A 57,671-nucleotide genomic window follows, 5' to 3' on the forward strand; every position below is an offset into this window, starting at 1 on the left:
TTTCCAAATTTTTTACCCTCTTTTTTTTAACTTTTTTACAAGACACTAGAAAACAGAACCTTTCAGAAAACTACATGACACATGAGCTAAATAAAAAAACGAAGTAACACACGAGAGGGAGTATTTCGACACTCCCTCTCGTCCATAAAGTCTGAAAGTCCCTAAAGTCATAAAGTCAACGGACTTTATAGACTAATCAACTTCACGCTATCAACTTGCTATCCGACACTTCCTTTCCCCTCTTCAACATGGCAAAACAATACACTTTCACTTTCGTATTATCCCATTCTTCGGGAAGGGCATAACTTGTGCTACCGCTCTCGCCACGAGTTCTCAACTCCACCAATCTCGATCTGCCTCGCTCCGTTTCGTACAACACGGCATACACTTGGTCATCGACAAACGCGTAACCATCCTCTTCCGCTTGCTCCACTTGCGAGAACTGATATTTATTGTTTTCCTCGTCATACGTTACCGTCACCTTCGGCGGGTTCAATATTCCGGATGCTACCAACAATTGATCGAAATTAACGGTTGCCACGTTCTGTTCATTCACCTCTACCGCTTTCATATTCCGTGCCACAAAAGCATTCGATGTAGAACCGTTACCAATTCCCACGAATCCTTTTCGGATAACGGGCAAAAGATTTCGAGACAACTGCACCAACGCTTTCATCCTTGCCCGTTGAGCTAACATCTCCGGTGTCGGATTATCTTTTCTTGAAAAAATTTTCGCTTTCGCGATATTCTTTCTTCTCGTGTAACACAATGTGATGTTACCCACTGATTTTTTCGCTTTACCTAACAAATAAGAATTAAATTCTGCCATAATAATACAATTGAAAATGAATAATTGAAAATGAACTTTGCATCCCCGGTATGGATCCGAGTACCTCGGATGCATTTTTTTTAGTACAACGTAATTTCAGGTAGCGCCGGTCCCGGATCAATCTTACGGGGAGTAATATCCGAATGACGCAGAATATGCCTAATAGGGTATTCCGACACCAACACCCGACACACATCACGCAACACTCGTATTTGCCTATCCGTGTACTTGTGCCAATAAGAGATATTCCCACCCGAATCGTCCGCGTAAACATCTGATGCCGCTACCTCCGCGCCACACTCTGCCACAAACCGTTTCCCGTCCCAACGCAACTTCCCGAGATTATCAAGCTCGATTCCAATCGAGAAATGATTGAACTCCGCACGTCCCCGGTAAAAACTCCTACCGGCATGCCACGCCTCGACATTAAACGACACCAGTTGAAACACCTTCCCGTCCCGCCCAATCACGACATGAGCGGATGTACCCACATCCGGACGAGTAAGGTAGAACGATGACGATTCGGCACTCCTGCCAGCCGTGTAATGTAACACGATAGTATCCGGATTTTTTAGCGGTCTGGTATTCTTCGAACAAACCAAATGCACCACCTCACCATCCACCAAACGATGGTTCACGATTGAAAATTGAGAATTGAAAATTGAAAATGAATTCATAAATCTAAAATCTAAAATTAAAAACGTCGTTTCCGCGCGAAGACTTGTAAGATTTTCTCCCCACTTCTCCCCATCACGTACCCGCCTATCCCCACCTCCAGCAAATCCCAGAACCGGGAGGTATCGGCAAGAATCGGCAAACTCGTAAATGTCCCCACGAGCACAATCAAGGCGAAAGTCAACATCACCAACGGTCGCCACGAACGTTGCAACCAATTACCCCGGGCCTCTTCCGTCAGCACCTCCGTTCGGGCTTCCATCACCCGTTGCTCCCACTCGACAAAAACTTTCAATAAATCCGTCTCCAGTTGTTTCTTCTCCCTCGCCGGAAGCGTCAGCCGGTCAACCAATTCGCTGACCGCACCGACAATACCTTTCACCGGACTCATACCTTCAAGTGTTGCGAATCCGAAACATACTCACCCCCGGGGGACACGAAAAAGCAATACAAATGAACCTCCACGTCTTTGCTTCGCAACAACCGGAAGGTCACCGTTCCATCACGCCTCACGGCTTTCAAATCATCCACCACCTCCGGCGAGAACAACCGATCCCCGTAAAGCAAGGCCACCATCAAGCGATCATTCTCCCCTAGATAAAGGTCCTCGTCATCATCTCCCCACCGTAGCGTCACTTGCCCGGAATCATCAAGAGAAGCCTCAATATCGCGAGCGTCACAACGGTTTCCCACCGCCAAGCGTAACCCGTCAAAATCAACTATCCTGCCCTCGTGGTCGAACATATTCAAATTCTCCCTCATGAACAAAGTATAGCCCGTGAGTTTTGCCCTCTTCCCCGACAATCTCCAAATCTCCCCCAGCGGGGTATCCTTCAATCGCTGGTAAAAACGAAGTGCCACCCGAAACCTGGCACGCACCATTTGTTGCTTCGGCGTATTCGGGTTTGTCACCTTTGTCGCCACTGCCCGAGCGTAACATTTCCCGTTACGCCCGACAAAAATCGTGTTACCGATTCGTCCCCTGATCTTAAAAATACTGCTTACTTCTGCCATCACGCCACGTTTTTAAATGAACAATCCACGTTTCTCGTCCTATTTCCCCCGCGTACAAGAGGAAATGGAGATATAATAAAGATTCGCCAAGGACACTCAATCACGACAAGAATCGTATCACGATAGTCATGTCCGGTGTTAGTCAAATGGTTCTCGGGAGTATCTCTGGAGTTGTAGCCCGTTCTCTTCCTCTTCCCTCCCCGTTTTCTTCCCCTTCTCAACGGGAAACACGCCTGCTCCCCGGGGATGTCTGTCAATAATCTCATAACTTTGTTTTTTTTAATTACATCCCAAAAGTAACACGCCGTATAGCCGAGCGCAAGTTTATTATTCGAGCTCGGGAGAACAAGACGCCCACCGGAAAACAATTAACGGCAGGTACAAACGACGTATCTTTGCGTAATTCAATTTTAATGACTAATTTTGTGATGGTCAAACAACAAACAAACAAGAAAACATGAGATACTTGAATCCCAAAGCCGACTTGACATTTAAGCGAGTGTTCGGGGAACACCCTGACCTCGTGATGAGCCTACTTAACGCACTACTACCTCTTGCCCCCGGGGAAGAGATCATGCACATAGAATACCTGCCGGCAGAAATGGTTCCCGATAATCCATTGAAAAAAAACAGCATCGTTGACGTGCGCTGCAAAGATAAATTGGGCAGGCAATTCATCGTCGAGATGCAAATGATATGGTCACCGGAATTCAAGTACAGGGTGTTATTCAACGCCTCGAAAGCCTACGTGCGACAGATTGGAAACGGAGAAAATTATCATTTGCTACAACCCGTTTACTCCCTCAACCTCGTCAACGATATTTTCGAGCCGGAAATGAAAGAATACTATCATCATTACAAGCTCGTGCATGACAAGGATTCCAAGAAAGTGATCGATGGGCTGCAACTCGTGTTCGTGGAATTACCCAAGTTCACACCACACACTTATACCGAGAAGAAAATGCAAGCTCTTTGGTTACGATACCTCACGGAGATTGACGAGCATACCGTTTCCGTACCCGAAGATTTGTTATCCAACCCGGAAGTGAACAAAGCGGTTAAGGCTATCGAGGAAGCAGCCTTCACTCCCGCGCAACTCCTCGGCTACGAGAAGTTTTGGGATATCATCAGTACTGAAAAAACATTAATCTATGGTGCAGAACGACGAGGTAGAGAAGAGGGGCGAGAAGAGGGACTCAAACAAGGAATTGAGAAAGGACTCGAGAAAGGGCTAAAAGAAGGTATCAAGGAAGGCGAATTAAAAGTAGCCCGTAACTTGAAATCACTCGGTATGTCCCTTGAAACCATTACCCAAGCAACCGGGTTATCCGCGGAGGAAATCGAGGCCTTGTAGATTTCAACCACCACGAATCTGCCCGGGAGGTTGCCTCTCGGGACGGGTTATACATGTTTATTTATTATTTTTCACGAGTTTAGATTTATGCAATCCTTTCACTTTTCCTAAAAAACGGAAACGGGAGTGTAAATCTTCCCTGTAAGCGGGGCTCACCGGGAAATCTTGTTTGCCGATGTAAATCGTATTCCCGACCAATCGGTCCACGAGGTCCAAACAAACGGCATAACTCCGGTGAACCCGAACGAAATCTTCCGGGGAAAGCATCGCCAACACGTCCTTCAACGGGTGAACCACGAGCATTTTAGTACCATTCTTGAAATGAAGGTAACAATAATCACGATCCGCTTGCAACCAAGCGATATTGGAGCACAAGACAATCCGGTACGCGTCATTGTACCACACGAAAAATCGATCGTTTCTATAACGATCACTTACCACGACGGCAGTACCTGCCGGGAGGCTATTTTCCATCTCCAAATTATTTTGTTTCTGTTCCATAATTTTCCAGTATTATGTCCCGAGAAACAATCCTCCCGACAGGTTACCATTTTCATTAAAAAGACGGCACTACAAGTAGCACCGCCCTATCTCAAACTATATCGAGATAATTTATAGAAAAGCACGCACCAAATCAATCCACTTGCCCCCGAATAATCTCAACAATTCGTTCGTTATTGATGATAATCATACCGTGTTTATCCCCGGTAATTCCCGATTCCAAACGATAAGTGTACGTTGGCACGTTCCCCCGCATCACGGTAGGCAGGTAGGCAAACGTCACGTTGTCACACCTTTTTTCCAGTTCTTCTCCAACTTCTATAATATGCGTCGACACCAGAAAAGAGCAAAGGCGACGCTTCGCCAAAGCGGCAGTGACTGCCAACGTGGCGTCATAAGCATCCTTCACGTTCGTTCCCTTGAACAATTCATCAAAAATCACCACTAACCTTTTGGACTTGCTTACCTCTTCGGCCACCTTCTTCACCCGGAGCACTTCCGCGTAAAAATGACTGTATCCCAAGTTTATGTTATCTGGAACATTGATCGATGTATAGATGCCGTCCTGCACGGAGAATTCCATGCTTCTGGCCGCCACGGGGAACCCCATGTGAGCCAGATAGACCGCAATACCGAAAGATTTCATCAACGTCGATTTACCCGCCATGTTAGCCCCCGTGAGAAAAAAGATGTTACGTGTCCTCGTGATTTCCATGTCGTTGGAAATGGCTCCCGGAAGAGCCGGGTGATGTAAACCTTTAACGCTTATCGAGAGCGCATCACCTTCACGAGCCACGGGAAAGCAAAATTCACGTTCCCGCGCTATCCGTCCCACCACGATGCAAACATCCAACTCGTGGAGCAGGAGCAACAATTCCCGGAAGGCTAACAGACGGGTGTGACAGAAGTAACGATCCCGCAACAATATTTCACCTATCCCTACCTCTCCCGTCGGGCACGAGAGCACTCGAACCGCCCCAGGAGACTCCAGCAATTCCAATCCCTGCTTCACCCGCCCCTCGAGAGGGTGCCCCGCCATACCTGCCGCCACTTCCCCAAGAAAGACACGGGTGGCGGCAAAAAAGGCAACAGTCACCGTCACCTGCTCACGCCAAGCCTCGTAACGTCGGTCATGGGCAATGATCTCTGCACCCTTTAATCGCAACAAGCGGAAATAATTCACCGTCCAATATTTACCGCTAGCACTCCCGAGATACTGCTCCACCAAGTCACAAGCTTTCGCCTCACCGGGAAACACGAAGGCATGTTCTTTAAAATACCGGAAAGTCGCCACCCGCCGGTTGATCTCCCCCGTGTCCGTTAACGGATGAAGAAACATCTCTTCCAGCAAGCGCTCGCCCCCTCGGGTGGCTATCCCCCCGAACAAGCTATAAATCGAATTGTTCTTGTACTTCCCGAGAATATTCAAGTCGTCAAGTGTTTGCTTGTCTGTTTCAAAACTCATGAATTACCTCCTTTCCCTTCTATGATTTCTATGATTCTCTCGTTATTAATGATGATCATCCCGTGGCGATCGTTCGTGATTCCTGATGCCAGGCGATAGGTGTAAACCGGTTTATTGCCTTCCATGATGGTCGGCAGGTAAATAAACTTGATGTTCGAGCAACGTTCTTTCAAGACCTCGCCCACTTCGATAATATGCGTCGAGATCATGAACGCACAATTCCTGATTTCCGAGAAGGCTTCCGACACCGCCAGCGTAGCGTCGTAAGCGTCTTTCACGTTTGTCCCGCGGAACAACTCGTCGAATATAATCACCAGGTTCGGGGTTTGCCGCACCTCTTGTGCTACCCGTTTCAAGCGCAACACCTCGGCATAGAAATGGCTGTATCCCATGTTCAGGTTATCCGGCAGATTTATGGTCGTGAACATTCCCCCGCGAACGGAAAACTCCATCTCTCTAGCCGGCACGGGAAATCCCACGTGAGCCAAGAATAGAGAGATCGCGAATGACTTCATGAAAGTCGATTTGCCCGCCATGTTCGCTCCCGTCAGGAAGAGTAGGTTACTATCCTTGTCCACCTCGATGTCATTACCCACGGGGTGCTCCAAAAAGGGATGGAAGAGTCCCTTCAATTTCAACACGTTTTTTCCCGGAGAAAGTACTTTCGCCCGCACAAAACCCCGCTCCCGCGAAATCGCCGCTACCGTCATGTACACGTCAAGCTGGTAGATATGGTAAAGTAATTTACGCAATTTATCCCGCTCCTCGAACCGGAAAACACGGTCGTACTCGACCGCCCGCTCCCGGGACACTTTTTTCTTGCCTTTTTCCTGCCGGAACCACTGCCAACGGTCATTTCTCAGCAAGACACACAATTCCTTAGCGAAACCTGCCATGTTTTTATTCTCGCTGGCTGGAGAAGTTTCGAGGAATCCCTCTAGTGTGTTTAACATTTCCAAGCACCCCACGATCCCGTTATGAATCCACATATATTCCGTGTCCGTTCCCATCATGTCCTTCACCCTGCGCCCCAGCGTGTTGTCCTCCCGTTTCAACTGGCTACGAGAGTCCGTGTTGTCGAGGTAAAACTCGATCGCATCGAAAATGGATCCCGGGAAGGGAAATTCATCCCCGTTCTTCATGTAGTGACCGATAATCTCTCCTCGGGAATTTATTTCTTCGAGGGTTGAAAGGGGATACTGGAACATCTCTTCCAACAAGCGTCCCCCGCCACGAGTGCGTGTTCGATTAAATATCTCGTAAATGGATTGACTTCTTCCCGTACCGAAAATTGCCAGGTCATTTAAAGTCTGTTTATCTATTTTAAAACTCATCTCGCTAATTTTAAATGTTTTGTTCTTGGCAATTCCTAATTTAGGAATCGCCAAGAACAAAACATAAATTAATTATCTTCCCCGGCGACGAATCCAAAGGAGAAGAGACATCACAACTAACAACCCGGGCAATACCCATACCAGAATGATTTTCCACACGGACAGGCTTTCTTTACCCAAATTTATGAAATCATCCGTCAAGGCAGGACGACGTACATCTATCGGTACCTCTTTATCCGATAACCAGTAGAAACCACCCATGATAATCGAGAAATTCCGGTTACTGACATTCACCCGGTTCGTACTCAACTCTACATTACTAATACAATCGGCATCCCCGAATATCATGATTTTCTGTTCCTTATCTCCAACCTCACGAGTCAAGGCCAAAGCAGTCACGTAACATTTCTGCACTTCACCTATTTCGCTATTCACACGAACGGTATCATCCACAAAATCTGTTGTTTCCAACTCGTTCCACGTCAAGGAATCCGTCATGAATAACGGGATTACCTTGTATCCTTTATCCTCTTGATATTCCAAACCCGCCACTCCGGGAGTCGTGATTATCATTCTCCCTCTTTGAGGCTTGAAATGATATATCATTTCTTGGGCATCTTTTGTCGCGTAAGACAATACCAGATTAGGCAAATAGTTTTCGGCAACTTGCACCAATTCCCCGGGAACCATTTGAACTCCGAATTTTGCCAAGAGCGGCCCCATGTATTCCTCCCGTTTCGGTTCGCTCAAGATGAATAAATTCCCGCCGCGGGCAATATATTTTTCCAAATTTTCCTTTTGCGTGTCATCCATTTCATGCCTTACCTCCGCAACAACCAAAATATCGATGTCCGCCGAAATCTCTCTGTCCAAGTTCACTTCCGCAATGTCAAACCCTTGGTTTATCAAAGCATAACGAGCTGATTTAAACCATGCAAAATTATATCCCCGATCGCCGACTTGATTAATATCCCGTTCCCCGTGTCCCGTCAAGAAACCGACCTTAGGCAATTTCATGACAAGACGTTTCAATGCTGCCGTGATTTCTGTCTCACCGGGCTCGCGATACATATCATTGAATACCCGCAAGAATGTTTTTTCTCCGTTTTCCCGTTCCAACAAGCGAACAAATTTATTCCCTTCCGGCCTCAAATCAATTTGTGCCCGAATCTTTTCCGGGGTAATATACAAGTTTGAATCCAAGTCAAGCATCTCAGAAATTTTTATCAAACGTTCTCTCGTGTTCAAACTGGGGTACATTTGATCTAACCTCGGGCTATAAACCGTGTCATAATAATAAATATATTTCATCTTGATTTCCGGCTTGAAACGCAGGTACTGGCGAAACACCTGTTCATTGTACTTCACGCTTTCAGGTCTTCCCAGCCATGAATTTTCCATATCGAGCGCATTCGCATAAGTCGTAATAGTTAAACCTCCTTCCAGTTTCGAGATGATTTCCTGACTATTCGGAGTCAACGTGTTCATTTTCGTGGCAGTAGCATCATAGTACCTCATCAAAATCGGACGAGAGGACAAGAAACCCAAGAATGAGACCAAAAATAAAACTCCCACGTACTTACTCCATGTCGTCATCCACGAGCTTTTTTGCCGGTTCGCTTGTAAGCGAATTACCGTCCAACTCAAAAACAACGCCGACACGATAATGAAATAAAGAACATCCTCGCTACAAATCAACCCACCGATAAAGGTATCCGCCCTGCCGGAGATAGACAACCAATACGTGATGTCTCGAACAAACTCGATACCCTGCCACCAGTTTCTCACGTAATTCAACACCCCCAACATTAATAATGTCAGCACAGCAACTACTACTTGATAAGAGGTTAAACTCGACATGAAAAGCCCGACCGCCGTGTAAGCACAAAGTAAAAGATAGAGTCCCAATATTCCCGTCAACACAGCGGGGAAGTCAAAATCCTTTATAGTGCAAGCCCCGAACACAGCAATCACCAGCAAAACAGACATTAACGCCAAACCGTATATCATCATCGACAGGTATTTACCTAGGATAATCTGCCAATTGCTCACGGGTGAGGAATACAATAACTTGATAGAACCACTCCCGATTTCCCGGCTCAACAATCCCATGGTCAACAAGGGAATATAAAAATATAAATACCCCTGCATGGTTGACAAAACTCCGTAATTACCAGCTAAAAGCGTGTAGGTTAATCCTGATTCCCTTAATCCGAATTGCTGGTTTATAACATAATTCGTGGCAGGTCCCATAAAGGCCATCGCAGCTTGAAAAGCAAAAACCACGAGAATCAACCATGCCACCGGCGAATAGAACAACATTTGCAATTCCGCCTGCGCTATTTTATATATCTTTTTCATCTGTATTTCTATTTTCTAAATTACACTACTTCTTTGACAATTCCGCAAAAATGGCATCCAACGAACTTTTCTCTAAAGAGAGACCGTTCAACCGCCAGCCACGAGCGGCACTTATTTCCGCCACCTTTTCCAAGGCATCCTGCGCATCCGGGAAATGAAGACGGTAATTCGTTCCACCTAACTCTTCCACCTTGAGCACATCCGGAACGGTTTGCAATTCCTCCACGGTCGGGTGGGCAATTAATGATACCACTACCGTACTCGGAACTATATAATTATCGAATTCACTTACCGTACCGGCAAATACCAATTTTCCTTGTTCTATCATACGGATATAATCACAAGTCGCCTGCACTTCCGACAAGATGTGGGTGGACAAAACCACCGTACGTTCTTGCGCAATTTCCTTTATCAAATGGCGAACTTCAATAATCTGGTTGGGGTCCAATCCGTTAGTCGGTTCGTCCAATACCACAAACGCCGGCTCATGAATAATCGCTTGGGCGATACCCACCCGTTGCTGGTATCCCCCAGATAAATTCCGTATCAGCCGTTTCCGGAAATGAGTAATCCCGCAACGCTCCATCGCCTTGCCCACGGCTTCTTTAACCTTGTTATCCGGAATGTCACGCAATGAACTGCAAAACTTTAGATACTCCTCCACGGTCAGATCCCCGTGCAAAGGCGGGTGCTGGGGTAAGAACCCGATATGGCGCTTCGCCTCAATCGGGTGTTCCCGCATATTGATTCCCTTGATATAAATACTTCCCTCTGTTTGTTTAAGCACGCCACACATGATATTCATCGTCGTGGATTTACCCGCACCATTAGAGCCTAACAACCCGTATATCCCATTTTTCGTGATCTCGAAATTGATATCCCGGATCGCCCACTGAACACTATAACGGTGGGACAGATGTTCGACTTTTACAATTGCCTCTTCCATAAAATTCTTTTTTATTTTTAAACATACAATATTCACCCCGGGCAAAAAATGACCTATACATATTGTATAGAACACGCACGAAATCACTTGTTTGCCAAGAAATTATTTTAATTTAATTCACACGATTTTCCCCACAATCCGAAGAGTGTGTGTCCGGGGGTACTCACCCGGACACCCGTGGTTAAGACACACTACTTATATTACAATCCGTTTTTCATTCGTAAACCGCATCGCCTACTTTCTTTAGATCGATGTCATAATTTTTCAGATAATAATCACGCAATATATCATATTTCTTTTTCACAAGCGGCCATTTAAATTCTTCCGCCCATCTCTCCGATGTCCACGTGACCATACCCTTTATGAACGCTTCAATATCTTCATTTTTAAACGTCAGCCCGTCGATATAACTGATAAAACCTTCTGCCTTGTAATAATTTTCCGCCGATTCGTCCCTGTTGGTTGTTTTGATGTCGTAATTGCTCACCTCGTAAAACGCTTCCGGAACCTCGATCACTTTACCGTAAATCCATCTCCTCCACCAAAGGGTGGACTGTAACTCGTTTTTTAAGGCCAATTTCTCCCCCGGTGTCATATTTCGGATTTCATCAGAACAACGCCCAAACGCCATCGAAAAGTTCCCAAAAACCACAAACACGCTTTGATCATCATAATTCATTAACTCTTTTGCCAGGAATATCTGATAAGACAAGGTCTTCTGATGAAGTTTTTCAGAATAAAATCCGAACCAAATATCCTCCAACAAATCCATCATGTCCTGCACGTATAGGGGATCCGGCAATTCATAAGTATAACTTTCTAACGGGTTATCATAAATAAAATCCCTATTTTTATAGTCGTACACGATAAACATCCCGTACTGATTGTACAATTCCACGATACGATCATCTGCCGTGGATTTTCCCTGGGGTAACTCATAAGCCATGGTCAAAGGGGCGACTTTCCCGATCTCTTTGTCCTCGGAACACGCCATGCAGCATAACAAGCAAAGCGCAGTTAAATATATCGTTATCTTTTTCATTATCGTCAATTAATTACAGGTTTCACTTGATTATTCCCACCCGTCGCAGCTCATTGGCAGAAGCATTCTGTTCCAACTGTATGTTATTCGTAAACATCGATGTCGGAATTGGCAAGGTATAAAGCGGATCCTTTTCCCGCAGGGTGTAAGTTTCCCATGGTGCGTTCTTTCTTATTTTATAATCATGGGTAATGGAAGGCATTCCGTAACGGCGCAAGTCAAACCAACGGTGTCCTTCGAAACACAACTCCGCATAACGTTCCTCTCGAATCGCATTCAACAAATCCTCCTCATCGACAATCGACACATCAGTATACCCTATGATGCGGTGGTGACGCAAACGATTCAAGTCATCCAACGCAAGAGTGTTCTTATTTGCCTGTTCCGACAATACGTATGCTTCCGCACGATTCAAATAAGCCTCGGAAATACGTATCGTGTTATACAATTCAGTCAAGTCATAACGATCAATCTTCGTGATTTGTATTTGGTTTAATATTTCATCTTTTTTAATCCAAAATGTTTTCCGGCAATCCTTCTTCCCCTCTAAAACCTCCATAAGTTTCTCTGACGGAACAAACAAAATCGGTCTCATTTTGGCCTTCCCGTACACCCATTCCACCTCGGAATGAGTGTATGATGCCATCACAAATTCGTCTCCGGCATTCATTTTCGTGTAATCGGTTAATCCTTCAGATGTTTCGATTGCCCTGTTTGCCGCAGCTATTGCCTCATCCCATCTTTCCATATAAAGATACACCCGGGACAATAAAATATCCACCACCGTACCGTTTATCCGGTAATCACCCCTTTGCTTCGGGTATTGACGAAACAACTCGGATGATTGTTCCAAATCTTTCACAATCTGATCATATACCTTTTCTACTGTATTACGGGCAATTCCGTTTTCCAACAATGCGGCTGTCAATTTCAAGGGAACTCCAAGAGCCTGTCTGTTACAATTATACGGTTCCCCGAAAACATTCACCAGAAAATGATAATAAAAACCCCGCAATCCAAGCGCTTCTGCCTTTACCCGATCTTTCGTCGCTTGATCTCCTTCCGCGTCATCAATCCCGTCCAACACGGCATTGACACCCATGATCAGTTCATACATTTCCTTGTAACAATTGGTCACGCTCGAACTAGTCCCTTCCCACATATCCGGTTGCCAAGTGTAATAATCCCTATAACTTATTCCCGTGGCATCATCCGTATTTCCGTCACCCCAATATTGATTATCATCCAAACGGGTTTCATCACTCAAAAGATAGAGTAGTCCCCAACAATCAGAATACCCCATATATCCCAATAGCAATTCGCTATAATCCGAAGCAGTTTTCACCAAAACCTCGTCCTGCGACTTTTCCTCCAAGAAATCCGAACACGCTCCTATCAAACATACACAAAGCCACCCTAATATCATATTTCTAAAGTACTTCATATCTCATCATTTATTCGTTAATCATTAAAACCTAACCTGCAATGACAAAGAGGTAACACGCCGTGCAGGCCAATTCCCCGTTTCTGGATCCAGACCATCCCATTTTTTATCCGACACCCACATGAACGGATTCGTCATACTCGCTTTCATCGACAAGTAGCTCAACCCCATTTTATTCAACCATTTCCCCGTGAAATCATAAGACAAGGAAAGAGAACGACAACGGATAAAATCCGTGTTAGCCACCCGAATATCAGAATTGTTATACATCACGTAACAATTCTGCAGGCTACTCGTGGAGGTCTGTGTAACGGGTAATCTTACGTATTCTGTACCTTCCCCCCCCGGAAGTGCCGGAATTTGCGTATCATCACCCGGATTTCTCCAACGGTTCATCAATTTTCTTGACACATTTTTCTCCGGTCCCGGAAGTCCCGAACCCGTGGATAATGATGAGGCATAAAAATCCGGCAACCTGTCATGCCCGCCAAATTGAACGGCAAACAAGGCATACAAAGAAAATTGTTTGTATTTGAGCATCGTATTCAAACCACCGGAGAAATCCGGGGTAAATTTTCCACTCTCCACGAGGAAATCTTTCGGACTTCCACCATTTTCCAAATCCGTGTTTTCAAAAGTCGGTGTACCGTATTCTTTATCCAATCCGGCAAATTTGTAAGAATAAAATGTTGAGAATGGACGCCCGTTTACCACGGCGGAACCATTCAAATAATCATCTAACGTGTTGACTCTCTCGTTATCCTTCACGCCATTCTTGGTCACGGAAGTATTCAGCGAAAGTTGCCATGTAAACTTTTCAGTACGAACAGGAACCACGTTAATCACGAAATCATAACCGTAATTCTTCATCGTCGAACCGAAAACAATCCCGTTCGCCATCCCATTCTCGTAAGCGATTTCTCGGGAAGCAAGGACATCACTAATCTTTTTGAAATAATTGAACGTGAAATTCACCCGTCCTTCAAGCAAGGAAGCGTCCACTCCCACATTCCACGTTTTCGTCTTTTCCCAGCCCAATGAAGGATAAGGCAATGATTTCACCTTTAACCCAAAAGCCTGATACTGGTTGTAATATTGATCTGTAGCTATCAGCTCGGGACAAACCGATGTCACCGCATTTCCTTGATAACCGTAAGAACCATAAATATCCAAATTATTCAACCACCACGAATTTCTCAAGAACGCCTCACGAGTCACACGCCATTTCACGCCGGCAGACCACGTCGGTTGAAAACGCTTATTTTTATCTTGCCCAAAACGGTTGGAAGCATCTGCTCGTACGCTAAAATTCGCCACGTAACGATCGTCATAGGTATACACCCCCGTGGCAAACTCGCTCAATTCATTCTCGATCCGATTAACAATAGTATGTGTGCCATTGACGATATCCGTGTTATCATATTCTGTAAATATAACCTTATAGGAAATCGGAGGCGTTGCAAAAGTTTCACCCCGTTCCGGCAAATACCCGTAACGCAAGTTTGTTTCTCCTTTCGTTTTCACGGAATTTGTTTCGATTCCCACTTGCAAAGTCACCCGATGTTTTTCCCGAAACAAACGGTCATACACCAAACTATTCCGCACGGTAACGGTTCTTGTGTTTGTCATATCGGTTGATAACACCCCTCCTACAGGTAGAGGCGTGGAGCGATACCCACTGTCGGTAGTTTTCACTGTTCCATACTCGTATCCCCGGATACTGGTGATATAGAAAGAACGTTCGCCCGCATACTGTTCTGAGTTTGCTGATGAAGAAGCGTAAGAAAACAATCCCTGATACTCCAAACCGGGTAAGATTTCCCATTTCAAATCAAAAATCGTTCCCCACGTCCGGGTCGTGTTCTCACTCCCCGTGTTTGCCAACTCATTCAATATATTATAATTATACGTGGTCTTCCCTGATATTACATTACTCAATTGACCTTGTTTATCATGATAATACAAAGAGCCGTCTTCATGATAAGCAGGAATTGCACGAGAAGTATTATAAGCATAAGTAAAAGGATCTACCCCGTAAGCAAAACCATCCACCTCCCGGATACTCCCGTTCAACAACATATTCACCGTCACCCGCTCCCAAAGTTGCACTGTCGTGTTTGAAGACACTGTAAAATTCGTTACATCATTCCCTTTTGCCTCTCCTTTTTGCTGTGTGAATCCGAAAGATGTCCGATTTTGTACTTTCTCCGAACCGCCACTGATTCCCAATGAATGAGTATGGCTGAATGAATTACGAAACAAAATATCAAACCAATTCGTGTTTGTCCGTGCTAATTTCCGGTATTCCAGATCCATTTCCTCCAATGTGATTTCCCGTTGTAATAATTTTTGCTGCAACCCGTAATAGCCTATGGGTAACATGAATGAGGCTGAAGGATATTTACGACGTTCCTCGTATATTTCTTTTTGAAGCCGCATATGTTCTTCCGAGTTCATCAAGTCATACAACCCGTAACGGGGACGTTGACCGATGGTGAAATCTCCTGAATAATTCACCGCCACTTTCCCGGCAGTAGCTTTCTTCGTGGTTACCACGATTACCCCATTCGCCGCCTTAGAACCGTAAATGGCTGTTGCTGAAGCATCCTTCAATACAGTAATTGTTTCAATATCATAAGGATTCAACCATGAAATAGCATTTCCCGCCAATTCCTTAATATCATCGGCATCCGTAGAGAATTTCAAATTTTCATCAGAATTAAAAGGTTGTGGATCCCGCTGCACGACACCATCTACCACCCAAACCGGCTCTTGGCTTCCTAATAAAGTCGAAGTCCCCCGAACTCGAATCTTGGGTGTTGCCCCCACCTGTCCTGTCGTGTTCCATACTAACATACCGGGAACGACACCTTGTAACATCTGATCGATAGAGGAGACTCCCGGCATTAAAATATCCGCCGCCCGTACCGTTGTCGCTGCCCCGGTATAGTTTTTCCGGCTCACGTCACCGTAACCCGTCACCACCACTTCATCAATCGCTTGCACGTCCTCATGCATCGTTATCCTTAAAGTGTCGACTTCCATCTTTTCTGAAAAATGCACAATTTGGCTACGGAAACCGACAAAAGAGAATTCCAACTGTCCCTTTTCTACCGGTAATACCACGGAAAACCGCCCATTAGCATCGGTTGCCGTACCCACGGAAGTCCCTATCAATCTGACTGTCACACCCGGCATCGGTTGCTTCTTCGTGTCATACACGAATCCCTTAAGCCGGATTGATTTTTTCTCCGGTTCATCCATTTTTGACACAAGTCGCCGCAAAACCACCAATTTCTCATTGACCTCAAAACTTAAACATGTCCCCTGCAAGCATTGTTTCAATACATTGAATAAATCTTCGTTTTCCACTTTAATGGAAAGATTTGTCACATTTTTCACATCCTCACTGGAAAACAAAAAGGTATATCCCGATTGTTCCTGCAACAAATCCAGAACGTGCAGAAGAGTTCCATTCTTCACATCCAAACTCACTTTCTGTTGAGAAAATGTGGTCGCATGCACTGATGTCAAACTTAACACCAAGAGGAAAAATCCTATTTTCATCACTCGTAACATTTTTTTTAGCCATTGCCTTCGGCAATAGCACGCATTAAACTTTTTTTTCATACATTTGTAATGACGTTAATATTATGGACTGTTTCCAGCAGTCCGTTTTGATTAAACCCGAGGGATGTTTCCAGCATCCCTTATTTTTTTACCACAACCTTATTCCCTTTATATTCAAAATGTACTTTTCCCGTTTTTTCAAATTGTTCCAACAAACTCTCCACTCGCTCAAAGCGACTGATTACACCATAGAAACACAGTGATTCCAATTCCGAATCGGTAAATTCATACTCCATCTCGTACCAACGTGCCAACGTTCGCATGATATCCCGCAAAGGAGTATCCCGAAAGACGAATTGTCCCTTTATCCATCGGGTATAAAGGTCCGTGCTCACCTGTTCCACATCCAATTGCCCACTTGCCCGGTCAAGTATAGCCTGCTCCCCGGGAATCAATATACGCTGCAAATCATCCTTCGTTGTTAATACTTCCACCTTTCCGTGAACCAAAGTAGTTCGTATGGCAACCTCATCGCCGTAGGCATTCACGTTAAACGCCGTACCAAGGACCCGCACGTTCATGTCGCCCGTTTCCACCACGAAACGTCCTTTCCCGGGTTCCACCTCAAAATAGGCTTCTCCCTCTAAACGCACCCGACGTTCAGACGCCCCGAACACCATGGGATAGGTCAAACGACTCTCGGCATTCAACCATACCCGTGAACCATCGCTCAACGTGAGGTGGTATTCTCCGCCCCGGGGAACTTCCACCGTGTGATAAAGCGTATCTTCCACGACGGGGTTATTCTCGTAAGAAAGCGACTCTTTTTTCAGATGCACGTTCACACCTTTATCTATAATAGTCTGCCCCGGCTCTTGGGTAGTTAAATCAATTCGCGTTCCGTCCGAAATAACCAATCGGACACTGTTATTCCCGAAAGCAATTGCCGAAATAGGTTTTCCGCTCGAAATTTCACGGGTATTCGATGCCCAGAACCAAGTCCCGGCGACCAAAAGAATCACGGCCGCCGCACTCCACGCACACAAAGAGAGTATCCGCTTCCTCCGTTTCTCCTTGCGTTCACGAGAGAAACGTTGCCACGCTCTTGACACCCGAGCTTCATCGACCACGGGCAACTCCCGTTCATAATACAGACAAGCGTGTTCCACGAAACGCCGCCGTTGCTCGTCCCCCGCTATCCAACGCTCCAAGCGCTCCCGCTCCTCATCGGTCAGGCAACCGTCCACTCGCTTCCGGATTAAAGTCCAATCTATCTGTTCCTGATTCATATCTTTTCCTCAAATTTCCCCTAAAAGACATGAACTTCAATTTTGGGTGACACGAAAATGATTTTTTTTCGATTTTTTTATTCAACAAACGGGATTTGATGTATTCTTCTATTTCTTGCGCTATAACAGAATAAACAGTGGCGCCTCGTGAAAGGCGCCACTGCATTTTTCAGTTCTCCAACTGACAATTCCTTATTTGAGATTTTCCCTGAAAAACTGTTCGATTTTATCGTAGGGTATCACTCCTGCACGATTGTCGTAAAGATCCACGTGAGAGGCCCCGGGGATAATCATCAGTTCCTTGTTGTCACCCTTCAGTTTCTTGAATGCATCCTCGCTGAAATAACGGGAGTGTGCTTTCTCCCCGTGGATTACCAGAACAGCACTACGGATTTCATCGCTATATGCAAGTAGAGGCATATTGATAAACGAAAGAGCCGATGTCTTGTTCCAACCGCCGTTTGAATTAAGGGAACGCTTGTGATAGCCGCGTTCCGTCTTGTAGTAATTGTGGTAATCTTTCACGAACCAAGGGGCATCGTCAGGCAGCGGATCCACCACTCCACCGCCGAGATCGTATGAACCGTTCTTCGCGTCAATTGTACGCTGGGCGTTGAGCTGTTTGCGGAGTTCGTAACGTTGCTCGGCATCCATCGAGTCAAAATAACCATTGGCATTCACCCGGCTCATATCGTACATTGTAGAAGTAACGGTCGCTTTGATCCGGGTGTCGATGGCAGCCGCGTTAATTGCCATTCCGCCCCATCCGCAGATACCGATAATTCCGATACGTTCGGGATCCACGTCATCACGCGTAGAGAGAAAATCTACCGCCGCACAGAAATCCTCCGTGTTGATATCGGGAGAGGCAACATAACGAGGTTCCCCACCGCTCTCGCCCGTGTACGAGGGGTCAAAGGCAATAGTCAGAAAACCGCGCTCTGCCATCGTCTGGGCATAAAGTCCTGACGACTGTTCCTTCACGGCACCGAAGGGACCGCTTACTGCAATAGCGGGTAATTTCCCAACGGCATTTTTGGGTATATACATATCGGCGGCAAGCGTGATGCCGTAACGATTGCGGAAAGTCACTTTACTGTGATTCACCTTGTCACTTTTAGGAAACACTTTGTCCCACTCTTGAGTTAAATTCAAGTTTTCGTTCTCCATGGTATTAGTATTTAAATTATTGTTTGTTGCAAATAAGCTTCCCACGGTGCAAAAGCACACGATTAAAGCCGCGGATAGTTGTCTAATTGATTTTTTCATATCATTTATGGTTTTAATTGTTTTATCTTATAACGCAAAGGTAAAGCAAAAGCCCCACGGCATAATTGCTGTGAGGCTCAAAGATTATTTCTCAAAAGCTCAATTTATCTTCCCGTGAAATCAAGCGAAAACGGCAGTCGGCGGTACCCCGTACTGCTTCTTGAACGCCGTAGAAAAATGCGACGGGTTCTTGAACCCGACCTCAGCGTAAACATCCGCAACCTTTCTCCCACCCTCTTTCATCTTGGCGTAAGCTATCTCAAGACGTTTGCGAATCAACCATTTTTCCGGTGTGAGGTCGCTTATCTTCTTGAAATCACGCTTGAACGTGGCAAGGCTTCTTCCCGTGTAGTGCGCCAATTCGTCCAACGTGAACTCGTACATATAATTCTTGCTCATGAAGTCCAGAATATCAATCTTCCACGGCTCGTTGAAATCGAAAAGCATCGGTGCAAACCGTTCGTCAATATGTAATAGAGCGAGCAACCCTTCCTGCAACTTCAGGTTCATAAAATCATCTTTCGGCTTTACCTCCGGGTCGAAATAGGGCGTCATCGAGGCGAAAAGACTCGCGATTTCCGCGGTTTTAGGCAGCTTGATTACGCCGGCATCCAACTTGGACGTAGAGGCAGGAAGTTTGTAATGGTCTAACTTACCGTACATCTCCCGCAGGAAATTCCTTTTAAAATTCAAAAAGATACCGCAATAACGTTCGCCGTCACACGTCTTTTTATACATTGTAATATGGTGGTCACGGGGGATGAACACGCATTCGCCTTTTCCGACACGAATCTGTTCTTTACCATTATCAAGAATCATCTCGCCCGAATAGACATAATTCATCGCATACTCGTGCGAACGATGGATACAACCGCTCTCGTCATCATAGAAGAAACTGAAAAACACGTCGTTATAAGCGAATATAACCTTCATTGGTCCTACTTGGTTAGCATTTTCTTGTTCCATAGTTCTTAAATAAAAATATCCAGAAAAAGGCAGGAAAGATTTTCCCGCAAAATTTTATACGCCCGTTTCAAATGAGTACGCACGGTGTTCTCGGACAACGCTAATTGCTCGGCGATTTCCAAGTATTTTTTGCCTTCCATCACGTGCAACTCCACAATCTTACGCTGTTGCTCGGAAAGTTTTGACAAAGCCTGTTGTACCAGAGCAACTAATTCTTTGTCATCTTCCACATCATCATCAGCGAAAGAAAGTACCAAAGCCTCCGCTTGTCGCTTTTTGTACTCGTCCAAAAGGCGGAGCCGTCTGAAATAACGTAAACAGGCATGTTTCACGGAAGAATAAAGATAGGCTTTCAAATTCAAGTTCTCCGGCAATCGCTTCCGGTTCTCCCACATCCCGGCAAAGACGGATTGAACAATATTCTCCGCCTCTTCTTCACTCATCACGTAACCGTACGCAAATAAAAACAAAGGACGGTAATAATAACGGAAAGCCTCTTCGAATTCTTTTTCCGATGACATCCGATTATTTACCCCTTCACTATTTTTATTCAATCTATCCATATTCATAACACACGTAATCCAATATTGTACAAATGTAGTAAAAAAAGGAAATAATAAAAGATTTGCGGGAACATTCAATCGGGAATCCTGTATTCATTCGAGTTATCATATCAGTAATATATATACACAAGCCCGAACTATATCGTATCGCAACCACAGTTACAGCAACGGCGGTTGCGGTAGATTCCGCTTTATCTGTTCCAGACCGGGACGGGAGAGCGGGGAATCTTTGAAACGGCTTTTGAAAGTTTCCTCGTCCAATTCAAGCCAATCTTCACGGCTCATGTGCATCAACCACTCGTCAGGCAAAAATTCTTTCACGCGGTGCATCACCGCCTTCCCGTTCCACGGGCATACTTCTTGACAAGCATCACACCCGAAAAAGCGCTGTCCCATCTTTTCTTTGATTTCCAGCGGAATTTCATCTTTACGCTCAATCGTGTTATAAGAAATACAAAGGTTGGCATTCACTTCGCGCGAAGACAAAGCTCCCGTGGGACAAGCCTCCACGCAACGGTTGCACGTCCCGCAAAAATCCCGCTCTTCCGGAAGAGAATAGCCGGAAGGTTCGAAATCGGATATAATCACCCCTATAAAGCAATACGAGCCCAACCGGGGATTCACCAACAAAGTATTGCGTCCTATCCAACCTAACCCCGCCCGCCGTGCCCACTCGTGCTCGAACACCGGGGCGGAATCGACAAACACCCTGCCCCGAATATCACGTCCGGTCTTCTCCTTTAAAACAGAAAGCAACCGGAACAACCGTTCTTTCAGCACGATATGATAATCTTTCCCGTAAGCGTAACGGGCGATGACAGGTACATCCTTCTCCTGACGCCGGGGGGTATAATAATTAGTCAATGTTACAATCACGGAACGGGCTCCTTCAACAAGTAAAGCGGGATTCTCCCGCTTCTCTATATTCTTCGCCATGTATCCCATTCCCGCATGAAACCCTTTCTCTATCCAACGAAGCAAAACCTCTTTCTCCCGAGTCAGCGTATCGACCGGAGCCACCCCGCAAGCATCAAACCCTAAGAGCCGGGCTTCCTCTAAACAGTTTATAAGGTTCATAAGGTTTATAAAGTTATAAGGTTCAAAAGGTCCTATAAGGTCTACTAACTTTATGAACTTTATAAACCTTACAAACCTTATGAACTCAAATCCCGAATCCCAATTCCAACTTCGCCACCTCGCTCATCCGATCGGGAGTCCAAGCCGGTTCAAAAGTCAGATTAACGGTAACCTCGTCAATCCCGTCAAGCGTCAATACCACGTCGTGTACTTCCTGCACGATCTGATCGGCAATGGGACATCCCGGAGCTGTAAGCGTCATTGTGACAATCACTTCGTTCTGCTTCGGGAACTCGATACCGTAGACAAGCCCCAACTCCCATATATTCACCGGCACCTCCGGATCGTACACCGTTGACAACTTCTCTATCACCAAATCTTCCATTAAACTTTTTCCCATATCACATCATTTTGCCTCGTAAGCCAAGGCGTAATACTTGATTTGCTTTATCATAGACAACAACCCGTTCGACCGCGTGGGCGACAAATGCTGAGTTAATCCAATCTTGTCAATAAAATCCAGATTAGCGTTCACGATGTCGTGAGGCGTCTGCCCGGAAAACACCCGAATCAACAACCCGGCAATCCCTTTCGTGATAATCGCATCACTGTCAGCCTCAAAGTATAATTTACCGTCTTTCAGTCCGGCATAGAACCACACCCGCGACTGACACCCTTTTATCAAGTTGTCGTCCGTCTTGTGCGCCTCGTCCATAGCCTCCAAACCATTCCCGATCTCGATCAGGTAAGCGTATTTATCCATCCAATCGTCATACATGGAAAACTCTTCCACGATTTGATTCTGAATCTCTTCTATCGTCATTGTCTTTACATTTTGAAAATCTGTTCTATTTTCTTCAACCCGGCACAGAACACATCTATTTCCTCCCGGGTATTGTACATGGCTATCGATGCGCGAGCCATCGCGGTTACCCCATAATGTTGCATCACCGGCTCGGCACAAAGCTGTCCCGTCCGCACGGCAATACCCATTTTATCCAACAGCGTCCCGAGGTCAAACGGGTGAATCCCCTCTATCCCGAAAGAAATCACGGAAGACTTTTCCGCCGCTTCCCCGTAAAGGATGATACCGGGAATCCGGCGAATCTGCTCCATCGCGTACCCCAACAACTCGTGCTCGTAACGGGCTATCCCGTCCAAGCCAATCCGGTTCACGTATTCCAACGCCTCGCCCAAGCCAATCACCCCGATAAAATCGGGTGTCCCCGCCTCGAACTTGAAGGGCAACTCGTTGTAAGTCGTTTTCTCGAAACGCACTTCCTTGATCATCTCGCCCCCCCCCTGCCACGGCGGCATCTGTTCCAACAGGCTTTTCTTCCCGTACAACACACCAATCCCCGTGGGACCGTAAATCTTATGACCGGAGAACGCGAAGAAATCACAATCCAATCCTTGCACGTCCACCGGAATATGTTGAATAGCCTGCGCCCCGTCCACCAAAACGTATGCCCCGCGGGCGTGGGCGGCATCTATAATCTGCTTCACGGGATTCACCGTTCCCAGTACATTCGACACGTAAGCCACGCCAACCAGTTTCACCCGCTCGTTCAACAACTTCCCGAACACCTCCATGTCCAACTCACCCTTGTCATTGAAAGGCACCACCTTCAACACCGCTTTCTTGCGGTCGCACAACATCTGCCACGGAACGATATTCGCGTGATGCTCCATCTCCGTCACGATAATCTCGTCCCCCTCGTTGATAAATGCCTCACCGAAAGAGTGCGCCACGAGATTGATACTCTCCGTGGTTCCCCGGGTAAAGATAATCTCCTCGGTGAACGCGGCGTTGATAAACTTCCGCACGATTTCCCGTGCCTCCTCGTTCGCGTCCGTACATTTATTACTCAGGTAATGTACCCCGCGATGCACGTTAGAGTTATAACGCAGGTAATATTCCGTCATCTTATCGATCACGGTCAGCGGACGTTGCGTGGTTGCCCCGTTATCCAGATACACCAGCGGTTTATCATAGATTTTTTCCTCCAGTATCGGAAAATCCTTCCTGACTTGACTTACATCGAACATAATTTATTGCTTACAGTGCATCACACAATTGTGGCACTTCGTTAATTCTCCTCTTAAACGTTTATCCACCAGATTGTCAATCTCCTCCCGCAGAGGTTCCAGTTTCACCCGTCCGACAATCTCATGCGCGAAACCGAACATCATCATCAAGCGGGCTTCCGCCTCACCGATACCCCGGCTACGCAAGTAAAACATAGCCTCCTCGTCGATCTGTCCCACGGTAGCCCCGTGACTGCATTTCACGTCATCGGCATCAATCACCAGTTGCGGCTTCGTGTTCACCTGTGCCGTGTCAGTCAGCAACAAGTTATTATTCGCCTGAAAAGCCTCTGTCTTCTGGGCATCCGGTCGCACGGTAATCCGTCCGGCAAAATTCGCCAGAGCCGCGTCGTCCAACACGCCCTTGAAATGCTGGTTACTCGTGCAACGCGGGGCGATGTGGTCGATAAAGGTGAAATTATCCACCTGTTGTTTCTTGTCAGACAAGTACATCCCATACAGGTTACACTCGCACCCCTCCTCGCTCAAGGCGGCGTACAAATTATTACGAATGAACCCGCCGTAAAGCGAGATCACGTTGGCATCATAACGCGAGTTCCGCTTCTGGCAAACAAACACGCTGTTAATCTGCGACGCCTCTATATGTTGATTCTGCACGTGATAGTATTCAAATGCGGCATTCTCACCGACGACCACCTCCGTGGCATTATTCGACAGGAAAACATCATCCGACAAGGTATGGTCACATACCAGAATCATCGCTTTCGCGTTACGTCCCAGCACCACCATATTTCTCTGGAAAGACATCAAATCCGCATTAGCCCGCATCAGATTCACTATTTGCAACGGACGCTCCATCACCACGTTATCGGGCACGTACACGAACACGCCGTCCTGCGCAAAAGCCGTGTTCAGCGCCACCAACCCGTCCGAGTCAGCCGGACGCGTGTATTGGTCATAGTGTTGCTCGAAAATCTCCTTGTACTTCACGCTCGCCTCGGCAAGACTGCAAATGATTACCCCTTCCGGAATCCCGGGAACACGGTTTTCCTGCACGAACCACCCGTTGATGGTCAGCATCAGATTAGTTTCCAGATTCGGCACATGGCACTTGAACAACTCGTTCAAATCAACACCCTGCTTGATATGTTTCAATACCACCTTGTAATCCCGGTCGAAAACAGGCAACGTATCCGCGTACAGGTAATCTTCCGTCTTGTACGGGACACCGCCCAGCGCCACGAAACGCCCGAACGCTTCCTCCCGGTGACGGTTCATCACCTCGCCGCATCCCTCCCGGAGTAACTGTTGTCCCTCCCGGAAAAGGGTGGCAAAATCGTTATTTATTTTCTCTAATCTCTCCATTGTCTATTACTTACCGGAATGTACTTCCTCTTTTATCCAATCATAACCGTGTTTCTCCAACTCCGCAACCAACTCCTTGCCGGCGGTTTTCACGATTCGACCGTCATACAGCACGTGCACCACGTCGGGCACGATATAATCCAACAACCTCTGGTAGTGCGTGATCACGATCGTGGAATTATCCGGACGCCGCAACTTGTTCACCCCGTTTGCCACGATGCGCAAGGCGTCGATATCCAAACCGGAATCCGTCTCGTCAAGAATAGACAATTTCGGCTCCAGCACCGCCATCTGGAAAATCTCGTTCTTCTTCTTCTCCCCGCCGGAAAAGCCCTCGTTCAACGAGCGGTTCAACAAACGGCTGTCGATGCTCACGAGTTCCATCTTCTCCCGGATCATCTTCAGAAACTCACCGGCAGGATAAGGCGGCAGCCCCTTGTATTTACGCTGTTCATTCACGGCAGTCTTCAAGAAATTGACCGTGCTTACACCGGGAATCTCCACCGGATACTGGAAACTCAGGAATATCCCTTCCCGCGCCCTGTCTTCCGCCGGCAACTCCAACAAGTTCTTACCGTTAAACCAAACCTCCCCTTCCGTCACCTCGAAACACTCCCGTCCCGTCAACACGGCGGAAAGTGTACTTTTCCCTGCCCCGTTCGGTCCCATAATCGCGTGTATCTCGCCCGCGTTCACCTCCAAGTCAATCCCTTTCAAAATCTCCTTCCCGTCTATCGAGGCGTGCAAATTCTTTATCTTTAGTAAACCCTTCATATTCATTTTAGATTTTAGATTTTAGATTTCAGATTCCAACCGCACCAACCGCCCTCGTCCAAAACCATAAATCATAATTTGTCATTCATAAATCGTAAATCTCAAATCATAAATCGCTTCCATATCATCCCACGCTTCCTTCCAAGCTAATCTGCAATAATTTCTGCGCTTCAACGGCAAACTCCATCGGCATTTTGTTGATAACATCTCCGGCGTACCCCTTGATGATCAAGCCGACAGCGTCCTCCGTGGATATTCCCCGCTGGTTGCAGTAAAATATCTGGTCTTCACCGATCTTGGAAGTCGTCGCCTCGTGTTCCACCTGCGCCGTGGGATTAGCCACCTCGAGATAAGGGAACGTATGCGCACCGCATTTATCTCCCAGCAATAACGAATCACACTGCGAGAAATTGCGTGCCCCGTGACAACTTTTCACCACTTTCACCTTTCCCCGGTAGGAGTTGGAACTATATCCCGCCGAAATACCTTTCGACACGATACGGCTACGGGTATTATTCCCGATATGTATCATCTTGGTTCCCGTGTCCGCTTGCTGGTAATTATTCGTCACCGCCACGGAATAGAACTCGCTCACGGAACCGTCGCCCTTCAATATCGTACTCGGGTACTTCCACGTGATCGCCGATCCGGTTTCCACTTGCGCCCAAATCAACTTGGCATTCTCCCCCTTGCAAATTCCCCGCTTCGTCACGAAATTATAGATACCGCCCTTCCCGTTCTTGTCACCCGGGTACCAGTTCTGCACGGTACTGTATTTCACCTCGGCATTCTTCTCGATCACGATCTCCACGATAGCGGCGTGCAGTTGATTCTCGTCCCGCTGCGGGGCGGTGCACCCTTCAAGGTAACTCACGTAACTCTCCTCCTCCGCCACGATTAGCGTACGCTCGAACTGTCCCGTCTTCGCCGCATTGATACGGAAATAAGTCGACAACTCCATCGGGCATCGCACCCCTTTCGGGATATACACGAACGACCCGTCACTGAATACCGCCGAGTTCAACGCCGCGAAATAATTATCGGAATAAGGCACCACGGAGCCCAAGTAACGTTTTATCAAGTCCGGGTGATTCTTCACCGCCTCGGAGAAAGAACAGAAAATAACTCCCCGTTCAGCCAACGCCTCCTTGAACGTCGTTTTCACCGACACGCTATCCATGACCGCGTCAACGGCTACCCCGGAAAGCGTCTTCTGCTCGTCCAAGGGAATCCCCAATTTATCGAAAGTAGCTTTCAACTCGGGATCAACCTCATCCCAAGACTTTTTCACTTCCTGCTTCGGGGCAGCGTAATACACTATATCCTGATAATCAATCGGCGGTATCTCCAATTGCGCCCACGCGGGCATCTTCATGGTCAACCAATGCCGATACGCTTTCAACCGAAATTCCAGCAACCACTCGGGTTCCTCTTTCTTTTGTGAAATCAACCGGACAACAGATTCGTTCAATCCCTTGCCGATCATCTCGGTTTCCACGTCAGAAACAAAGCCGTATTTATACTCACCCTCGGTTACTTCATTCAATATATCGTCTTGTTCTTTAGCCATAACTCATTAATTGAAAATTGAAAATTGAAAATTGAAAATGACAAGGATATACCCCCTGACAAGACCTAATTATTCAATTTGTGCAAAAGTACAAAAAAATATCACCTACCCAATTATCTATGGGGTAGATAATATCTATTACGTGATAAACCGATATTATGATTCAACCGCCGAGGCATAAACCCGCGAACAAGAAAAACTTGTAACCTACCAACCTGCAACGTAGCAAAGCCACAGGAGAAATGCGCCAAAACGCTTTTCATCCGGTCCATAAAGTCGAGCCTTCGGCTCTTAAAGTTCATAAAGTCTATAAAGTCACGGGCGTCCTTCGGACTGTGTTCATCGGCAGCAAAGCTGCCGTAGGTTAAGCACCCGCAAGATCTACGGATTTTACGAACCTTATGGACTTTATGAACCTTTGACTTGAGCAAAGCGACTTCCCATTTGCGTCATTCGGCAATTTAGTGTATTTTTGTACACGAAATAAGAAAGACACGAAACATGAGTGAAAACAAACCATTGACAAAACTATCCACGTTAGGGGAATTCGGGTTAATCCGTCACTTGACACAAGATATAAAATTAAAAAATACTTCTTCCGTGAAAGGAGTCGGCGACGATGCTGCAGTACTGGACTACAAGGATAAAAAAGTGCTCGTCAGCACGGACATGTTGATAGAAGGTGTACATTTCGACCTCGCGTATGCCCCATTGAAACATCTGGGATACAAGGCCGTGGCGACCAACGTCAGCGACATTTGCGCCATGAACGGCACGGCGAAACAGATTACCGTTTCGTTAGCCATATCCAACCGCTTTTCGCTGGAAGCCGTGGAAGAATTATACGAGGGGATTTACCTCGCCTGCGACCAATACGGGGTAGACCTCGTGGGCGGCGACACGACATCTTCCAAAACCGGCATGTGTATCAGCATCACCGTGCTCGGGGAAGCTGACGAGGAAGAGCTCACGTACCGCAACACGGCAAAAGAAAACAACTTAATCTGCGTAAGCGGGGATTTAGGAGCCGCCTACATGGGTTTGCAATTACTGGAGCGGGAAAAAGTGGTATTTCAAGAAAACCAGAGTTCCCAACCGGACTTCTCCGGCTACGAGTACATACTGGAACGCCAGCTAAAACCGGAAGCCCGGCAGGATATCGTCCGCCTGTTGAAAGAAAAAGGTATCAAGCCCACGGCCATGATGGACGTTTCCGACGGCCTCTCTTCCGAGGTATTGCACATATGCCACGATTCCGGTCTGGGTTGCAAAATATACGAGGATAAACTCCCAATTGATTACCAGACTTACAAAATGGCGGAAGAACTGAACATGAACGCCACCGTGTGTGCCCTCTCCGGCGGTGAGGACTACGAATTGCTGTTTACCGCCCCGCTGGAAGATTTCGAGAAATTATCCGCCATGGAAGGAATCAGCATCATCGGGCATACCTGCGCCAAAAGCGAAGGATATAACTTGATCACGAAAGACGGCAATTCTTTCGAACTGAAAGCACAAGGCTGGGTAAATTTTAACCCCGACAACCAACAATAAACGACCGACCATGAGCAAACTGGACAATATATTGGACGAATCTTTACTGCACAGCGCCAGCGGCGACCGGAAAGCCCTCCGCCTGTTGTTGAGAAAAGTCATCCCCGACAGATTCCGCTATTATCACGAGAGCCGGGCAATAACCCGCCAAGAGGAATTTTCCGATATGCTATACAAAATCCTCTTGCTCGAACTGGATGAGGAAGAAGAAGAAAGCATCGAACTGGCTGAACTGGCATACTTGGGCATCAGCGAAAGAATCACGTGTTCCCCGGAAAACATCTACGATTGCGTGAAGAAACGAATCATATTGATGCATTATTTCGCGGACTATTTCACGGATAGCATGATTGAGGTATTTCTGAAAAAATACAGGGCGGACAATCTATTGGAAGCCCGGAAACTTGCGCTGGAATCCCTCGAACGGATGCAGTTATTCGATATTTTCTTCATGGAACAAAACTTCGGCAACCGCATCGACCGGGACGAACAACTCACCGACGTCAGCAATGACATTGAACTCGCTCCCAACCTCTCGGACGAGGAACTGGAAGAAGCCGGACTGATGCACCGGGTGCTGTACGCCTATTTGAAAATGAAGTACAGGGAATAAACAACCCTTTACCCGGGGGAAAGCTACCGCGAAGCATTAAATTAGCCTTTCTCCCGCATCCCGAACACGAGGAACAACATTTCGCCAGCGTGTGTTAAAAAAGCATATACTTTACTAAAACGTGGGCGAAGTGTGGGCGAAATACAGGCGAAGTGTGGGCGATGTCGCCTAACACTCGGGCAACACCCGCCCTAAACCCTTCCTAATCTATTAGCTATCCCTTGAGTTAGGGATACTAAAGTATTGGCAAACGACTTAATTCATGCCATACAGAAAGAAGAGTGCACTTTTTACAGCACACTCTCCATGAAAAACACGTCTGATAAAAAGCACACTCCGGCGAACTATCTTCCCCGGCGACGAAGCCAGATATAGAGTCCGCACAAAACCATGAGTACCGGCAACACCCACATAAACACGATTTTCCAAACGTCCGCCCCGGTCTGTCCTAAATAGAAATCCGTATCCGTGGGTTCGGGTCTGCGAACGTCGATAGGTACTTCCTCGTCCGACATCCAATAGAAAGTTCCCATGATGACGGAAAAGTTGGAAGCCTTGATTCCTTTGCGCCCCGTGCTCAATTCACCGTTACTGATACAATCGGCATCACCGAAAATCATTATTTTCTGTTCTCTGCCTGCCACCTCCCGGGTCAAAGCAACAGTAGTCACGTAGGATTTCTGCACCTCCCCGCTTCCCGAATCCAAAGTCACCGTATCATCCACGAAATTCACGGTCTGCAATTCGTTCCATACTAAAGAATCGGTTCGGAATAACGGACTTACCTTAAAGCCTTTACCCGTGGTATACTCCAACCCGGACACGTTCGGCATAGTAACTACCGATTCATACTTCCGCATATCCGCAAAATGATAAACCAATTCCCCGGCCTCCTCCGTCGGGTAGGCTTGAATAAGTTCCGGCGCGTAATTCTCCGTGGCCCGGACAAGGATTCCCGGAACGAGTTTCACCCCGAACGATTCCAAAATCGGGCTCATCACGTCCCCCCGTTTCGGTTCGCTCAAGATTAAAAGATTGCCCCCGCGGGCAACGTACTTATCCCAATTCACCTGTTCCTCCGGCGTGAACGGGGAGCGCATCTCTGCCACCACAATGATATTCACGTCTTCCGGTACTTCCCGCTCCAACGACACTTCCGCCACGTCAAAACCTTGGTTCATCAGAGCATAACGGAATTTCTTGTCCTTCGTGAAAGCACTGTAATTCCGGTCACCGTCTTGGCGGATGTTCCGTTCGCCATGCCCGGTCAGAAAGCCCACTTTCGGCAATCTCATCGCGAGACGTTTGAAGGCAGCCGTGATTTCGGTTTCCCCCGGGTGATGCATCATATCGTTAAAAGTTCTCAAGAACGTCTTTTCACCACTCTCCCGTTCCAATACCCGGACAAACAAGTTTCCTTCGCCGGAAAGGTCGATTTGTTTCTTGATTTGTTCCGGAGTGATGAATAAATTGGAATCTAAATTAAAAATACGCATGTACTCTTTTGCCCGTTGTTCCGTATTTTTACCCGGGAAACGCTTGTCCATTTCCGGATTGACCACGGTATCGTAATAGTAGACATATTTCATTTTAATATCCGGCTTGAACCGGAGATAATGACGGAATCGCTGTTCATCATATTTCACCCGATCCGGCAGTGCCGTCCACACGTCTTTTTCATCCAACACGTTCACGTAGGTCGTTATCGTCATACCTCCTTCCAGACGTTTGATTACATCCTGACTGTTAGGTGTCAACGTATTCGTCTTGGTTGCCGTCGCGTCATAATAAGTCATCAACGACGGGCGGGAAGAAAGGTATCCCAGCAACATTGCCAGAAACAGCACGGAAAAGTATTTACCGATAGTAGACACCCACGGACTCTTCTGCCGCACGGATTGCATCCGTACCACGGCAAGCGCGAGGAACATCGCCACAACAATAATAAAATACAGCACGTCTTCGCTACAAATCAACCCGTTGACAAATTCATTGCAACGCCCCGATATGGAAAGCCAATAAGTAATCTCCCGTACCAGAGCTACCCCCTGCCACATATCTTTCACGAAATTCAACACCGCCAACATGGCTAAGGTCAACACGGCGGCAACCACTTGATAGGAAGTCAAGCTCGACATGAAAAGACCTATCGCCGCGTACGCGCAAATCAAAAGATACAACCCCAACAAGCCGGAGAGTACCGCCGGAAGGTCAAAGTCCTTCACCACGATTGCCGAAAAAATAATCATTAATACCAGCACCCCGATCAACGCTAACCCGTAGATCATCATCGACAAGAATTTGCCCAGTATAATCTGGGTATTGGTCACCGGCGAGGAGTACAGCAACTTGATAGAGCCGCTTCCCAGTTCCCGGCTCATCAATCCCATGGTAAGCAAAGGAATATACAGGTACAGGTAGCCTTGAATATCCGCGAATATAGAGTATTGAGAACTGGCGAACAGTATCGGGGTAAGGGGAGGGAGGGAATATCCCATCGTTTGCCCTTGGGCTATCTGTACCAGATATTGCCCGAACGCCATACACCCTTGAAAAGAGAAAATCACGAGTATCAACCACGCCACCGGTGAATAAAAAAGAGTTTGCAACTCTGTTCTAGCTATTTTATATATCGTTTTCATTGTATTTGTTTTTAATCTGTCTACTTTTTAGATAATTCAGCGAAAATAGCATCCAGAGAACTTCTCTCCAGATTGATTTCCGTCAAACGCCATCCACGGGCGACACTGGTTTCCACGACCCGCTCCATGACTTCCTGCGCATCGGAGAATTGCAACCGGTATTTCATTCCTCCCAATTCTTCCACGCGCAACACTCCCGGAAGGGATTGCAATTCTTCCACCGGGGGCATAGCTACCAGATTGACCATTATCGTGTTCGGGATGATGTAATTATCAAATTCATCCACGGAACCGGCGAATACCAGCGAACCTTGTTCTATCATGCGGATATAGTCACAGGTAGCCTGTACTTCAGACAAAATATGAGTGGAAAGCACCACGGTACAATCGCGGGCGATTTCCTTGATCAGATTCCGAATTTCCACGATTTGATTCGGGTCCAGCCCATTCGTGGGTTCGTCCAGCACAACAAAATCCGGACGATGGATGATGGCTTGGGCAATACCCACCCGTTGCTGGTACCCACCGGAAAGATTACGGATCAGACGCTTTTGGAAATGGGTAATCCCGCATCTCTCCATGACGTCCCCTACCGCCTTACGTGCCTCGCTATCCGACATCAACCTCATGTTAGCGCTGTAAATCAAATATTCCTCGACCGTCAAATCCATTTGCAATGGCGGTTTCTGGGGCAAAAAACCGATATGACGTTTCGCCTCCACGGGATTCTCCCGCATATCGATTCCCTTGATAAATACGTTTCCTTCCGTTTGCTTCAATACCCCGCAGATGATGTTCATCGTTGTTGATTTCCCGGCTCCGTTGGAACCCAATAATCCATAGATACCATTTTGAGATATTTCAAAATTAATATCCCGAACCGCCCACTGCACGCTATAGCGGTGTGACAAATTCTCTACTTTTACAATTGATTTTTCCATTCTTGTTATTTATACAGTAAATACTTTCGTTTATGCACACGACACCCTGACCACCCGGTAAACAAGCGGTCTTTTGGAGGTACTCCCGAACAAAGTACCTCCAAAAATCAAATACATCTATTGCGGGTAATATCTCATAAAAGTGACGCCGCCGTCATAGTGTTTCTCCCAAATAATCCGGTATAACGTTTCGCCCGGTTTCCGGGGGTCGGTGTACACTTGTACCAGTTTCATATCTCCCGTGTCAAACCCCACGGTGTACACGGCTCCATTCACATAACCGTCTGCCGCACTCGAGAAAGAACGCCCGGAAGACGCCGTCAATGCCAAATGCGTGATATTCCCAGTCACCCCGGTGCACTCGAACACTTTCTCCAACCCGGTTCCACTCGTTGTCATCCGGTAAAGTGTATTCCCCACGGCGAAATAAATGTATTCCGGTCCAAGCACACCTATTTTCCATGCTTGGAATACCGGCGTACCGGATCGCCACAGGCTTGCAATATCCTCCGAAACCTTGAAAGCCGACGTGGGCGAGTACGTGATTTGCGTTTGATATACCCGGTATGTGAATTGTTGCATATAATAATCCCCGTTTTTCTTGTATACAAGATACCACGTACTCTCGGGCGTTATCGTACCGGAATTGAGTACTTCTATTAACTCTGCGTCAAAATTACTCAATGACATATAATTATCCGGCAACGCGGGATATTCCGGGAAAGCGGAAACGACTGTTTTGTCCACAACCGATGCCACAATCAAGAAACGCTTTTTCTCCCGCTCGTAAACCATCCCAACCGGGAAGATTCGGGTAGCCTTGATTTCTTCGCTTCCTTTATCCGGTATATCATAAGGATCATCAAACGTCAACGGCTCGGAAATAAAAGAACCCGTGCAGGGGATGCCGTCGTCATAATTGATGCGGGAGTAAATTTTACCCGACTCGTCCAGCAACAGGCTGATCGCCCCCGTGTTCACGAAGTCTACCGGTTTCAAATTAGCCGGAATTTCAACAAACTCATCCCGCAACATGGTAATTCTCCTGATTGTTTTCTGCTTCACGGTCACCGCTTTCGTGTAATCCTTATCCAACAGTTGGAAATATACTTCATCCAAATTCCACGTCAAGCCGGTCATACGTTCTACTTTCACGACATGCTCACAAGGAAATTCCTCGCCGTCATTGCACAAGGGATAGATATTTTCATGACCTATATATTTAGTCACGCTAAACCCTTTCAACGACTCCCCGAAGAAGTCAATGTCTTCCTTGACATAAGAGAGTTCCACGAAATCGAAAGCTCCCTTTCCCCCGTGATTTCCCATAATCATCACCCCCCGCTCGAAAGGAGCCGCCATTCTTATTACAAACGTGTAGACGAAAGCGCTCTCCCCGCCTTCCCGCCAGATATACAAAGCCCCCGACGTTTCATTCATAAACGTATCCTCGTACACTTCCTTTTCGGCAACCACCTTGCCATCTACCCGCCACTCGTAGGTCAGTTTTTCCGTACCCCGGTAATATGCCCGTGCATTCATTTTCAATTCAGTACCGGGAGATACGGTAAAACTAAAACCGCTCTTTTCTTCCAATACCACAATCTTTGTCCCCGCGTTCTCGTTCGTGATAATGACCGAATCCGGCAGTAAAATAGCAGATGTATTCAAATTGGTTTTGTCGTCCAGACAACCGATGCCGAAAAACCAAAGTATATTGCATAGCCAAAATAATTTTCTCATAATTGTTCATTTAAAAGTTTTGTACTTTTATATCATCTTACCCGGCAATAGGTACTTTCATTGTAGTGCCGTCCACATCCTCACGAGGTTTTGCCTCCAGAGCCCGCTTGAATTTTATCGCGTAATGCCGTTTCTCGGAAGGTGTCAACACCCCGAAATCCTGAATTCCGGTTTCCTCAGCGAAAGCCAAATACTTCAAGTAAGAATATTTACCCAGATAGGACAATTCCACGACTCCACCTTCTTCCCACCATTCGGGACGATCCACCACGTCGGACACGTGCAGTTCGATGTACACCGAATCCCGCGTATAGGGCTCGAAATTCTCGTTCTTCACCAGTTCGAACCTCAATACTTTTACCCCTTCTTTCAGCACCGGCTTCCGGAGAACGGTAATTTCTACCGTATCGACATTCCCCCGTCCCCCGCGAAACACCTGTTCCAACGGCAAATCATAACATTCCGCCGGCAAGGTCGTCATCGTGTCGACCACCGCTACGCGGAATTTCAAATCCCCGGTCAAATCATTCCCGTTGAATTGTACGGGGAAACGGAACACTTTATCGGTCACGCCATCTTTCTCGAAAGCGAACGTGTAACTTCTCTTGTAATAATTCTCCCCCGGATTGCTGCCGAAAGTCAACCGGATATACCTGTCAGGAGAAAATAATTCAGGCTTTTCCTCCTCGCAAGCCACTAAAGCAAAGAATAAAAAAGATATGATATATAGATATTTCATGTCATTGCATTTTATTGAATTAATTACTGTATCGCTGACTCGTTATTCGGTACCGGCATCACTAATTTCCCGTGATGATCTACCGTCACGCCCTCCTCTATTCTCAAGGGCAAGTTCAACCGCTTGTAAACGTAGACCAGATACCCTTCCCCGATAAACTCCCGACGATACTCCCGAACAATAGCTTCACGGAAATTATCGGCAGAAATACCCTCCGACAATTTTAATGAACTGTTGCTCCGGGCATCAGCCATTAAATTAAAAATCTCGATTGCCCGTCCCGGGTTCTTCTCGAAAACACTCTCCGCGGCAATATAATAACATTCCGGGAAACGCAAGACGGGGATGAAATTCTTGGTCGCGTTCATCAACCGGACGTTTCCTCCCATATCCTCGGTCACGTTCCAGTAATATTTCATCAAATAGTCCGCGTAGAATCCTCCCGTGTACCTTACATCCGACAAATTCCCGGCAAATATATCCCGTATCCCGGCAACATTAATTTGCGGTCCCCGCATTCCGAAGTAGAGATCCGTCCAATCCGGATAGTCCGTGCGATAGAGCCCCAATAACATCTCTTTATGCAGGCGGGGTTCGGCGCTGTACACGAACACGGGACAAGCGATAGCACTCGGATAGGTGAAACTGTAAAACTTTTTGGATTCCACCATATTCACCACGGCTGACGCGTAAGTGTACGCTTTATCTTTTTCGCCGGCATACAGGCACACGCGTGAAAGTAACTGGAGCATAGCCCAATAATTAAACCGGAGAGCCCGATACTGGAAAAACTCATCCTTGACGGAAGTCACGTAACCGTCATTCAATGGCAAGCGAGTGGATACATTGTTATATTGGAAAGAAATATAACCTTTGTTGCCTTCCAAGGTATCCATCGGGGCAACGAGGTCTTTCGCTTTCTCCAGATCGGCTATTATATTTTGTAACACCTCTTTGGTCGGTAGCGGAGTATTAATTTTAGAGGGAAAAACAGTCACGTAAGGCACATAGGCAGTGACACCTCCCCCATCCGACACGGGAGCCTGCGCGAATACACGCACGAGTTCAAAGTGCATCATGGCACGAATCGCGTACGCCTCCCCCAGAATCATATTCTTGGTCAAGTCGCCCTCCGGGAAACGGGTTTCAGTGTCCTTATTCAAGTTTTGGAGCAAATTATTCGCCTCGGCAATCACGTTGAAGGCATCCAACCAAATACCGGAGGCAACGCCTTGGGCTGCCGTATTCTCGTATTTGAAGTTAGCGATCTCGTCCCAGCTCTGGTGATTCTCTTTATCCAGAATATAGCTTCCGCCCCAAGCCTCAACAGCACCGAAGGTCAATTCTTTCCCGTATAGATTCTGTCCGCCCATCGCTATATAAAGCCCGTTCAACGCGGCATAGTACCCTTCGGCTTCTTCAAACAATGTTTCTTCATAAATGTCCAGTTCGGAATTGACATCCAACCATTTCTCGCATGACGTGAACAACGTCAACGTGATCAACAAACTTGTCAAATATTTTACCTTCATAATCATACTATTTTAGAATCCCACGTTTATTGAAAAATTAAAACTTCTGGCAAACGGGTAGGAAGTTCCCCTCTCCCGCTTTATCGTAGAAACACGGAACACATCACTCGTGTTAAACGAGAATCTCATTTGCCGTAGAAACATTTTGCGCAATAGTTCCCGCGGCAATTCATAACCCAAAGAGAGTGATTGAAGGCTCAGCGTGTTGTCATCCTGCACGAAACGGCTAGTCGCGTATGTCGGCTTTTCCCAATCCTTTATGCTTTTGAATTTTGCCCGGTCACCCGGCTCTTTCCAACGTTCGGAAAACACCCGCTTGTCCACGTTTCCTTTCAAGTCGACATTCTCGATTTTCCCCTGCAAGGTTTCATTATACTGCTGCCCCCCGTAAGTATAGGTAAAATAAATATCCAGCGTGATTCCCTTGAAATAAAGGTTTGCAGACAACGTCCCGTTGAGCTTGGGTTCACTATTACCACATACCACGTTTTCCGAAGCCAACCACTTCGTGGCAATAGCACCATTCCGATAACGGAACATTTCCTGCCCGGTCTGCGGATCAATCCCCAGCGACTGCATGGCATAAATGGAAGAAGTCGATGCTCCCTCGGTAAATTTAATCAACGGCTTCATTGAAATTTCCTCCTCCACGTAATACCCATGTTCCTTGTCATCCAATAGCTTCTGGTAATTATCCTCTATCTGCTGGTTGTAGGACTTCAGCGCGTCCGAAACCTTAACGATCCTGTTCTTGTTTGTCGCCAAATTGCCGGAAACATAGCATTGAAAATCATTTTTATTCAACACTTTCAACCGCAAACTCACCTCATGCCCCTTGTTCAATATCTGTCCCACGTTCTCTTTGTAGGAAACAAAACCGGAAGAGGCGGGAATATACATATCCGCGATCAAATCCACGGTGCGTCGCTCGTAATAAGCATACGTCACGTCAATCCTCCCGTCAAACAGGCTCACGTTACCGCCCACGTCGGTAATTTTTGTTTTTTCCCATTTCAAATTCCGGTTCCCCATAGCCGCCATATCCACCCCGACACCCGTGGGGTAGACGAAATCATTCCTCATCGTGTAGACCGTGCGGGCTGTTCGTGCCGGGAAATTAGCTTTCCCCGTGATACCGTAAGACCCCCGTATTTTCAGTTCCGACAACCACTTGACAGATTTCATGAATGAATAATTATGGATATTCATCCCCAATCCAAGAGACCAGAACGGAGCAGTCCGGGACTCCGACCCGAAAGCCGAATTTCCATCCAGACGCCCGGTAAAGTCAGCCAGATAAATGTTGTTATATGTATAGTTCATGGAAAGCATGGCACCAAATAAACGGGTTTTCTGTCCGGAACTGATAATAGGTCCCGATAGCTCCCGAGCAAATTGAGGGTTCGTGAATGTTCCGCGGGGAAGGTCCCTCAACGATGTCGTTTTATCTTTGTCCTTACTCTCTTTCCAGTTTATTCCGGCTACCAGATTGATATTGTGGTGACCGATCAGATTGTTGTAATAGAGATTGACATTCCCGTCCATCGTGGTAACCTGCCCGTCACCCAGAACCAGTTCCCCTTTATAGGACGATCCCGCCACATCGTATTTACTGGCATCCGGGGAAGTGAAGTTTTCACTCGTGTTTATCTTGTGCGCCAAAGCTATATTAGCTCGAAGATTCAAAGTATGCGAAAAAAAATACTGAAGGCTGAAATTATTGAGAAATTCCTTGTATTCCGATTCATTATAACTACCTAAATTCGCATCCCATAACGGGTTTGCTTTCCGGTTTCCCTCGATGCTCTCTATCGTTTTCAAGATATTGCCGTCCTCTCCCAAATACGAGTAATAGGGATTCATCACCGTGTATTGGGCAAAAGAACCGTAAGGCGACTCCTCGGATTTCATTCCCGTGTACTGGGACATATTGGTAAAACGAATCTTCTTATAATTATACTGCAATTCGACGCCTATCCCGGAAGTCTTGCGGGACGAACCTTTCATGACACCGTTATTCGCTTGATAGTTGGCATCGAGAGCATAACGCAGACCATTCGGGTTACCACCCTCCAAACGTATCGTGTGCCTGCTGCTCGCCGTGTTGCGCAAAGGTTTCCCAAGCCAGTCCGTCTCGGTACCCTCTTCTATTTTCCGAAGTTTCTGTTGATACACCCGCTCCAGATGAGAGTAACCGTCATACATACCCGCTACTCTCTCAGCTTCCAACTTCTCTCTGGCATTCATCAGGTTATAATCCCTTAAATCCGGTAACTGTACATCCAGACCATAATTGTAAGTAATCAGTATTTCCCCCGTCTTAGGTGCCACGGTCGTGATTACGACCACCCCATTAGCCGCTCTCGAACCGTAAATCGCTGTCGCGGCAGCATCTTTCAACAAGGTGATCGATTCGATACGATTGATATCCAAGTCATATACCTTACTGACAGACACCTCGAACCCGTCCATGATAAATGTCGGCAAATTCGGATCATTCTGCAAGGCTGTTTTGGAAACACTCGCCGCGTCCAATTCCGTCAAACCAATCCCGGAAGCCCCCCGGATATTAATCTCCGGCAACACGTTCGGATTCGAGCCCATGTCATTATTCACCGTTATCCGGAATGAAGGATCCAACACCTGCAAGGATTTCAACACGTTCGTCGGAGATACCCTTTTCAATTCCGCCGCGGAAATGGTTTTCACGTTACCGGTAAAGGATTGCCTGCTGATATTGGCATAACCCGTTATTACCACGTCTTCCAAAAGAACCTTATCCTCCTTCATCACGACATTAATCGTGTCCTTCCCGGTATATTTCACCTCGACCGTTTCCATCCCGATAAAAGAAAAGACCAGCACAACGGTCTTCCCCATATCCGGGAAATTCAAAGCATAGCACCCGTCTTTGTCGGTCGCCGTCCCCAGCTTCATCCCTTTCAATTGCACGGTCACTCCCGGCAAAACGGTCTTCGTTTCATCCACGACTTTCCCCACGATCCGAATCTCTTTTTGCTTTCTTTCGTTAGGGCGGCTATCCTTCTCCCGGCGGATCAAGATCAAATCATTACTGAACTCGTATGTCAAGCCGGTACCTGCAAATATCCGTTTCAACACACTCTCCAACGTCTCGTTCTCCGCTTTCACGGTAAACTTCCCCAAATCCCGCGTCTGATCAATACTGAAAACGAAATTAAAACTCGTCTGTTTTTGAATTTCCCTCAGCAATGTATTAATCGACACGTCTTTCAGGTCGAGATTCACTTTTTCTTGCTGAGCCAGAGTTTTCGCCGTCAACGTGAAGGTGAAAACAAAGATGAATAGAATACACAATCTCATAATCAAAAAAATTTTACGACTTCGATGCCTATATTTTAGGCACGATTGCTTTTTTTTCATAACTTTGTATTTATAGGTTAATACTGCTTGAGGAGTTGGTGGTACAATCGCCTCAAGTTCTATCTATTACACAGGAAATGCTGCAATCATTTCCTGTGTCTCATTTTTGCACGGTCACAGTCTTATCCTTCACGACAAATGTCACTCCCACGATTCGGCTTATCGCATCCAATATCACGTCTATATTCTCGTATTTTTTCAGATAGCCTCCAAAATTATACTGTTTCAACTCCGGATTCTGGAAAACCACATCCACGTCATACCACAAAGCCAACACGTTCATTATATGTTCCAATGATTCATTCTCGAAAATCAGCACGCCATCTTTCCAGCCCGTGTACATCTCCGTATCCACTTTCCTAATGCCGACAAATTTCCCGTCCCGACCGAACTCTGCCAATTCCGACGGATTCACCTCGTATTCCCATGAAGAATTTTTTCCCTGTATCCCGATCCTCCCCTTGACAAGCACGGTCTGTACTTTCTCCCCGTAAGTATTTACATTGAACGACGTCCCGTACACCCGTATCCTCATGGCATCCGTGACGACATAAAAAGGTCTGTCCGTATCCTTTTCCACCTCGAAATAAGCCTCCCCGGAAAGATACACCTCCCGCTTTTCCCGGTCAAAGGTTACCGGGTATCTCAAACTCGTCGCGGCATTGATTTTCACCCTCGTACCGTCGGAAAGTTCCACACTGTACTCCCCTCCTCTTTCTGTACGGAGCACATTATATTCCTGTTTCCCAATTACACCCGAATCCCGGCTGTACATGATTCCCCCACCCGAATTTATAATACGTCCCCCCGTCTTTTCCATGAGCTCTTGATTCCCGTCCGAACTCAAAGCGATTTCAACCCCTCCCTCTATCTGTAACGTGGCTTTCACTCCTCCCGGCAATATCCCGGAAACAATAGCCACATCTGCCTTCTGCTCTTTTTCCAACAACTTTACCCCTATGCACACACATATCAATGGCAACATGACCACCGCCGCGTACTTCAACACTCTTCTTCCCACGCGACGGGAACGTTTATGCCCGATTCGTTTTTCAAAACGTCGCAATAGCTGTTCTTTCCGTTCTTTATCATATATGGCGAATCTGGCACCTATCTCTTGGCTATCTTTCACTTCCCTGTAAAAACGGGCATTCCGGGCAGCATTCCCGATCCATCGCTCCAATTCTTCACGCTCCTCATTCGTGAGCACCCCCAACAAATCCCGTTGAATCAATCTGACAATCCGATAATCATTATAATCCATATTTTTCTCGTTTTACATCAATAAAACGTTCAGGTACCCCAAACGAAGTATCCGAAATCAAAAAATATTTCAATTTTTTACTCAGCTCAACTTGAATACGGTCAGCAGGAAGAACAGATGCCCCATACGCTCCTTTATATATTGTACGGCTTTCACTTTCTGTGTCTTCACCGTGAACACGGACAGATCCATGATTTCGGCTATCTCGGCATTCGATTTTCCCTGCATGTGATACCTGAATATCTCCCGCCGTCTGTCAGGTAATTCCTCTATAACCGCGAAAAGCTCCCGGTAAATTTCCTCCCGCATCACTTTATAAGCAAAATCTTCCTCGTCATCCGAGGTCTCCCGCCGCATCACATCAGCGTATTTCTTCTCCACTCGTTGATGTCTCAACCAGTCTACACAGGCATTTCTCACGGAAGTATACAGAAAAGTTTTCAAACTATTGTAAGACCGGAATTTCATCTTCCCCTCCCATATATCTACAAAAACTTCCTGTACAACATCCTCCGCCACCTCTTTACATTCCACGTATCCCGTGGCAAAATAAAGCAACGAATCAAAAAAATCCTTGAACAAACGGCAAAAAGCATCCGTCTGTCTCTCGTTTATTTGCCTTGTGAATAATATTTCGTCCATTTCCACCAATATCGCTTTCTACAAAAATAGAGATTAAATTTATAAGATTATTCACACGACTTAAAAATATTTATCTCTAAATCTTTCGATATACACGTACCGCCCCAAGCAACAATACCGGACAACAAGAAAAGAACCCAAAATAGACACAAAAAAGAGCCATGCTTTGTTACACGGCTCTCTTAATCTTTAGCGATTGGGATTAGAATCTTCTTTCTCTCGGTGCTCTATAACCTCTATTATCGCCTCCTTCTTCTCTCGGTCTTGCTTTTTTCACAACAATTTTCCGTCCTTGAAAATCTGACTCGTTTAAAGCATTGATCGCGTTGAAACCTTCCGTCTCGTCTTCCATTTCAACAAAACCAAAACATTTAGAATTACCAGTTTCTTTGTCCATAATTACTTTGGCTGAAGAAACAGAACCGTGCTCCGCGAAAAGAGCTTGCAAGTCTTCACTCGTGGTGGCAGAACTTAGCTTTGCAACAAAAATATTCACAATAAAAATAATTAAAATTAATAATACATGTAGAAGGGTACGTAGATAGATATCTTTGGTTTCAACGATAAACAACTATTTAACTTCTACCGCAGCAAATATAACTAATTTATTAATAATCAAAAATTAATATCACTTTTTTTCGCTAATTCCTTAAAATTTATCTCACCCCCGAAAAACGATTGCCGGAAGCCACCTATTCTCCATCTCCCCTATTTTTTTCATCCCCGATTCTATTTTTTCTTTATAATCGCTTGCAATTTCAAAAAATTCCCCTACTTTTGCACCCGTTAAAACATAACGATGGTGCCATAGCTCAGTTGGTAGAGCAAAGGACTGAAAATCCTTGTGTCCCCGGTTCGATTCCTGGTGGCACCACTGAATCAGAGAGAGTTACAAAAGTGACTCTCTTTTTCTTTTTGGTTATTTTTAGGTGTTTTTGACCGTTTTGTCAACCAATTTGTCAACCGAAATATCAACCTATTTTTTGCCGCACCCACCTCAACAACAAGACTTTATTAAAAAAGGACAATCGAAAAATCCATGAATGAAGTTTGTTTCAATTACTGATTTTCCGATTGCCCCTTGTTTAAACCATGTTTAAACCGGAAACTAATCTGAGATTCCTACTTTAATCCCAAGAAGTAATCTCTCTCACTAAAAGAGGGTGATCCGATGAATTTTTCACGTTCACGATAATTTTCATCTGCTCGAAAAAACGCCTTATCTTCTCGTCAATTCCGGAAACATAAATCATCTTTATTCCGCATTCCGCGAGCCATTGGACGAAATAATTCACGTTCCAGTTTTTCACCTCTCTGTTTTTTATAGAAACAACCTTATCATCCTCTGTCGTAATCGTTGACACCTTTATCGCTTTTCCTTCTATATTTCCACTAAGGTGGCAAAGTTGGTTATCTTCTAAAAACAATGCTGCTTTCATTCTTTCCTTTTAATAAATTGTATATGTTATGTTATAAAAATCACACCACTCTATACGGATAAAGGAGCAAAAAGGTTTATTCTTTACACGTTAATCTCATTTATCATTTGGCGTGAAAAGTATATAATTACAGGCAGAAATTATAGTTATTAATAATCCCGACACGAGTACGAACCAAGCAAACGGATTGTCAACCATAAAAACAACAGACACGATTCCATTGATAAGCACAAAAATACTTATCAACAAAATCGGGTAAGCAAGAAACGTATGTGTTACATTCTTGGGGAGTAATAGCAACAATAACCACCCACTCAAAACAAGGGAAGCCCCACACATCAAACTCATATATATCACGCTATTAAAATCACTTCTCGACAAGCACTCCAAACCGTCTTGTACAAGTGGCGTGAATGTCGCGATCTCGTGTATAACTCCCAAACAGACTATCATGATGGATAAAATCTTACTCGCGGGTACCAATTCTATTTTCATATTTCAAGTTTTAAAAATGATAGAACAAATGTATATCGTATATCACTTGCATTATTGACAATAAAGCCATAATTTTGTCCAAAAGCGACAAAGCATGTATATATCGGCAGGTTTATTGAATATACTCATCAAGCAATTTCAAACGCCCACAGCGGAATTTTCCAAGTTATTCGCACAAAGAAAGTTTAACCAAGATACATTGCTAAACCCGACAACAAAAATTGACGCGAACATACTGGGATTATACTTGGAACACGTGGTAAAACAAAGCGGCAATAACAGAATAGGCTTAGAAACAGGATTTTTATTACCCTTTGTCTTAATCGGCAGTATGTACAATATTTATAACCGCAGTAAAAATGTCCGGGAGATTTTCGAGAATCCCGCACCTCTCGACCTCACGGCTAATGATATTCTAACCTACACGAACAGGGAGGACAACGATTATTTCTTTTTTGAAATATCAATGAATCGTGAATTCGCTCAACTATACCCGATAGCTTCCAGGCAATGGATGGAGATGCAATACGGCATTTCGCTTCAATACGCGTATAGTTTCACGGGAAGATATTTATATCCCTCGCGGGCTCACTCGATATACCCCAAGGAAGGCTCGATTGACAAACTCGAAGAGTTTCTATATTGCCCGATAGAGTTTAATCAAGACAAACTATCTCTCGCTTTCAAGCGTTCGGTACTGGATTTACCCATCATTACAGGAAACAAATCATTATATCCCGTCTTCGAGGACTACATGCACGAGATAAAACAAATGGATACGGAGCAAAGCAATAGTTTGGCAAGAACAGTTCGCCGCTATCTCATGCATAACCTTTCAAATACCGATTTATCTTTCAAACGCATGGCAGAAAAATTCAACATGAGTGAAAGAAACATGCAACGCAAATTAAAATCGGAAGGCACATCATACCAACAGATATTAAATAACCTACGAATGGATTTAGCCCAAGAATACATCAGGGAAAAAGTACCTTTCACAGAGATTGCTTTTTTACTAGGATTCGAGAGTCAAAGTGCATTCAACAAATTCTTTCATAAACAATTTCATACCACCCCCGGTCTTTACTCCGCCTCTTCCGTGTCCAGACAGAACGGATGACCTTCGGGGTCAAGCATCGTTCTGGAAGTTCTGAAAAACAGAGAGGGGAACGCACACGTTCCCCTCTCCCGAGCATAATAATCACCACGTCACCTATCGACGCTCACGATACACGACATCTTTTATTCGCGCGAAACCGTCATATTCCACCCGTTTCGTCACGGTATTATTCACCCCGTCAACCGGATAGAATCCTAACTTGCCCCCGTTATTATCCGGGGCATCCGTGTTATAGGAAGCAACCATCAGTTCATATTGCCGAGCCATAAACTCTTCGGACTGATTGTTCAACTGACCTAAAGAACATTGGCGATACAGGTTGAATTTCAACATCGTCACCACTTCACGATCCCCCAAAGCAATCGTACTCATCGGGTAAGTCGTGCTTGTTCCCAAGTTATGCAAATACACCTTATTCCCCACGGCATAAAACATATACGGGAATTGGGAATGAAAAGCGAAAGCCGTTGCCTTATCAAAATCGGGAGCATCCATATTCTCGTACTTGACTTCCTGCACGAAACCGTTACCGGACATATTAATCCCGTAAACGCGACGCCTTCCCCCGCCATCTTGCAAGACCGCGTACACCAATCCGTTAGAATAACGGGTACTCTCCATATGCACCAACTCCATGCCCGTCTTGAAACTGAACAAACCGCTTTCCGGATCAGGCAACGGGGTTAAAGTCTGCATCGCGTCATCATCACTGTAATTGTATTTCCACCCCACGAACCTCCGGTTATCCGTATCATACAACAAAGCTGTCGACGCATTCCCCGGACGAGCCATACTCACGCCGACATACGGGGCAACCTTGTATTCCGGTGCTTTTCCCCGTTCAGAAGTATTCACGGGATACTCGAAAGCAGCCCCGGCAGAACCCAGCACTTGCGCGTAAGCATTCCCTGCATCCGTCACGCAAAAGCAAGCCAAGGCTCCCGCCGTACTGCTGTTATTCACCGACGTGTAGCACACGACACGCTCATCCGCGGGGGGAATGATAAAATCAATATTATTGATATCCCACGAAACATCCGTCTTGAAGGTTTCCCGATCCAACTTATACGTGCCCTCACCCGTCATCACATAGATCACGTCATTAGGACTCGCGAAAAGATTCGGGTAAAAACCGATACCTCTGGCATGCTTCAAATCCGGCAATCCCAACGGCGCCAACAGGTCATAAGCCGGGATAATCCGCTCCGCGGAAATAACCGAAATCATATCCATCCGCACACGTTCTTCCTCCCCCTCGTCACAAAGCACCATCCACCCCTCATAGGTCGGGGACGACACCTTTATGTCGAAAGTAGCGGAAGCCTGTATTCCCGAACGCTTGTCCGTCACGGTAAACCACCCGATATACGTGTCCGCCACGAAAGCCGCCAACGTATCCAACTCCAGTGTTTTCGAGGGATTCAAATCCACCCATCTCTGCCCGGACACCATGACGCCCCCGGACTTTTTCTCGATCCTGTAACCGAATTCGAAATTAGTGTTATCCGCCCCGATCTCCCCTTCCAGCGAAGAAACGATCTTCGGTTTCACGACAATATGATCGGAATTTCCCAACACCTCAACCACCTCCGGGATATTCTCGATAGTTATTTCCGCCACCTCGTGGTACTCGTAATTTCCCTTATCATCAAAACAAGCACAAAGGGAAAAAGCAAACAAAAACAATATAATACGATTCATTTTCATAACATCATTTTTAAATATTATTCATACCGGGAATAATCCACCGCGTAGGAAGGAGCAAGCTGCATATACTTCCCGTCCGAATCCGATACCGGGGTTCCGGCATCCGCTTGTTCCTGCAAATACTTCTGCACGGTCATGGCAAAAAAACTAAAACGACCGTACTGCACCTTAGCCCCGGCATACCCCGCGTTACTCCAATCCGCGGGAGTCAAACCACAAGCCGCGTTAACAACCAGATACTTCTTGGGAGTCCAGTCCCCGAAAAAGCTCCCCCCGAACATCGACCAATAACTCGGCTCCGTGTACATCTCGCTCAACGAGAAAGCGAACACATCCCCGTGAATCATCTCACCCGTCGCCGTATAAGCACTCGTGTTCTTGTACTCCGGGAAATAACACTTGAAATACTCGTTATCCTCCAAGCGAAGAGCCAAACGCACCGTTCTCTCCATCAAATCATCCGTGCGGTAAAAACGCACCCGCACGGATGCCGTACTGGCTCCTGCCGGAACCACCACCGTATCCAGATCCAACTCGTAATGCTTCCCCTCCACGGCTGTCGTTCCCGCCTCGTCTATCACCACTTTGAAAGGACGGTCATAATCCACCACCTTTCCCATCGTCCGCACGGTAGCCGCAAGCATCACGCTCTTTACCGAGGCTTGCGCCGACACGAACGAATAAGAAAGCGAATCCGCGTAAAACTCCGTGGTACTGCCGTAAATATAACTCGTCACCCGTTGGAAATAAATTCCGGCATCATCCGTGGTAAAAAACGGGATATCCTGCTTCTCGCAAGCGCTCAAAATAAAACACAATCCCGCACCCCATAATATATTTTTCCATTTCATAATCTTATCCTTTTAACGATTAGCAATTTCACCGGAAGGCATTGGCAGCACGTAACGTTCCTCCCTTGCCCCGTAAGTACTGGTATCATACCCGTTCTCGTCACTGTTTATATTAATATACAAACGCTTGTACATGAAAAAGATTTGTCCTTCCCCTATAAACTCCCGCAAATACTCTCCCCGCAACCGTTTCATGAAATCATCTTCCGAAACCGCCGTCAAATTCGGCAATCCCCTCCGCACACGGGCTTGATTCAGCCACTCGTACCGATCCGCCAACACTGGCTCACATTCCGCCGCGATATAATACACCTCACTCAAGCGAATCAATGACATGAAAACAGCATAGAAATACTCCGTTTCCGTCGTCCCGCTAGGCTGGTCGATTCCCTTGTACTTGATAAGCACGTGTCCGCTCTCTCCCACCCCGGAAGCAATCTGCCACCACGTCTGGAAACGGTAATCCTGTGTTTCTCCCGCGAAAAGATTCGTGTTCACGAAATCTTTCCGGGGATGCAGGTAATTATTCCCTGCTTGTTCCGCGCTGAAATAACCGGTATAAATATCCTTCCTGTCTTTCTTGTAAATACCCGCCAGCACTTCCGTCGAAAACACCCGATCGGGATTCGTCTGGTTTGCCAAAAGCTTGTTCGGGTCTACCGCGGGAAAATGTTCATCCACCCTCGTGTCCGTCAGCAACTTTCGGGCAGCAGCTAAAGCATTCGCCTGTTCTCCCGCGTACAAGTACACCCTTGCCTTCAACGCCTGAACGGCATAATAATTCATCCGCAACTGGCGATAACGCGAATACACGTCTTGATCTTCCTCGAGGGAAGCCATAGGCCCCTCCGCGATAACCGGATCACTATCCGACAACAAACCCTCCGCCTCGTCCAAATCCCGCAAAATCTTCTCGTGAATTACCGAATCGGCAGGCAACAACGGCAAGGCTACCACTTTCGACGACTCGTTATAAGGGATTGATTCCGCTTGCGGTTGGAGCTTATAGACCGGACCGAACAAACGCAACATATCAAAATGCAAAAAGGCTCGCACGGCAAGCATCTCCCCTTTCAGCACCCGCGATTCCACCGTCGACAACACCCCCTCGCTCTTGTCGATATTCTCCAGTACCACGTTACAATTCAATATCGTGTTATAAGCCGCCGTCCACGTGTTCGACAACTCCGTTTCCACCGAATTATCCGTGTAAGCGAACGTGCTCAACGCCGTCAGATACGTGTTCACCGACAGCGGCTGATAACGTTTCGATATCACATCCACCAACTCGTAAGAAAGATTCTTCCCGTAAAGAGCCGCGGACGCCATCTTATTGTAAATCCCGTTCACCGCTGTATAATACCCGCCTCTCGTGGCGAACAACTGTTTCTCCGATTGCTTGTCCTTGGGTTGCACGTCCAGAAAATCGGCACACCCGACACTGCACGCCAACATCAACCCGCTCCAAATTATATTTCGTAATCTCATACTCATCTGTTATTAAAAATTAAACGAAAGTCCTGCCTCCATACTTCTCGCGAAGGGATACGCTATACCCCTCTCCGACCGAATCGTCGATGCCCGGAACACGTCACGCGCGGATGCCTGTATCTTCAAGCTACTCAACCCGAGCTTCTTGATCCACCCGTCATAGAACTCGTATCCCACGTAAACCGACTCCAGTGTCAACACGTTCTCCTTCTGCACGAAACGGGAAGACATCGGGGTACTCTCCGCGCTGGCGATATCCTTGAAACGCACCATATCCCCCACTTTCTGCCAACGCTCGTACAGCGCACGCTTGTCTTGATTCCGGTTCAAGGCACTCCTCGAGATATTCTCCACCTTGCTGTACAACGCCTCGTTGAACACGTCCGCCCCCATCTGGTAACGGAAATTCAGACTCACCGACAAACCTTTCCAGTTCAACGAGGTACCAAGCACCCCCTCCACGTCGGGACGGGTATTCCCGCAAATCACCTCGTCGTCATAGGAAAAATCATAAGTATAACTGCCATCCTTGGCATAAAACAACTCTTTCCCGTTCGAAGGATCAATCCCCGCAGACTTCACCGCCCAAATATCATCCGGGTCTGCCCCGTCATAATACCTCACCGTGTTCGCCCCCTTTCCACTGGCGTTCAACGTGGAAAGCTTATTCCCGATCTTGTCAATCTTACTCTTCTGCGTCCTCACGTTAGCCCGAATCATCCACGAGAAGCGCTCCGCGAAATTCTGGAAAATATAGTACGACACCGAAGCCGTCAAACCTTGCGACACCTGCTCCCCGGCATTCGTCATGTACGTCGGCGTACCGGAAGAAAGCGGGGTACTCACCTTAATCAATAGCGGGTCTGTCACCTTGTAATAATAATCCGCCGTCAGGGAAAATCGCTTGTTGAACAACGTCACGTCCAACCCGATATTCTTGTCCACGGTAATCTGCCACTCCAAATCCGGGTTCCCGACCTGCGACAACACGGCTCCCAGCCCGAAATAGTTCATCGCCCCGTATTGAAACGAGTACGTCAGCAACGACTGTGCCGAATCAAAACTCTGGTTCCCCGGGTTTCCGATCGACGCCCTCAACTTCAACAAGTCTATCCATCCCATGTGATTCATGATAAACTTCTCCTTGTGCAAATTCCATCCCAGTCCCACCGACCACGTCGTGTTATACTTCCGGGAGGTACCGAAAACCGACGACCCGCTCGCGCGCAAACTGAAATCCATCAAATAGCGGTCGTCAAAAGAATACCCCGTGTTGAAATACCCGTTCACCGAGCGGGACACGGACTCGTAATAAGTGGGCGTTCCGTTTTCGGGGTAACCGTTCGAGAACGAGGGATAAGAAAAATCACCTTCCGGGAACCCTTGCGCCGAATACCCTTGCGTGAGCGACTTATTGCTAAAAACATTTCCACCCGCCACCAGATTCACCCGGTGTTTTCCCAACAACTTCGCGTAAGTAACACTCAATTCCCCCTCCACCTGATTCGTCCGGGTATTTGCCGAGCGGTATTCCCCCTTCTTGATGGCCTCCACGTCCTCGTACCGGGTATCATTCCGGGAATAAAACTTCTCCGTGTCGTCATTCCCGTAAGTAATCCCCAACCGGGCACGCACCCGCCACTCCGCCGTGGGGAAATATTCCGCCATGAAATAATTACTCAACGAGAGGTTCTTCCCCTCGTCCCGGCTATTCTGACTGGCGTTCCACAACGGGTTTGATGCCTTAAAGAAATCATTTTTCTCCAACCATTTATCCACCGTCCCTGAATCATTATACTTCTTGTAATACGGATTCGCCGCCGCGTACTCGCTGAATGCCACGATTGGGTTCTTATAGTCGGTCGATGTCAACGAGAATTTATTCGAGAACTGGAATTTCGACACCCGGTAAATCAAATCGATATTACCGCTGATCACACTCCGGTCGGACTTTTCCATCACACCGGAAATCCCGTTATATCCCGCTCCCAGCCCGAACAGGAAATTTCCTTCACCTCCCTGCACGTACAGGGAATGTTTTTGGTTTACCCCCACCCGCAAAGGCTCAGCCAACCAATAGGTATCCACGCCACTCTCGATAGCCCTCAATTTCTCGTTATACAACTCGTTCATCTCCACCTCGCTTACCGCCGACCAAGATGCGGGTTCATACCTTCCCGCCAATCGTTCGAACTCCAACTTCTCCCTAGCGTTCATCAAATTATAACTCGACAAATCCGGCATCGACAGATTCATGTTCCCGTTATAACTTACCTGCAATTTCCCCGCTTCCGGCTTCACGGTTTCCACCACGATCACCCCGTTTGCCGCCTTCGACCCGTAAATGGCTGTCGAAGCCGCATCTTTCAGAATCGTGATCGACGCCACCCGGTTAATATCCAAGTCATTAATTGCCGCCAATGTCGACTCGAAACCGTCCAGTATAAAAAGCGGTTGATTCGGGTCGGCATCCAATTCATCCCTCAACCCCAACATACTCGACTTCCCCCGAATCTCCATGTTCGGCAACCTGTTCGGGTCTGAGCCGAACTGGTTATCCTCGATAATCGCGAAAGCCGGGTCTAACGTCTTCAGGCTTTGCAGCACATTCTGCGTTCCCATCGTCTTCAATTCTGCTGCCGAGTACGTGGACGCCGATCCCGTGAAACTCTCCTTCTTGCGGGTAAAGATTCCCGTCACCACCACGTCCGCCAGTTCCACCTCGTCCGCCTGCATCACGATCGAAAGTTCCTTCCGCACCTCCCCACTCTTTAACCGTGGCAACTTCACGCTCACCGTCTTCATCCCGATAAAAGAAACCACCAGAGTAGCCGTGTCCGCGGGCAGTAACAACTTGAACTTTCCATCCACATCCGTGGCAGTCCCCACCAGCGTCCCCGCCAAACGTACCGTGACTCCCGGCAAAGGCACACCTTTATCATCCGTCACCTTCCCCTTCACCTCCTTACTCTCCACGCTGGTTGAATCCCTCCCCCCGGCATTAGCCAACAGCGGGAATCCCAACAGCAAAACCATAAATAACCGGATAATCACGATTACCGCCATCTTCCGAGGTAATAACTTTCGCTTAAAAACTTTCCTGTCATAAGTTTTTTTCATAACTTTGATTGTTAATTAATTAATAAAATTGATTTACACAAGGGGGTGATATTCAACGTTTCTCAGGCATAGAATACACCCTCTATTTTATTTTTCCGTTTGCACGATAGCAACATTCCATTCAAGAAGAATCTTTTAATCTACAATCATTCATAATTTCGTAATTTTTTTTCATTTTATTTGTTATTAGTTAAATCACTACCCACCTCTTTTCTATAAAAAAGGATAAAAAACTTACTTAAATTATTTCTCATTTCATTTTATCATATATTTATAATTAATTCGGAGAATTATTTAATTTATAATCCCCAACAACACCCACTTTAGTTCTTGTTTTTACCTCAAGTGAAGATATATATATCCTCACTTGAAAGCCGATTTATTCTTTTCTTTATAAAAAATTGAAACCATGAAATCGGAAATAGAGTTATATACTGCTCAAAAAGTAAAAGAACGCAGATTAAAACTAAAAATTAGCCAACGTTATCTAGCGGATTGCCTCAATATCAATCAACGATATATTAGCAAAATTGAAAATCCAGAATATGACGAAGCCTATAACGTTGATCATTTAAATGACATTGCCGTCATTCTTGAATGTTCCACACGAGATTTTTTCCCAGAGAAACCATTTAGAAGTAACAAAAGAAAACAATAAATATTTTTTCTACAATTCACATTTACTAGTAGTAAATAAGTTATAAGAAATTGTCCTTTTTTCATTGTCTTGATTTAATTAGAATTTTTAGAATAATGTCCATATCTATTTTGTCTATTACCAATACCTCAAATCATATTAAGTTCACCTCTCCCACTAACATATTACTTCAAACCCATTCTTTTGCACTTTTCCGCAAGTAACACAATTACACAACCTAGAACTCTCAAATTCTTCAACAAGAATACCACGAAGATATAGTTTAGAAAAATCACCTCCAAATAATTTAACAAAAATCTTCGTCGTGACGAAGTATGTCGATTCTGTTTATAACCTTTCTTTATAAAAAATTATACCATGAGAACAACAATAGATAAATACATTATCCAACGAGTAAAAGAAATCAGAAAAGCTAAAGGAATAAAACAAGAACAAATTATGGATCGCATGGGCTTAAGTTCCACATCTACATTTGTTTCCCAAGTCGAATCAGAAGATTATGAAGAAAAGTACAACATTTATCATTTAAACGAACTTGCCAAAATTCTTGACTGCGACATCGCAGACTTTTTCCCCCGCCCTTACCAAGAAGCAAACAGCTTACAGGAATATCGAAATGCAAAAGAAGAAGCAAAAAGAAAAGCAAAAGAAAAACGAGAAAAAGAAAAGAAATAAGAGTTTGTTTGAACCCCAAATCCTTTACACAATGCTACCCTTGTAATTCCCCAATGGAAATTTACCAAATACCCCGATAAAATCAATCACCTACAGAGAACCCAATAAAGATATACCCAAATAATACCGTAATCATACCCTACCTTCAGTCTTCCTCCGTTTATCTTGTGGAGCTCCTATTATCCCCAATATAGAAACCCCGGAGTAAAACGATTCATACGCCGCATATAGGTTATGTCTTCCCTAGGACTTCGGTAGAATTACTATGGGATTTCAGAGATAACTACTAAAGTACAGATTCTTTAATCACAACCACCAAGGAACTTTTAACTGAAATTATCCTTGGCGATTGCTTTTAACAGATTACTGTACTCTACTGGAAACCTACAATATTCCACTTATATTGTCTAATAAAAAAAGACTAACTTTACTATCAAATAAAAAAGTCTTCGGGTATTTAACACATCTCATTGCTATTATTCAACAATTTCATGCTCCGAATAAAGTAATTTCAAATTCGACTCTAAAATTCTAAATCCACTACCATGATCGTGAGGTTTACCTTTTTTGGAGCCAGACTTATAGCTACCGATTCGAATATCATACATAATTTTCCCAGTATCTAGTAACTCCAAAAACCTTTCAAAAGAAGAATTCATGTATATATCAGCTCGATTAAAATAAAATTCTTCAACCCCATCTTTATTTCTTGTTTCTGCAGTTACATAAAACAAATTTTTAAGTTTACGTTCCAAACAACGTTTTATAGCTTCATATGTATACCCTACACTATTATCTATTAACAATTTCGTGTTGATATCAAAAATGCCAATCGTTATTCTCTTTTCGACAGAATTATTCAATAGTCTAAATGAATAAGCATTCGCATACGTGTTAAAATTTGAAGCAAACATCGAAGTGTGTAATCTTTTTAAAGAAGGATCCTCGATATAAGCCGTCCCATAACGATCTTTTAAATAGCCATTCGCTTTAGATGGAAACGTTGGACTCTTGGTAAATAACGTCACATAAGATTGAGATACTTCACGATGCGACTTTATTTCATAACCTGCCAAATCCGGTTCATCTATATTATTTTCAACCACACCAATATAGTCCTCAAAAGTTTTTCCTATACCCGTATTATTTTTTCTTCTACTTGGGACATATCCAAGCTCTTTTACTTTTTTAAACTGTTCAATAATAAACTCCTTATTCTCCATATTCAATAATCCTCTCTATTAATTGGTTTATAATTTCTTTCCCTTCTGCTAAATCTTCTGTCGTTAGAAACAGTTGCTCTATTGGATAATTAAACACCTTACACAATTCATAAATTTGTTTTAATGTATATTTATGAGCGAAATTTAAACTTTCAATATTTCCAACTTGTCCGTCACTAAGTCCTAAAATATCACCTATTTTCTTCTGGCTCAAATTCATATCATTCCTCTTATTCCGTAAGCGATTAATGATCTCCAACTGATATTCTGTTTTCCGCATATTTTTATTATTTTTGTTCAAAAATAGAGTTTTATCCTGCCTTATTTACCCTCAATATGAGTGTATTTATTGCAATTAAAACCTCAAAATGAGAGTATCGATTCAACTTACCCAACCATGTATAAAAGAAAAGTAAATAATAAATGGAGTTTTAGAGAAGCAAATACAAAAGAATTTACACATTGCTATCATACATATCCCGCAATGATGATTCCCCAAGTAGCGAGAGAATTAATATCTGAATTCAAACCCCATGGCAAGCTAAATCTATTATTTGATCCTTACATGGGCAGTGGCACATCTTTAGTTGAAGCATCTATATTAGGTATCAATTCAATCGGAACAGATCTTAATCCACTAGCAAGACTAATGAGTAAAGTAAAAACCACTCATTATGACGAGAAAACATTATCCTATTTACTTACTGTATTACAAGCTGAAATCTTCTGTTATAAGGAAGAAAATGTAAGGCAACAAAATTTCGACAAAATCTCAAATTATTCATACTGGTACTCAAAGGATAATTTATTAAAGCTATCCTATCTTTCTCAGATAATTGAGGAGCACGTCGACTCTGAATTTGTCGATTTTTTTAAAATCGCACTATCTGAAGTCGTACGTGAGGTTTCTTTCACAAGAAATAGTGAATTCAAAAGATTTAGAATGCCTATAGATAAAATCAAATTATTCAATCCTAATACATTCAAGTTATTTGAAGAAAAAGCATCAAGAAATTTAAAAGGTTTAAAAGAATACAATTCGATCCCTCACCGCCCATGCACAATAATAGCTGACTTTAACAGTACAATTGATATACCTTCTGATATCTTACCAGATAATAGTGTCGATATCGTCGTAACTTCGCCTCCCTATGGAGATAGTCGAACGACTGTTGCCTATGGACAATTTTCAAGATGGGCAAATGAATGGTTCAATTTTGAAAATGCACAAAATTTAGACAGCATTTTAATGGGTGGAAAAAAATGTAATCAAGCTACTTTTCAAAGTAATTCAATCGCAGAGGAATTAAACTGTATTAAAGCATTAGACGAAAAAAGATATTTTGAAGTTATTTCTTTTCTAAATGATTATCATGAATCAATTAAAAATGTAGCCAAAACAATTAGAAATGGAGGAACTGCTTGTTACGTTGTTGGCAATCGAAATGTTAAAGGTACGCAGATTTCCTTAGATTTCTTTACAGCAGAAATGTTCGAAAAATATGGATTCAAACATAAAATAACCCTAGTACGAGAAATTCCAAATAAAAGGATGCCTTCTAAAACAAGTCCTACGAATAAAACCGGGAAAAAAGTTAGCACTATGAATAATGAATATATCGTAATTCTTGATAAAATATAATCACAAAAAAAGCCTAAAATAGACATTCAAGTATTCTTAGGCAGAATTAAATAACAAACAATTAAGCCCATATATTATCGATCAATACTGACATTCTCTATTTTCAAAACAATTGTAGCAATAACAATATAAGATCACCATAAATTCAATATTTCTGTTTATTTGGTATTACTCCACGGACTCCTCCTTTCGGGTTCTCTACATCACCTCTATATCTTGGAATAAGGTGCATATGTACATGAAATACCGATTGACCAGCCGACTCATTCACATTGACCCCGATATTATATCCATCCGGATCATATCGTTCATCGATTATTTGCTTTACGTGCCTCAATACATCCTGCATCACTTGAACTTCAGCACGAGAAAGCTCAAAATAATTAGCTACATGACGTTTAGGAACTATCAACGCATGCCCCGGACTCACAGGAAATCCGTCATAAAAAGCAACACAGTTTTCTGTTTCACAAATAATCTCAATATCCTTTTCTAAATTACAGAAAGGACATCCAGTAAGCTCTTCACTCATAATCAAATGTATAATTCCATGACTCAAATCCCATGTTCATTGCAATTTGAACCATCGGAGAAAATGTCTGATAAAAAACTTCACGGAAATGAAAATCATCCATACCCACTAATTCATTCGGAGTATACCCCAATGACAGATAATCTTCCAACACCGTTTTACTTTTGTCCGATGCCAAATAAACACGTA

At 45.3% G+C, this 57,671-nt stretch carries 50 protein-coding genes and 1 tRNA gene (1 of these 51 running past the window's edge); 8 read left to right on the forward strand and 43 right to left on the reverse strand.

Going from position 1 to position 57,671, the window contains the following annotated elements:
* Nucleotides 1-202: 202 nt before the first annotated feature.
* From L0M98_RS19375 to L0M98_RS19395, 5 genes are all read right to left on the reverse strand, one after another.
* Complete coding sequence (locus tag L0M98_RS19375; RefSeq protein WP_186978580.1) at nt 203-829, reverse strand: DUF6266 family protein; 627 nt, start codon at nt 827-829, stop codon at nt 203-205.
* A gap of 80 nt (nt 830-909) precedes the next feature.
* On the reverse strand, nt 910-1,506 hold the full coding sequence (locus L0M98_RS19380; protein ID WP_227217416.1) for an N-acetylmuramoyl-L-alanine amidase: 597 nt from the start codon (nt 1,504-1,506) through the stop codon (nt 910-912).
* Between the two features lie 17 nt (nt 1,507-1,523).
* Nucleotides 1,524-1,895, reverse strand: coding sequence for a 3TM-type holin (locus tag L0M98_RS19385; RefSeq protein WP_227217415.1), 372 nt, complete (start codon nt 1,893-1,895; stop codon nt 1,524-1,526).
* A complete protein-coding gene (locus L0M98_RS19390; RefSeq protein ID WP_227217414.1) occupies nt 1,892-2,518 on the reverse strand; it encodes a DUF6266 family protein in 627 nt (208 codons plus the stop codon). The genes L0M98_RS19385 and L0M98_RS19390 overlap by 4 nt, the downstream gene beginning before the upstream one ends.
* Nucleotides 2,518-2,784: a hypothetical protein gene (locus L0M98_RS19395; RefSeq protein ID WP_227217413.1), complete on the reverse strand. Its 267-nt coding sequence runs from the start codon at nt 2,782-2,784 to the stop codon at nt 2,518-2,520. The genes L0M98_RS19390 and L0M98_RS19395 overlap by 1 nt, the downstream gene beginning before the upstream one ends.
* Before the next feature lie 191 nt (nt 2,785-2,975).
* Between L0M98_RS19395 and L0M98_RS19400 the strand changes: the two genes are divergently transcribed.
* Nucleotides 2,976-3,872 (forward strand): Rpn family recombination-promoting nuclease/putative transposase, encoded by an 897-nt coding sequence (locus tag L0M98_RS19400; RefSeq protein WP_227217412.1) that lies wholly within the window; start codon nt 2,976-2,978, stop codon nt 3,870-3,872.
* A 57-nt stretch (nt 3,873-3,929) separates the two neighbouring features.
* On the opposite strand, the gene L0M98_RS19405 is transcribed toward L0M98_RS19400, so the two are convergent.
* The 19 genes from L0M98_RS19405 to sufB all read right to left on the reverse strand — a co-directional run bounded on the left by L0M98_RS19405 (nt 3,930) and on the right by sufB (nt 27,457).
* Nucleotides 3,930-4,373, reverse strand: coding sequence for a LytR/AlgR family response regulator transcription factor (locus tag L0M98_RS19405; RefSeq protein ID WP_227217411.1), 444 nt, complete (start codon nt 4,371-4,373; stop codon nt 3,930-3,932).
* Between the two features lie 133 nt (nt 4,374-4,506).
* The gene (locus L0M98_RS19410) at nt 4,507-5,838 is read right to left on the reverse strand and encodes a MutS-related protein (protein ID WP_186978586.1); all 1,332 of its coding nucleotides are present in this window, start codon (nt 5,836-5,838) and stop codon (nt 4,507-4,509) included.
* Nucleotides 5,835-7,172: a MutS-related protein gene (locus tag L0M98_RS19415; RefSeq protein ID WP_227217410.1), complete on the reverse strand. Its 1,338-nt coding sequence runs from the start codon at nt 7,170-7,172 to the stop codon at nt 5,835-5,837. The genes L0M98_RS19410 and L0M98_RS19415 overlap by 4 nt, the downstream gene beginning before the upstream one ends.
* 72 nt (nt 7,173-7,244) lie before the next feature.
* Complete coding sequence (locus L0M98_RS19420; protein WP_227217409.1) at nt 7,245-9,533, reverse strand: Gldg family protein; 2,289 nt, start codon at nt 9,531-9,533, stop codon at nt 7,245-7,247.
* 25 nt (nt 9,534-9,558) lie between these two features.
* Complete coding sequence (locus L0M98_RS19425; RefSeq protein ID WP_186978589.1) at nt 9,559-10,479, reverse strand: ABC transporter ATP-binding protein; 921 nt, start codon at nt 10,477-10,479, stop codon at nt 9,559-9,561.
* A 214-nt stretch (nt 10,480-10,693) separates the two neighbouring features.
* On the reverse strand, nt 10,694-11,521 hold the full coding sequence (locus L0M98_RS19430; RefSeq protein ID WP_227217408.1) for a hypothetical protein: 828 nt from the start codon (nt 11,519-11,521) through the stop codon (nt 10,694-10,696).
* Nucleotides 11,522-11,543: 22 nt separating this feature from the next.
* Complete coding sequence (locus L0M98_RS19435) at nt 11,544-12,965, reverse strand: RagB/SusD family nutrient uptake outer membrane protein (protein WP_227217407.1); 1,422 nt, start codon at nt 12,963-12,965, stop codon at nt 11,544-11,546.
* 24 nt (nt 12,966-12,989) lie between these two features.
* A complete protein-coding gene (locus L0M98_RS19440) occupies nt 12,990-16,532 on the reverse strand; it encodes a SusC/RagA family TonB-linked outer membrane protein (protein ID WP_227217406.1) in 3,543 nt (1,180 codons plus the stop codon).
* A gap of 143 nt (nt 16,533-16,675) precedes the next feature.
* On the reverse strand, nt 16,676-17,824 hold the full coding sequence (locus L0M98_RS19445) for a FecR family protein (RefSeq protein ID WP_227217405.1): 1,149 nt from the start codon (nt 17,822-17,824) through the stop codon (nt 16,676-16,678).
* A 192-nt stretch (nt 17,825-18,016) separates the two neighbouring features.
* Nucleotides 18,017-19,093 (reverse strand): alpha/beta hydrolase, encoded by a 1,077-nt coding sequence (locus L0M98_RS19450; protein ID WP_227217404.1) that lies wholly within the window; start codon nt 19,091-19,093, stop codon nt 18,017-18,019.
* 120 nt (nt 19,094-19,213) lie between these two features.
* Complete coding sequence (locus L0M98_RS19455) at nt 19,214-20,026, reverse strand: AraC family transcriptional regulator (protein ID WP_370645684.1); 813 nt, start codon at nt 20,024-20,026, stop codon at nt 19,214-19,216.
* A 38-nt stretch (nt 20,027-20,064) separates the two neighbouring features.
* On the reverse strand, nt 20,065-20,628 hold the full coding sequence (locus L0M98_RS19460) for an RNA polymerase sigma-70 factor (protein ID WP_186978595.1): 564 nt from the start codon (nt 20,626-20,628) through the stop codon (nt 20,065-20,067).
* A gap of 153 nt (nt 20,629-20,781) precedes the next feature.
* Nucleotides 20,782-21,699, reverse strand: a complete 918-nt coding sequence (queG, locus tag L0M98_RS19465) for a tRNA epoxyqueuosine(34) reductase QueG (RefSeq protein ID WP_227217402.1) — start codon at nt 21,697-21,699, stop codon at nt 20,782-20,784.
* An 85-nt stretch (nt 21,700-21,784) separates the two neighbouring features.
* Entirely contained in the window at nt 21,785-22,099 is a 315-nt protein-coding gene (locus tag L0M98_RS19470) for a metal-sulfur cluster assembly factor (protein ID WP_099290428.1), read from the reverse strand.
* Nucleotides 22,100-22,105: 6 nt separating this feature from the next.
* Nucleotides 22,106-22,522 carry a SufE family protein gene (locus tag L0M98_RS19475; RefSeq protein WP_227217401.1) on the reverse strand — a complete coding sequence of 139 codons (417 nt, stop codon included), beginning with the start codon at nt 22,520-22,522 and terminating at the stop codon, nt 22,106-22,108.
* A gap of 5 nt (nt 22,523-22,527) precedes the next feature.
* Complete coding sequence (locus L0M98_RS19480) at nt 22,528-23,748, reverse strand: cysteine desulfurase (RefSeq protein WP_099290430.1); 1,221 nt, start codon at nt 23,746-23,748, stop codon at nt 22,528-22,530.
* A 3-nt stretch (nt 23,749-23,751) separates the two neighbouring features.
* On the reverse strand, nt 23,752-25,113 hold the full coding sequence (gene sufD, locus L0M98_RS19485) for a Fe-S cluster assembly protein SufD (RefSeq protein WP_227217400.1): 1,362 nt from the start codon (nt 25,111-25,113) through the stop codon (nt 23,752-23,754).
* Nucleotides 25,114-25,119: 6 nt separating this feature from the next.
* Nucleotides 25,120-25,887 carry a Fe-S cluster assembly ATPase SufC gene (gene sufC, locus L0M98_RS19490; RefSeq protein ID WP_099290795.1) on the reverse strand — a complete coding sequence of 256 codons (768 nt, stop codon included), beginning with the start codon at nt 25,885-25,887 and terminating at the stop codon, nt 25,120-25,122.
* Nucleotides 25,888-26,011: 124 nt separating this feature from the next.
* Entirely contained in the window at nt 26,012-27,457 is a 1,446-nt protein-coding gene (gene sufB, locus L0M98_RS19495) for a Fe-S cluster assembly protein SufB (protein ID WP_099290432.1), read from the reverse strand.
* 501 nt (nt 27,458-27,958) lie between these two features.
* Here sufB and thiL point away from each other — a divergent pair.
* Together thiL and L0M98_RS19505 are read left to right on the forward strand one after the other, a co-directional pair.
* The gene (thiL, locus tag L0M98_RS19500) at nt 27,959-29,011 is read left to right on the forward strand and encodes a thiamine-phosphate kinase (protein WP_227217399.1); all 1,053 of its coding nucleotides are present in this window, start codon (nt 27,959-27,961) and stop codon (nt 29,009-29,011) included.
* 10 nt (nt 29,012-29,021) lie between these two features.
* The gene (locus L0M98_RS19505; protein WP_227217398.1) at nt 29,022-29,624 is read left to right on the forward strand and encodes a hypothetical protein; all 603 of its coding nucleotides are present in this window, start codon (nt 29,022-29,024) and stop codon (nt 29,622-29,624) included.
* A 344-nt stretch (nt 29,625-29,968) separates the two neighbouring features.
* Here L0M98_RS19505 and L0M98_RS19510 read toward each other — a convergent pair whose 3' ends face one another.
* From L0M98_RS19510 to L0M98_RS19550, 9 genes are all read right to left on the reverse strand, one after another.
* Nucleotides 29,969-32,266, reverse strand: coding sequence for a Gldg family protein (locus L0M98_RS19510; protein WP_227217397.1), 2,298 nt, complete (start codon nt 32,264-32,266; stop codon nt 29,969-29,971).
* A gap of 20 nt (nt 32,267-32,286) precedes the next feature.
* Nucleotides 32,287-33,207 (reverse strand): ABC transporter ATP-binding protein, encoded by a 921-nt coding sequence (locus tag L0M98_RS19515; RefSeq protein ID WP_099290436.1) that lies wholly within the window; start codon nt 33,205-33,207, stop codon nt 32,287-32,289.
* A gap of 117 nt (nt 33,208-33,324) precedes the next feature.
* Nucleotides 33,325-34,950 carry a hypothetical protein gene (locus L0M98_RS19520; protein WP_227217396.1) on the reverse strand — a complete coding sequence of 542 codons (1,626 nt, stop codon included), beginning with the start codon at nt 34,948-34,950 and terminating at the stop codon, nt 33,325-33,327.
* Nucleotides 34,951-34,987: 37 nt separating this feature from the next.
* Nucleotides 34,988-35,689, reverse strand: a complete 702-nt coding sequence (locus L0M98_RS19525) for a DUF4843 domain-containing protein (RefSeq protein ID WP_227217395.1) — start codon at nt 35,687-35,689, stop codon at nt 34,988-34,990.
* A 23-nt stretch (nt 35,690-35,712) separates the two neighbouring features.
* Nucleotides 35,713-37,221, reverse strand: coding sequence for a RagB/SusD family nutrient uptake outer membrane protein (locus L0M98_RS19530; protein WP_227217394.1), 1,509 nt, complete (start codon nt 37,219-37,221; stop codon nt 35,713-35,715).
* Nucleotides 37,222-37,233: 12 nt separating this feature from the next.
* The gene (locus L0M98_RS19535; RefSeq protein WP_227217393.1) at nt 37,234-40,563 is read right to left on the reverse strand and encodes a SusC/RagA family TonB-linked outer membrane protein; all 3,330 of its coding nucleotides are present in this window, start codon (nt 40,561-40,563) and stop codon (nt 37,234-37,236) included.
* A 160-nt stretch (nt 40,564-40,723) separates the two neighbouring features.
* The gene (locus L0M98_RS19540; RefSeq protein WP_227217392.1) at nt 40,724-41,887 is read right to left on the reverse strand and encodes a FecR family protein; all 1,164 of its coding nucleotides are present in this window, start codon (nt 41,885-41,887) and stop codon (nt 40,724-40,726) included.
* 81 nt (nt 41,888-41,968) lie between these two features.
* Entirely contained in the window at nt 41,969-42,529 is a 561-nt protein-coding gene (locus tag L0M98_RS19545) for an RNA polymerase sigma-70 factor (RefSeq protein ID WP_227217391.1), read from the reverse strand.
* Nucleotides 42,530-42,731: 202 nt separating this feature from the next.
* Nucleotides 42,732-43,100, reverse strand: coding sequence for an RNA recognition motif domain-containing protein (locus L0M98_RS19550; protein WP_222621225.1), 369 nt, complete (start codon nt 43,098-43,100; stop codon nt 42,732-42,734).
* A 230-nt stretch (nt 43,101-43,330) separates the two neighbouring features.
* Here L0M98_RS19550 and L0M98_RS19555 point away from each other — a divergent pair.
* Nucleotides 43,331-43,403 (forward strand) — tRNA-Phe (locus L0M98_RS19555).
* A 253-nt stretch (nt 43,404-43,656) separates the two neighbouring features.
* Here L0M98_RS19555 and L0M98_RS19560 read toward each other — a convergent pair.
* Nucleotides 43,657-43,968 (reverse strand): hypothetical protein, encoded by a 312-nt coding sequence (locus tag L0M98_RS19560; RefSeq protein ID WP_099290444.1) that lies wholly within the window; start codon nt 43,966-43,968, stop codon nt 43,657-43,659.
* A gap of 96 nt (nt 43,969-44,064) precedes the next feature.
* The gene (locus tag L0M98_RS19565) at nt 44,065-44,463 is read right to left on the reverse strand and encodes a hypothetical protein (RefSeq protein ID WP_099290445.1); all 399 of its coding nucleotides are present in this window, start codon (nt 44,461-44,463) and stop codon (nt 44,065-44,067) included.
* A 94-nt stretch (nt 44,464-44,557) separates the two neighbouring features.
* Between L0M98_RS19565 and L0M98_RS19570 the strand changes: the two genes are divergently transcribed.
* Nucleotides 44,558-45,583 carry a helix-turn-helix transcriptional regulator gene (locus L0M98_RS19570; protein ID WP_227217390.1) on the forward strand — a complete coding sequence of 342 codons (1,026 nt, stop codon included), beginning with the start codon at nt 44,558-44,560 and terminating at the stop codon, nt 45,581-45,583.
* A gap of 93 nt (nt 45,584-45,676) precedes the next feature.
* On the opposite strand, the gene L0M98_RS19575 is transcribed toward L0M98_RS19570, so the two are convergent.
* From L0M98_RS19575 to L0M98_RS19590, 4 genes are read right to left on the reverse strand one after another with little or no spacing between them, the layout of a single operon-like run.
* Nucleotides 45,677-47,290: a PKD-like family lipoprotein gene (locus tag L0M98_RS19575; protein ID WP_227217389.1), complete on the reverse strand. Its 1,614-nt coding sequence runs from the start codon at nt 47,288-47,290 to the stop codon at nt 45,677-45,679.
* 17 nt (nt 47,291-47,307) lie between these two features.
* Nucleotides 47,308-48,141, reverse strand: coding sequence for a DUF4843 domain-containing protein (locus L0M98_RS19580; RefSeq protein ID WP_227217388.1), 834 nt, complete (start codon nt 48,139-48,141; stop codon nt 47,308-47,310).
* Nucleotides 48,142-48,153: 12 nt separating this feature from the next.
* Entirely contained in the window at nt 48,154-49,629 is a 1,476-nt protein-coding gene (locus L0M98_RS19585; RefSeq protein ID WP_227217387.1) for a RagB/SusD family nutrient uptake outer membrane protein, read from the reverse strand.
* 12 nt (nt 49,630-49,641) lie between these two features.
* On the reverse strand, nt 49,642-52,752 hold the full coding sequence (locus L0M98_RS19590; RefSeq protein WP_227217386.1) for a SusC/RagA family TonB-linked outer membrane protein: 3,111 nt from the start codon (nt 52,750-52,752) through the stop codon (nt 49,642-49,644).
* A 409-nt stretch (nt 52,753-53,161) separates the two neighbouring features.
* On the opposite strand from L0M98_RS19590, the gene L0M98_RS19595 reads away from it, so the two are divergent.
* Nucleotides 53,162-53,410, forward strand: a complete 249-nt coding sequence (locus L0M98_RS19595) for a helix-turn-helix transcriptional regulator (protein ID WP_099290451.1) — start codon at nt 53,162-53,164, stop codon at nt 53,408-53,410.
* Between the two features lie 357 nt (nt 53,411-53,767).
* Entirely contained in the window at nt 53,768-54,085 is a 318-nt protein-coding gene (locus L0M98_RS19600) for a helix-turn-helix domain-containing protein (RefSeq protein WP_227217385.1), read from the forward strand.
* A 476-nt stretch (nt 54,086-54,561) separates the two neighbouring features.
* On the opposite strand, the gene L0M98_RS19605 is transcribed toward L0M98_RS19600, so the two are convergent.
* Together L0M98_RS19605 and L0M98_RS19610 are read right to left on the reverse strand one after the other, a co-directional pair.
* Nucleotides 54,562-55,308 (reverse strand): MvaI/BcnI restriction endonuclease family protein, encoded by a 747-nt coding sequence (locus L0M98_RS19605; RefSeq protein ID WP_227217384.1) that lies wholly within the window; start codon nt 55,306-55,308, stop codon nt 54,562-54,564.
* The gene (locus L0M98_RS19610) at nt 55,298-55,588 is read right to left on the reverse strand and encodes a helix-turn-helix transcriptional regulator (protein ID WP_227217383.1); all 291 of its coding nucleotides are present in this window, start codon (nt 55,586-55,588) and stop codon (nt 55,298-55,300) included. The genes L0M98_RS19605 and L0M98_RS19610 overlap by 11 nt, the downstream gene beginning before the upstream one ends.
* A gap of 117 nt (nt 55,589-55,705) precedes the next feature.
* Here L0M98_RS19610 and L0M98_RS19615 point away from each other — a divergent pair, with 117 nt between their 5' ends.
* Nucleotides 55,706-56,950, forward strand: a complete 1,245-nt coding sequence (locus L0M98_RS19615; RefSeq protein ID WP_227217382.1) for a DNA methyltransferase — start codon at nt 55,706-55,708, stop codon at nt 56,948-56,950.
* Between the two features lie 145 nt (nt 56,951-57,095).
* Here the strand turns inward: L0M98_RS19615 and L0M98_RS19620 are convergent, their stop codons facing one another.
* Both L0M98_RS19620 and L0M98_RS19625 read right to left on the reverse strand, forming a co-directional pair.
* A complete protein-coding gene (locus L0M98_RS19620; RefSeq protein WP_227217381.1) occupies nt 57,096-57,482 on the reverse strand; it encodes an HIT family protein in 387 nt (128 codons plus the stop codon).
* On the reverse strand, nt 57,475-57,671 hold the final stretch of the coding sequence (locus L0M98_RS19625) for an HNH endonuclease domain-containing protein (RefSeq protein ID WP_227217380.1). The gene runs 661 nt beyond the window's last position; only the last 197 of its 858 coding nucleotides appear in the window; its start codon lies beyond the right edge, outside the window; its stop codon occupies nt 57,475-57,477. Before L0M98_RS19625 ends, L0M98_RS19620 begins: the two co-directional genes overlap by 8 nt.

Source organism: Butyricimonas sp. DFI.6.44 (assembly GCF_022132345.1).
Lineage (GTDB): Bacteria > Bacteroidota > Bacteroidia > Bacteroidales > Marinifilaceae > Butyricimonas > Butyricimonas muris.

Bases quoted from the DNA above. Each gene is read 5' to 3' on its own strand.
- L0M98_RS19375 (WP_186978580.1), bottom strand. From the start codon at position 829: ATGGCAGAATTTAATTCTTATTTGTTAGGTAAAGCGAAAAAATCAGTG.
- L0M98_RS19380 (WP_227217416.1), bottom strand. From the start codon at position 1,506: ATGAATTCATTTTCAATTTTCAATTCTCAATTTTCAATCGTGAACCAT.
- L0M98_RS19385 (WP_227217415.1), bottom strand. From the start codon at position 1,895: ATGAGTCCGGTGAAAGGTATTGTCGGTGCGGTCAGCGAATTGGTTGAC.
- L0M98_RS19390 (WP_227217414.1), bottom strand. From the start codon at position 2,518: ATGGCAGAAGTAAGCAGTATTTTTAAGATCAGGGGACGAATCGGTAAC.
- L0M98_RS19395 (WP_227217413.1), bottom strand. From the start codon at position 2,784: ATGAGATTATTGACAGACATCCCCGGGGAGCAGGCGTGTTTCCCGTTG.
- L0M98_RS19400 (WP_227217412.1), top strand. From the start codon at position 2,976: ATGAGATACTTGAATCCCAAAGCCGACTTGACATTTAAGCGAGTGTTC.
- L0M98_RS19405 (WP_227217411.1), bottom strand. From the start codon at position 4,373: ATGGAACAGAAACAAAATAATTTGGAGATGGAAAATAGCCTCCCGGCA.
- L0M98_RS19410 (WP_186978586.1), bottom strand. From the start codon at position 5,838: ATGAGTTTTGAAACAGACAAGCAAACACTTGACGACTTGAATATTCTC.
- L0M98_RS19415 (WP_227217410.1), bottom strand. From the start codon at position 7,172: ATGAGTTTTAAAATAGATAAACAGACTTTAAATGACCTGGCAATTTTC.
- L0M98_RS19420 (WP_227217409.1), bottom strand. From the start codon at position 9,533: ATGAAAAAGATATATAAAATAGCGCAGGCGGAATTGCAAATGTTGTTC.
- L0M98_RS19425 (WP_186978589.1), bottom strand. From the start codon at position 10,479: ATGGAAGAGGCAATTGTAAAAGTCGAACATCTGTCCCACCGTTATAGT.
- L0M98_RS19430 (WP_227217408.1), bottom strand. From the start codon at position 11,521: ATGAAAAAGATAACGATATATTTAACTGCGCTTTGCTTGTTATGCTGC.
- L0M98_RS19435 (WP_227217407.1), bottom strand. From the start codon at position 12,965: ATGAAGTACTTTAGAAATATGATATTAGGGTGGCTTTGTGTATGTTTG.
- L0M98_RS19440 (WP_227217406.1), bottom strand. From the start codon at position 16,532: ATGAAAATAGGATTTTTCCTCTTGGTGTTAAGTTTGACATCAGTGCAT.
- L0M98_RS19445 (WP_227217405.1), bottom strand. From the start codon at position 17,824: ATGAATCAGGAACAGATAGATTGGACTTTAATCCGGAAGCGAGTGGAC.
- L0M98_RS19450 (WP_227217404.1), bottom strand. From the start codon at position 19,093: ATGAAAAAATCAATTAGACAACTATCCGCGGCTTTAATCGTGTGCTTT.
- L0M98_RS19455 (WP_370645684.1), bottom strand. From the start codon at position 20,026: ATGAAGGTTATATTCGCTTATAACGACGTGTTTTTCAGTTTCTTCTAT.
- L0M98_RS19460 (WP_186978595.1), bottom strand. From the start codon at position 20,628: ATGAATATGGATAGATTGAATAAAAATAGTGAAGGGGTAAATAATCGG.
- queG (WP_227217402.1), bottom strand. From the start codon at position 21,699: ATGAACCTTATAAACTGTTTAGAGGAAGCCCGGCTCTTAGGGTTTGAT.
- L0M98_RS19470 (WP_099290428.1), bottom strand. From the start codon at position 22,099: ATGGGAAAAAGTTTAATGGAAGATTTGGTGATAGAGAAGTTGTCAACG.
- L0M98_RS19475 (WP_227217401.1), bottom strand. From the start codon at position 22,522: ATGACGATAGAAGAGATTCAGAATCAAATCGTGGAAGAGTTTTCCATG.
- L0M98_RS19480 (WP_099290430.1), bottom strand. From the start codon at position 23,748: ATGTTCGATGTAAGTCAAGTCAGGAAGGATTTTCCGATACTGGAGGAA.
- sufD (WP_227217400.1), bottom strand. From the start codon at position 25,113: ATGGAGAGATTAGAGAAAATAAATAACGATTTTGCCACCCTTTTCCGG.
- sufC (WP_099290795.1), bottom strand. From the start codon at position 25,887: ATGAAGGGTTTACTAAAGATAAAGAATTTGCACGCCTCGATAGACGGG.
- sufB (WP_099290432.1), bottom strand. From the start codon at position 27,457: ATGGCTAAAGAACAAGACGATATATTGAATGAAGTAACCGAGGGTGAG.
- thiL (WP_227217399.1), top strand. From the start codon at position 27,959: ATGAGTGAAAACAAACCATTGACAAAACTATCCACGTTAGGGGAATTC.
- L0M98_RS19505 (WP_227217398.1), top strand. From the start codon at position 29,022: ATGAGCAAACTGGACAATATATTGGACGAATCTTTACTGCACAGCGCC.
- L0M98_RS19510 (WP_227217397.1), bottom strand. From the start codon at position 32,266: ATGAAAACGATATATAAAATAGCTAGAACAGAGTTGCAAACTCTTTTT.
- L0M98_RS19515 (WP_099290436.1), bottom strand. From the start codon at position 33,207: ATGGAAAAATCAATTGTAAAAGTAGAGAATTTGTCACACCGCTATAGC.
- L0M98_RS19520 (WP_227217396.1), bottom strand. From the start codon at position 34,950: ATGAGAAAATTATTTTGGCTATGCAATATACTTTGGTTTTTCGGCATC.
- L0M98_RS19525 (WP_227217395.1), bottom strand. From the start codon at position 35,689: ATGAAATATCTATATATCATATCTTTTTTATTCTTTGCTTTAGTGGCT.
- L0M98_RS19530 (WP_227217394.1), bottom strand. From the start codon at position 37,221: ATGAAGGTAAAATATTTGACAAGTTTGTTGATCACGTTGACGTTGTTC.
- L0M98_RS19535 (WP_227217393.1), bottom strand. From the start codon at position 40,563: ATGAGATTGTGTATTCTATTCATCTTTGTTTTCACCTTCACGTTGACG.
- L0M98_RS19540 (WP_227217392.1), bottom strand. From the start codon at position 41,887: ATGGATTATAATGATTATCGGATTGTCAGATTGATTCAACGGGATTTG.
- L0M98_RS19545 (WP_227217391.1), bottom strand. From the start codon at position 42,529: ATGGACGAAATATTATTCACAAGGCAAATAAACGAGAGACAGACGGAT.
- L0M98_RS19560 (WP_099290444.1), bottom strand. From the start codon at position 43,968: ATGAAAGCAGCATTGTTTTTAGAAGATAACCAACTTTGCCACCTTAGT.
- L0M98_RS19565 (WP_099290445.1), bottom strand. From the start codon at position 44,463: ATGAAAATAGAATTGGTACCCGCGAGTAAGATTTTATCCATCATGATA.
- L0M98_RS19570 (WP_227217390.1), top strand. From the start codon at position 44,558: ATGTATATATCGGCAGGTTTATTGAATATACTCATCAAGCAATTTCAA.
- L0M98_RS19575 (WP_227217389.1), bottom strand. From the start codon at position 47,290: ATGAAAATGAATCGTATTATATTGTTTTTGTTTGCTTTTTCCCTTTGT.
- L0M98_RS19580 (WP_227217388.1), bottom strand. From the start codon at position 48,141: ATGAAATGGAAAAATATATTATGGGGTGCGGGATTGTGTTTTATTTTG.
- L0M98_RS19585 (WP_227217387.1), bottom strand. From the start codon at position 49,629: ATGAGATTACGAAATATAATTTGGAGCGGGTTGATGTTGGCGTGCAGT.
- L0M98_RS19590 (WP_227217386.1), bottom strand. From the start codon at position 52,752: ATGAAAAAAACTTATGACAGGAAAGTTTTTAAGCGAAAGTTATTACCT.
- L0M98_RS19595 (WP_099290451.1), top strand. From the start codon at position 53,162: ATGAAATCGGAAATAGAGTTATATACTGCTCAAAAAGTAAAAGAACGC.
- L0M98_RS19600 (WP_227217385.1), top strand. From the start codon at position 53,768: ATGAGAACAACAATAGATAAATACATTATCCAACGAGTAAAAGAAATC.
- L0M98_RS19605 (WP_227217384.1), bottom strand. From the start codon at position 55,308: ATGGAGAATAAGGAGTTTATTATTGAACAGTTTAAAAAAGTAAAAGAG.
- L0M98_RS19610 (WP_227217383.1), bottom strand. From the start codon at position 55,588: ATGCGGAAAACAGAATATCAGTTGGAGATCATTAATCGCTTACGGAAT.
- L0M98_RS19615 (WP_227217382.1), top strand. From the start codon at position 55,706: ATGTATAAAAGAAAAGTAAATAATAAATGGAGTTTTAGAGAAGCAAAT.
- L0M98_RS19620 (WP_227217381.1), bottom strand. From the start codon at position 57,482: ATGAGTGAAGAGCTTACTGGATGTCCTTTCTGTAATTTAGAAAAGGAT.